This is a genomic window from Marinomonas vaga (assembly GCF_055388305.1).
In genome coordinates this window covers 3,687,650-3,745,320 of sequence record NZ_AP043903.1, presented here as the reverse complement: position 1 = coordinate 3,745,320, position 57,671 = coordinate 3,687,650, and the positions used below count along the sequence as shown (strand labels likewise).

The 57,671-nt window shown below is 46.9% G+C and carries 49 protein-coding genes (2 of these 49 running past the window's edge); 29 read left to right on the top strand and 20 right to left on the bottom strand.

The window, feature by feature from the left end; translation table 11 throughout:
• Both ACZ5DR_RS17565 and ACZ5DR_RS17560 read left to right on the top strand, forming a co-directional pair.
• On the top strand, nucleotides 1-177 hold the end of the coding sequence (locus tag ACZ5DR_RS17565; protein ID WP_377365223.1) for a formimidoylglutamate deiminase. 1,206 nt of this gene lie to the left of the window's left edge; 177 of the gene's 1,383 nt are visible here — the last part of the coding sequence; the start codon falls outside the window, past its left edge; the stop codon is at nucleotides 175-177.
• Nucleotides 170-787: a HutD/Ves family protein gene (locus ACZ5DR_RS17560; RefSeq protein ID WP_377365225.1), complete on the top strand. Its 618-nt coding sequence runs from the start codon at nucleotides 170-172 to the stop codon at nucleotides 785-787. The genes ACZ5DR_RS17565 and ACZ5DR_RS17560 overlap by 8 nt, the downstream gene beginning before the upstream one ends.
• Nucleotides 788-862: 75 nt before the next feature.
• Here the strand turns inward: ACZ5DR_RS17560 and ACZ5DR_RS17555 are convergent, their stop codons facing one another.
• On the bottom strand, nucleotides 863-1,795 hold the full coding sequence (locus tag ACZ5DR_RS17555) for an exopolyphosphatase (protein ID WP_377365227.1): 933 nt from the start codon (nucleotides 1,793-1,795) through the stop codon (nucleotides 863-865).
• A 597-nt stretch (nucleotides 1,796-2,392) separates the two neighbouring features.
• Between ACZ5DR_RS17555 and ACZ5DR_RS17550 the strand changes: the two genes are divergently transcribed.
• The 13 genes from ACZ5DR_RS17550 to ACZ5DR_RS17490 all read left to right on the top strand — a co-directional run bounded on the left by ACZ5DR_RS17550 (nucleotide 2,393) and on the right by ACZ5DR_RS17490 (nucleotide 18,227).
• The gene (locus tag ACZ5DR_RS17550; protein ID WP_377365229.1) at nucleotides 2,393-3,562 is read left to right on the top strand and encodes a methyl-accepting chemotaxis protein; all 1,170 of its coding nucleotides are present in this window, start codon (nucleotides 2,393-2,395) and stop codon (nucleotides 3,560-3,562) included.
• A 20-nt stretch (nucleotides 3,563-3,582) separates the two neighbouring features.
• A complete protein-coding gene (locus ACZ5DR_RS17545) occupies nucleotides 3,583-3,864 on the top strand; it encodes an STAS domain-containing protein (protein ID WP_377365231.1) in 282 nt (93 codons plus the stop codon).
• The gene (locus tag ACZ5DR_RS17540) at nucleotides 3,857-5,524 is read left to right on the top strand and encodes a SpoIIE family protein phosphatase (RefSeq protein ID WP_377365233.1); all 1,668 of its coding nucleotides are present in this window, start codon (nucleotides 3,857-3,859) and stop codon (nucleotides 5,522-5,524) included. Before ACZ5DR_RS17545 ends, ACZ5DR_RS17540 begins: the two co-directional genes overlap by 8 nt.
• 9 nt (nucleotides 5,525-5,533) lie before the next feature.
• On the top strand, nucleotides 5,534-5,899 hold the full coding sequence (locus ACZ5DR_RS17535) for a response regulator (protein WP_377365235.1): 366 nt from the start codon (nucleotides 5,534-5,536) through the stop codon (nucleotides 5,897-5,899).
• A 32-nt stretch (nucleotides 5,900-5,931) separates the two neighbouring features.
• A complete protein-coding gene (locus tag ACZ5DR_RS17530; protein WP_377365237.1) occupies nucleotides 5,932-7,965 on the top strand; it encodes a chemotaxis protein CheA in 2,034 nt (677 codons plus the stop codon).
• Nucleotides 7,943-8,431 (top strand): chemotaxis protein CheW, encoded by a 489-nt coding sequence (locus ACZ5DR_RS17525; protein ID WP_377365239.1) that lies wholly within the window; start codon nucleotides 7,943-7,945, stop codon nucleotides 8,429-8,431. Before ACZ5DR_RS17530 ends, ACZ5DR_RS17525 begins: the two co-directional genes overlap by 23 nt.
• 30 nt (nucleotides 8,432-8,461) lie before the next feature.
• A complete protein-coding gene (locus ACZ5DR_RS17520) occupies nucleotides 8,462-11,185 on the top strand; it encodes a methyl-accepting chemotaxis protein (RefSeq protein WP_377365241.1) in 2,724 nt (907 codons plus the stop codon).
• A 5-nt stretch (nucleotides 11,186-11,190) separates the two neighbouring features.
• The gene (locus tag ACZ5DR_RS17515; RefSeq protein WP_377365243.1) at nucleotides 11,191-11,988 is read left to right on the top strand and encodes a CheR family methyltransferase; all 798 of its coding nucleotides are present in this window, start codon (nucleotides 11,191-11,193) and stop codon (nucleotides 11,986-11,988) included.
• A 9-nt stretch (nucleotides 11,989-11,997) separates the two neighbouring features.
• Nucleotides 11,998-12,612, top strand: a complete 615-nt coding sequence (cheD, locus tag ACZ5DR_RS17510) for a chemoreceptor glutamine deamidase CheD (protein WP_377365245.1) — start codon at nucleotides 11,998-12,000, stop codon at nucleotides 12,610-12,612.
• 12 nt (nucleotides 12,613-12,624) lie between these two features.
• The gene (locus tag ACZ5DR_RS17505) at nucleotides 12,625-13,662 is read left to right on the top strand and encodes a protein-glutamate methylesterase/protein-glutamine glutaminase (protein WP_377365247.1); all 1,038 of its coding nucleotides are present in this window, start codon (nucleotides 12,625-12,627) and stop codon (nucleotides 13,660-13,662) included.
• A gap of 65 nt (nucleotides 13,663-13,727) precedes the next feature.
• On the top strand, nucleotides 13,728-14,867 hold the full coding sequence (gene zapE, locus ACZ5DR_RS17500) for a cell division protein ZapE (RefSeq protein ID WP_377365249.1): 1,140 nt from the start codon (nucleotides 13,728-13,730) through the stop codon (nucleotides 14,865-14,867).
• Nucleotides 14,868-14,963: 96 nt separating this feature from the next.
• Nucleotides 14,964-16,454: a CoA-acylating methylmalonate-semialdehyde dehydrogenase gene (locus ACZ5DR_RS17495; protein ID WP_377365251.1), complete on the top strand. Its 1,491-nt coding sequence runs from the start codon at nucleotides 14,964-14,966 to the stop codon at nucleotides 16,452-16,454.
• 390 nt (nucleotides 16,455-16,844) lie between these two features.
• Entirely contained in the window at nucleotides 16,845-18,227 is a 1,383-nt protein-coding gene (locus tag ACZ5DR_RS17490; protein WP_464543836.1) for a sensor domain-containing diguanylate cyclase, read from the top strand.
• Nucleotides 18,228-18,325: 98 nt separating this feature from the next.
• Here the strand turns inward: ACZ5DR_RS17490 and ACZ5DR_RS17485 are convergent, their stop codons facing one another.
• Both ACZ5DR_RS17485 and ACZ5DR_RS17480 read right to left on the bottom strand, forming a co-directional pair.
• Entirely contained in the window at nucleotides 18,326-20,629 is a 2,304-nt protein-coding gene (locus tag ACZ5DR_RS17485) for an FdhF/YdeP family oxidoreductase (RefSeq protein WP_377365255.1), read from the bottom strand.
• A gap of 12 nt (nucleotides 20,630-20,641) precedes the next feature.
• Nucleotides 20,642-21,430 (bottom strand): formate dehydrogenase accessory sulfurtransferase FdhD, encoded by a 789-nt coding sequence (locus ACZ5DR_RS17480; protein WP_377365257.1) that lies wholly within the window; start codon nucleotides 21,428-21,430, stop codon nucleotides 20,642-20,644.
• A 532-nt stretch (nucleotides 21,431-21,962) separates the two neighbouring features.
• Between ACZ5DR_RS17480 and ACZ5DR_RS17475 the strand changes: the two genes are divergently transcribed.
• Entirely contained in the window at nucleotides 21,963-23,288 is a 1,326-nt protein-coding gene (locus ACZ5DR_RS17475) for a peptidoglycan DD-metalloendopeptidase family protein (RefSeq protein WP_464543835.1), read from the top strand.
• 56 nt (nucleotides 23,289-23,344) lie between these two features.
• On the opposite strand, the gene rsgA is transcribed toward ACZ5DR_RS17475, so the two are convergent.
• Entirely contained in the window at nucleotides 23,345-24,328 is a 984-nt protein-coding gene (gene rsgA / locus ACZ5DR_RS17470) for a ribosome small subunit-dependent GTPase A (protein WP_377365261.1), read from the bottom strand.
• Between the two features lie 355 nt (nucleotides 24,329-24,683).
• Between rsgA and ACZ5DR_RS17465 the strand changes: the two genes are divergently transcribed.
• Nucleotides 24,684-26,354, top strand: a complete 1,671-nt coding sequence (locus ACZ5DR_RS17465) for a diacylglycerol kinase family protein (RefSeq protein WP_377365263.1) — start codon at nucleotides 24,684-24,686, stop codon at nucleotides 26,352-26,354.
• 21 nt (nucleotides 26,355-26,375) lie between these two features.
• On the opposite strand, the gene ACZ5DR_RS17460 is transcribed toward ACZ5DR_RS17465, so the two are convergent.
• Complete coding sequence (locus tag ACZ5DR_RS17460) at nucleotides 26,376-27,152, bottom strand: hypothetical protein (RefSeq protein WP_377365266.1); 777 nt, start codon at nucleotides 27,150-27,152, stop codon at nucleotides 26,376-26,378.
• 124 nt (nucleotides 27,153-27,276) lie between these two features.
• Entirely contained in the window at nucleotides 27,277-28,044 is a 768-nt protein-coding gene (hisA, locus tag ACZ5DR_RS17455) for a phosphoribosylformimino-5-aminoimidazole carboxamide ribotide isomerase (RefSeq protein ID WP_377365268.1), read from the bottom strand.
• A 129-nt stretch (nucleotides 28,045-28,173) separates the two neighbouring features.
• Here hisA and arfB point away from each other — a divergent pair, with 129 nt between their 5' ends.
• From arfB to ACZ5DR_RS17425, 6 genes are all read left to right on the top strand, one after another.
• On the top strand, nucleotides 28,174-28,587 hold the full coding sequence (gene arfB, locus ACZ5DR_RS17450; RefSeq protein ID WP_377365270.1) for an alternative ribosome rescue aminoacyl-tRNA hydrolase ArfB: 414 nt from the start codon (nucleotides 28,174-28,176) through the stop codon (nucleotides 28,585-28,587).
• Nucleotides 28,588-28,795: 208 nt separating this feature from the next.
• The gene (locus tag ACZ5DR_RS17445; RefSeq protein ID WP_377365272.1) at nucleotides 28,796-30,373 is read left to right on the top strand and encodes a cytochrome ubiquinol oxidase subunit I; all 1,578 of its coding nucleotides are present in this window, start codon (nucleotides 28,796-28,798) and stop codon (nucleotides 30,371-30,373) included.
• A 1-nt stretch (nucleotide 30,374) separates the two neighbouring features.
• Nucleotides 30,375-31,511: a cytochrome d ubiquinol oxidase subunit II gene (gene cydB / locus ACZ5DR_RS17440; protein WP_377365274.1), complete on the top strand. Its 1,137-nt coding sequence runs from the start codon at nucleotides 30,375-30,377 to the stop codon at nucleotides 31,509-31,511.
• Between the two features lie 41 nt (nucleotides 31,512-31,552).
• Nucleotides 31,553-31,669 carry a cytochrome bd-I oxidase subunit CydX gene (cydX, locus tag ACZ5DR_RS17435; RefSeq protein ID WP_377365276.1) on the top strand — a complete coding sequence of 39 codons (117 nt, stop codon included), beginning with the start codon at nucleotides 31,553-31,555 and terminating at the stop codon, nucleotides 31,667-31,669.
• Nucleotides 31,670-31,706: 37 nt separating this feature from the next.
• A complete protein-coding gene (gene cydD, locus ACZ5DR_RS17430; RefSeq protein WP_377365278.1) occupies nucleotides 31,707-33,425 on the top strand; it encodes a thiol reductant ABC exporter subunit CydD in 1,719 nt (572 codons plus the stop codon).
• On the top strand, nucleotides 33,391-35,058 hold the full coding sequence (locus ACZ5DR_RS17425; protein WP_377365280.1) for an amino acid ABC transporter ATP-binding/permease protein: 1,668 nt from the start codon (nucleotides 33,391-33,393) through the stop codon (nucleotides 35,056-35,058). Before cydD ends, ACZ5DR_RS17425 begins: the two co-directional genes overlap by 35 nt.
• Before the next feature lie 81 nt (nucleotides 35,059-35,139).
• Here ACZ5DR_RS17425 and ACZ5DR_RS17420 read toward each other — a convergent pair whose 3' ends face one another.
• The 4 genes from ACZ5DR_RS17420 to rnt all read right to left on the bottom strand — a co-directional run bounded on the left by ACZ5DR_RS17420 (nucleotide 35,140) and on the right by rnt (nucleotide 40,375).
• Nucleotides 35,140-35,406: a YdcH family protein gene (locus tag ACZ5DR_RS17420; RefSeq protein ID WP_377365282.1), complete on the bottom strand. Its 267-nt coding sequence runs from the start codon at nucleotides 35,404-35,406 to the stop codon at nucleotides 35,140-35,142.
• 252 nt (nucleotides 35,407-35,658) lie between these two features.
• Nucleotides 35,659-39,192 carry a DUF748 domain-containing protein gene (locus ACZ5DR_RS17415; RefSeq protein WP_377365284.1) on the bottom strand — a complete coding sequence of 1,178 codons (3,534 nt, stop codon included), beginning with the start codon at nucleotides 39,190-39,192 and terminating at the stop codon, nucleotides 35,659-35,661.
• 21 nt (nucleotides 39,193-39,213) lie between these two features.
• The gene (locus tag ACZ5DR_RS17410; RefSeq protein WP_377365286.1) at nucleotides 39,214-39,582 is read right to left on the bottom strand and encodes a YbaN family protein; all 369 of its coding nucleotides are present in this window, start codon (nucleotides 39,580-39,582) and stop codon (nucleotides 39,214-39,216) included.
• Between the two features lie 115 nt (nucleotides 39,583-39,697).
• The gene (rnt, locus tag ACZ5DR_RS17405; protein ID WP_377365288.1) at nucleotides 39,698-40,375 is read right to left on the bottom strand and encodes a ribonuclease T; all 678 of its coding nucleotides are present in this window, start codon (nucleotides 40,373-40,375) and stop codon (nucleotides 39,698-39,700) included.
• Nucleotides 40,376-40,520: 145 nt separating this feature from the next.
• Between rnt and ACZ5DR_RS17400 the strand changes: the two genes are divergently transcribed.
• From ACZ5DR_RS17400 to ACZ5DR_RS17385, 4 genes are all read left to right on the top strand, one after another.
• Nucleotides 40,521-41,381 (top strand): flagellar protein MotY, encoded by an 861-nt coding sequence (locus ACZ5DR_RS17400; RefSeq protein ID WP_377365290.1) that lies wholly within the window; start codon nucleotides 40,521-40,523, stop codon nucleotides 41,379-41,381.
• A 154-nt stretch (nucleotides 41,382-41,535) separates the two neighbouring features.
• On the top strand, nucleotides 41,536-42,765 hold the full coding sequence (locus tag ACZ5DR_RS17395; RefSeq protein ID WP_377365291.1) for an argininosuccinate synthase: 1,230 nt from the start codon (nucleotides 41,536-41,538) through the stop codon (nucleotides 42,763-42,765).
• A 160-nt stretch (nucleotides 42,766-42,925) separates the two neighbouring features.
• Nucleotides 42,926-43,819 (top strand): ribokinase, encoded by an 894-nt coding sequence (locus tag ACZ5DR_RS17390; protein WP_377365293.1) that lies wholly within the window; start codon nucleotides 42,926-42,928, stop codon nucleotides 43,817-43,819.
• 18 nt (nucleotides 43,820-43,837) lie between these two features.
• Nucleotides 43,838-44,782: a nucleoside hydrolase gene (locus ACZ5DR_RS17385; RefSeq protein WP_377365294.1), complete on the top strand. Its 945-nt coding sequence runs from the start codon at nucleotides 43,838-43,840 to the stop codon at nucleotides 44,780-44,782.
• Nucleotides 44,783-44,850: 68 nt separating this feature from the next.
• Here the strand turns inward: ACZ5DR_RS17385 and ACZ5DR_RS17380 are convergent, their stop codons facing one another.
• From ACZ5DR_RS17380 to metG, 10 genes are all read right to left on the bottom strand, one after another.
• Nucleotides 44,851-45,177: a hypothetical protein gene (locus ACZ5DR_RS17380; RefSeq protein WP_377365296.1), complete on the bottom strand. Its 327-nt coding sequence runs from the start codon at nucleotides 45,175-45,177 to the stop codon at nucleotides 44,851-44,853.
• 105 nt (nucleotides 45,178-45,282) lie between these two features.
• Nucleotides 45,283-46,602: an omega-aminotransferase AptA gene (aptA, locus tag ACZ5DR_RS17375; protein WP_377365298.1), complete on the bottom strand. Its 1,320-nt coding sequence runs from the start codon at nucleotides 46,600-46,602 to the stop codon at nucleotides 45,283-45,285.
• 102 nt (nucleotides 46,603-46,704) lie between these two features.
• Entirely contained in the window at nucleotides 46,705-47,340 is a 636-nt protein-coding gene (gene nth, locus ACZ5DR_RS17370; protein ID WP_377365300.1) for an endonuclease III, read from the bottom strand.
• Nucleotides 47,341-47,366: 26 nt separating this feature from the next.
• Entirely contained in the window at nucleotides 47,367-48,122 is a 756-nt protein-coding gene (locus ACZ5DR_RS17365; RefSeq protein WP_377365302.1) for an electron transport complex subunit E, read from the bottom strand.
• A gap of 8 nt (nucleotides 48,123-48,130) precedes the next feature.
• Nucleotides 48,131-48,748 (bottom strand): electron transport complex subunit RsxG, encoded by a 618-nt coding sequence (gene rsxG, locus ACZ5DR_RS17360; protein WP_377365304.1) that lies wholly within the window; start codon nucleotides 48,746-48,748, stop codon nucleotides 48,131-48,133.
• Complete coding sequence (gene rsxD, locus ACZ5DR_RS17355) at nucleotides 48,748-49,806, bottom strand: electron transport complex subunit RsxD (RefSeq protein ID WP_377365306.1); 1,059 nt, start codon at nucleotides 49,804-49,806, stop codon at nucleotides 48,748-48,750. The genes rsxG and rsxD overlap by 1 nt, the downstream gene beginning before the upstream one ends.
• Nucleotides 49,807-52,653: an electron transport complex subunit RsxC gene (rsxC, locus tag ACZ5DR_RS17350; protein ID WP_377365308.1), complete on the bottom strand. Its 2,847-nt coding sequence runs from the start codon at nucleotides 52,651-52,653 to the stop codon at nucleotides 49,807-49,809.
• Nucleotides 52,653-53,246 carry an electron transport complex subunit RsxB gene (rsxB, locus tag ACZ5DR_RS17345; RefSeq protein WP_377365310.1) on the bottom strand — a complete coding sequence of 198 codons (594 nt, stop codon included), beginning with the start codon at nucleotides 53,244-53,246 and terminating at the stop codon, nucleotides 52,653-52,655. Before rsxB ends, rsxC begins: the two co-directional genes overlap by 1 nt.
• Nucleotides 53,247-53,254: 8 nt before the next feature.
• Nucleotides 53,255-53,836 carry an electron transport complex subunit RsxA gene (rsxA, locus tag ACZ5DR_RS17340; protein ID WP_377365311.1) on the bottom strand — a complete coding sequence of 194 codons (582 nt, stop codon included), beginning with the start codon at nucleotides 53,834-53,836 and terminating at the stop codon, nucleotides 53,255-53,257.
• A gap of 227 nt (nucleotides 53,837-54,063) precedes the next feature.
• Complete coding sequence (gene metG / locus ACZ5DR_RS17335) at nucleotides 54,064-56,106, bottom strand: methionine--tRNA ligase (RefSeq protein ID WP_377365312.1); 2,043 nt, start codon at nucleotides 56,104-56,106, stop codon at nucleotides 54,064-54,066.
• A gap of 228 nt (nucleotides 56,107-56,334) precedes the next feature.
• On the opposite strand from metG, the gene apbC reads away from it, so the two are divergent.
• Nucleotides 56,335-57,174 carry an iron-sulfur cluster carrier protein ApbC gene (gene apbC / locus ACZ5DR_RS17330; protein WP_377365314.1) on the top strand — a complete coding sequence of 280 codons (840 nt, stop codon included), beginning with the start codon at nucleotides 56,335-56,337 and terminating at the stop codon, nucleotides 57,172-57,174.
• A gap of 8 nt (nucleotides 57,175-57,182) precedes the next feature.
• A protein-coding gene (gene dcd / locus ACZ5DR_RS17325) for a dCTP deaminase (RefSeq protein WP_377365316.1) crosses the window boundary here: on the top strand, nucleotides 57,183-57,671 show its 5' portion. The gene runs 96 nt beyond the window's last position; the window shows 489 of its 585 coding nt (coding positions 1-489); the start codon lies at nucleotides 57,183-57,185; its stop codon lies beyond the right edge, outside the window.

The following is a 57,671-nucleotide window of genomic DNA, read 5'->3' as shown; positions in this document are numbered from 1 at the left end:
CAGCTTGAGCAACCACAAGATGTGTTGAATCGCTGGTTATTTGCCACCAATGAAAACCTCATTAAAGATGTGTTTGTGGCAGGGCAACAAGTGATTAAAGACTTCCGTCACGCGAGTGATGAGCAGAGTAGTCGAGAATTTGCACAGGTGATTAAAAAGGTCGTCTACGATGCCTAGTATTAAACCGTGGTTTACCATTCTTGAGCCCGATGAGTATCTTTGTATGCCATGGAAAAATGGCCTTGGGGAAACCCTCGAGATTCATAAACATGAGGATGATCAAGGGCTGCGTTATCGAATCAGCCAAGCCGCAGTGACCGATGATGGGCGCTTCTCTGACTTTAGTGGTTTGCAGCGAACCCTGCTATTGCTTCGCGGTCAAGGCATGACTTTAACGCTTCAGGAAGGATCAAGTGTGACCCAGCATGAGCTGTTGCAGCCCCTTGATCAGGCAAGTTTTGATGGGGGCACATTAACGGACGCTCGACTCCACGGAGGTCCTATCGATGACTTAAATATCATGGTAAGAGCCAATGACACCCTAGCAAATGTGCTGTCCATGACAGCTCCAGAGATATGCCCAATCCTGTCAGAAGCCGCTTTGCTATGCGGTTTCTATGCCTTAGAGACAGCGACTTTTGCCGTGACAGGCGATATGACTCCGTCCTTTGTTAGTGTGCCTAAAGGTGGTTTTATAGAGTTCCACGGGGCTAGTCCAGTACAACTTAATAGTGGCCGAGGGGCTTGGATTATGATTGAAAAAGGTAGATTGGATTCAAGGACGTAAAACAAGCTTAAACTGGTGTTAAAACGCCCCGATGTACTTCTCTTAAAATGAGTTAAGACATCGGGGCGTTTTGTTTTAGCCGTCTTGATTGATCTTTTTAATGATATCTTGCAGTGCTTGCTCTGCTTGATCATTGTCTACTTGGCAGGTGCCAGCGTTCATGTGGCCGCCACCGCCATACTCTAAGCACAGCTCGCCCACATTGGTATTCGATGAACGGTTTAGGATGGATTTACCCACTGCAAATACGGTGTTCTGCTGCTTCAATCCCCACATCTTATGGATGGAAATATTGCAGTCTGGGTACAGGGCGTAAATAACAAAGCGGTTTGTGGTGTAGATGGTCTCTTCGTTAAGTAGATCCAGTACCACTAGGTTGTCATATACCGTTGCACAGCGCTGGATTTGCTCTTTGGCCTTGGCGTCATGTTCCAGGTACAGGTCCACTCGCTCTTTCACATCCTCAAGCGCTAGGATTTGATCAATAGTGTGATTTTTACAGTAATCAATTAACTGCATCATCAACTGGTAGTTGGAGATACGAAATTCACGGAAGCGTCCAAGTCCAGTGCGAGCATCCATAATAAAGTTAAGTAGTACCCAGCCAGTTGGGTTAAGGACTTCGTCTTCGTTAAATTGCGCGGAATCACCTTTATCAACGGCATCCATCATGTCGGTGGAAATTCCGGGAAATTTTTCCTGACCGCCATAGTAGTCATAGACGACTCGAGCAGCGGAAGGCGCTTTAGCATCAATAATATGGTTTTCGATATTGCTGTCGTTGCGGACGGTCTCACTTAAATGATGGTCGAAGGCAAGATGGCAGCCCGGCACATAAGGAAGGTTAGTGGTGATGTCATTGGCATTGATCTCAACTTTACCGTCTTGCATGTCCTTAGGGTGAACAAACAAGATGTCATCAATCAGATCCAAGTCCTTTAATAAAACGGCACAAACTAAGCCATCAAAGTCACTGCGGGTCACTAATCTGAATTTTTCGTTACTCATAATTTGGTCTCATCCAACGCTTCATGTGTTAGTTATGAGATTGAGTGTACCAGTACTCGCCTGTTAATGAATTGAGATAAGTGCAACAGTTTGTTAATTGGGTGTGACTAAGGCAAAACCTGCAATGCTTAATGATCCTTAGGCCCCTATGAAAGACAAGGGTACCTGATTGTTTTTTATTAGGATTTAAAGGATGGGCATGACGAATGCCAGATTTTGAACTAATGTATTTATGGAAAAGTGCGATGATGTTTGACTTCATGGGCTGCTCTCTATTTATACAGACCAATTTACTCCATAGGCTGGTTGTATAAATAGAGACCAGCCCAGTAAGAAATGGCAATGTTACTGTGAGGAAGTGTAAAAATTATCTGGGGTTATGTAGTAATTGCTTCTGCGTTATTCCTGTTTGAAATCAATCTACTATAGAATATAGCTAGCATGAACATACTAACTGTTTTATGGTTTGTTTACAGTGTGCAAATTTTGTGGCTGCATGCTCTGGATAAGTTTGATCATAAGTGGACAACTTGCTCGAGTGTGTTTTTGTCTCAGATAAATACTATTTGCAACAGTGATCTTTCATAAGGAAAGCAAATGTTCAAATCTTCTCTTATCCATCTTTTTGCAGTGGCTGTAGCGGGCACATTGGCTTGGTCAGGCTTTATGTGGGAAGCCTTTGCCATTCTAACCTTGTCTGGAATCTTGCTGATTTTTCTTGCTCGCCCCAAATCTCATCAAGAAACCCAAACCAACGATAATCCGTTATCTGATAGCAATGATCATGCCTCTGACTCACCCAAAGAGTCCACACTAGGTCAGGTTAATCATTTATTTAATGAAGAATTAGTACCACTGTTAGATGTCTGCAGTGACGACTTAGGTAACGTGTTGTCCACTCAAAAAAGTGCGGTGGACCTCTTGAGCCGAGCTTTTGAAGAAACCCATCAGCTTATCCAGCAGCAGTCCACCTGTATCCGTGCTTTGATTGAGGACACCAGTGATGGCAGTGGAGAGCATTACAGTGATGTGATGCGACGTTTTGCTGGACAAACCGCAACGACTTTAGACAAGTTCATTGGAAGTACTGTGGAAATGTCTGCTGCGTCCATGGAGCTGCTTAATCAGGTTAATCTAATTCACGATGAGATGCCTGAAATTACCAAAGCTTTAAAAGACATTGATGACATTGCGGATCAAACTAACTTATTGGCATTAAACGCTGCAATCGAAGCAGCCCGTGCTGGGGAAGCGGGTCGTGGCTTTGCGGTTGTGGCGGATGAAGTACGCTCTCTTTCAAATCGATCCTCTGGGTTTAGTGATGCCATCCAGGCGCGATTGCAGAAAATGCAGAACCAAGTAGGTGATTTGACTCGCTCCATGGAAAAACTAGCAGCTCATGATGTGACTTACATCATGGAATCGAAAAAATCCATGAATTCAGCTTTGGAACACATAGTAGAAAAAGCCGTGGCGGATAGCCAAGTAACGGCTGAGTTGGATGTATTGTCTGGCAAGTTAGAAACGTCTATCCATGATGCAACTCGTGGGTTGCAATTCGATGATATCAATGGGCAGAACTTGCAATACACCATAGATACTTTGGAATTCATTGCCGAACAGGTACAAAGTCTTAAAGACCATAGTGTTGACGATATTGAAGCCGTGTTAAAAGAAAAGCTCGAATCGATAAAACAACGCAGTTTGCAAAAGCATAACCCTGTATCGCAACAAGATATTGAAAGTGGAGATATCGACCTTTTCTGAGCAGTATAAGAGGATCCAGCATGTCCCAATCTAGTGTTATTACCATCCCAGAGCGATTTGATTTTGGTACCCACAAATGGTTTACCGAAACCTATGACAAAGCTTTGTCTGCTAACGTTAAAGAGATCGTTTTAGATTTTTCCCGCGTGAACTACGTTGATTCTTCTGCGTTAGGCATGATGGTGCTTTTGCACCGCAAAATGACAGCCCAAAATTGCAAAGGCACTATTCGCAATCTAGGAGGTACGGCAAAAGATATTCTTGATATGGCGAACTTCTCGACTCTTTATCGTTATGAATAATGTACCGCGGGTTTTATTACTCGAAGACAATTCCACTACTAGGGTGCTAATTGCCAGTGCCATGAAAGCCCATGGCGTGGAAGTGATTACAGCGACGAGCCTGAAGGAAGTTGAAGCCTACATCGATGATGATTCCATCGATTTGTACCTTATGGATATCAATTTGCCAGACGGTATGTCTTCCGCCTATGTGCCGCGGATCGTATCCCAGAGGCCTTTGATCCCTGTGTTAATGATGACTGCGGATCAAGATTATTCTCAAGTGGCGAACTTCTTTAAAGCGGGCGTAAAAGATTTTATTACTAAACCGATTAACCCCTCTTTATTGGTCGCAAAGGTGTTTAGTTTTCTTCGCAATGCAGATGACAAGCGAGCATTACTCGCAGCGAAGGAAACCTATCAGAAAATTTCCGACGAGAAAGCCCAAGAAGAAGAGTTGGCTTTTCATGTCTATGACTACATCCTAAAAACCCATGCTCACAATATTACCGGGGTCAATGTCGCAAACCGTTCCAGTGGTAAATTTTGTGGCGACATTTTATTGAGTGCTAAGGCTCCCAACGGCAACTTAATCATCATGTTGGCGGACGCCACAGGACATGGCATGGCGGCAGCCTTGACCATCTATCCTATTGTCACCACCTTCAGTGCCATGGTATCGAAAGGTTTATCCCTAGGAGCCATTTTACTAGAGCTAAGTGAAAAACACTCTCAGTCCATTCCAAATAACCGTTTTGTAGCGTCTATTTTTATCGAAATTAGTCCTGCAACGAACACCATTAAATTTTGGAATGGAGGCATGCCTAAAATATTAGCGTTTGATGAGAATCGTCAGCAGATTGAACAAATCGCTTCTAAAAATATGGCCATCGGGATTTTACCGACAGACATGGTGAGCACTCAGCTAGAAACCTACCACTTAGATTCAGTGAAGCATTTATGCTTTTTTAGTGATGGATTGATCGAGAACAAAATCCGAGATGGCGCAGGATTAACCTTTGATCAGTGTTATGACATTATTGCTGAACAGTTTGATGACCCAGCTGGTGCGGTAGAAACCATGCTAGCCTTGGAAGATCTAAGCACTATTTCAGAAAGTGATATGGACGATATGACCATTTGCCATATCGACATTCAGAATACCGTTCAGGCCCTGAGAGAAGAGTCTAATTATAGGGCTTCCATACCTGGTCAATTCGAGTTTAATTTCAAGTTACAAGGGCATTCACTGACAAACGAACGCTTACCATTTAGTGTCTCTGAAATGCTCGAAGGGTACGGCTTTAAAAAAGAGTTTTGTCAGCGAGTATTCACAGTCACGACAGAGCTGTATACCAATGCTGTCGATCATGGGGTGTTCAATATTGACTCAGCCCTAAAATCACAGAATTTCATCGAATATATTGATGCCCGTTCCAAAGCCATGGAACAACTGTCAGATGATCAATTCGTTATCGTTGGCATTCGATGGGAATCGGAAGGGCAAAAATTACATATTAACGTTGCGGACTCGGGAGTCGGTTATCGTCCTCATGAGTTGGAGGATGATCAAGATATGACTAAGGCGTATGGGCGTGGTCTGGCCTTGGTTAAATCCTTTTCGGAAACGTTTAATTATGATCCAAACACAAATTCAACCCACATTGCTTTAATTTACTAGGGGATACAAATGAGCAAGAAGTTACTAATCGTCGACGACTCACCATCTGTACGCCAGATGGTAGAAATGACGCTAAAAAGTGCAGGATACACAGTGAAAGCGGCTAAAGATGGCCAAGAAGCTTTGGGTTTTTGTCGTGTCGAGCGTTTTGATTTTGTTCTTACAGACCAAAACATGCCAAATATGGACGGTATTACCCTAATTAAATCTCTCAGAGCGATGACGGCCTATGCTCGTGTCCCATTAATTGTACTGACAACAGAAGCCAGTGATGCCATGAAACAACAAGGCAAGGCTGCTGGAGCAACAGGTTGGATGGTCAAACCGTTTGATCCTAAGAAACTACTCGACGTTGTAGCAAAAGTACTGGGATAGAAACTGAACGTTTACGTGGGTTGGGATAGTGTATGGATGAGCTAAGTCAATTTAATGAAGTGTTTTTTGAGGAAGCTCAAGAGCACTTAGAAACAATGGAAACGCTGCTGCTGGCTTTCGATATCGATGCACCGGATATCGAAGAGTTGAATAGTGTGTTTCGCGCGGCGCATTCCATTAAAGGTGGTAGTGGCATCTTTGGGTTTACTGCTATGACTGGTTTAACCCACGTAATGGAAAATATGCTGGACTCAGCACGTAACAGTGAACTGGCACTGACCAGTGAATTGATTACGGTGCTGCTGGAAACCACAGACGTATTGAAAGATATTCTCGACCGTTATCGTGGAGAAGAAGAGATTGACTGGGAGGCAGTAAAGTCCGCCGAAGCCACCATTGAAGCCGCTCATTTACAAGCCACTGCTGATCAGAGTGGTGTCCGTGAAGCAAATTCAGAGCCCGTTCAAGAAAGTCAGACAGATGAAGATGATGGCTTTGGCTTCTTCACTGAAGAGCCTGAAGACTCAAATGACGATGATGGATTTGGTTTCTTTGATGCTCAGGAGACGTCATCAGAAGACGAAGGCTTTGGGCTGTTTGAAACAGAAAAACCCGCAGAAGACTTTGGCTTTTTTGATGACGCTTTAAATGAAAAATTGGAAAAAGAAGCGGCCGAAGAAGATCAAGGTTTTGGTTTTTTTGAAGCGGTTGACCAGCCTGCAAATACTGAGACAACTCCAAGTGAGAATGCCTCAAAGCCTACTGAACCCGTAACGCCTTCAGCTCCTGAGTCCCCTCAAAAGCCTGTCCCCTCAGCGCCTACTAAAAAAGCGCCCGCTAAAACAACGGGTGAATCTAAAACAGAAGCCACTAGTATCCGGGTAGAAACCAATAAAATAGACAAATTGGTTAACTTGGTGGGTGAGTTAGTCATTACCCAGTCGATGCTCAATCTGATCGGTAACGAAGTACAAGACAGTATTGTTGAAAAAATGCAGTCCGCTTTGGTTGAGCTCGAGCGTAACACTCGGGAGATTCAAGAAGCGGTAATGTCTGTGCGGATGTTGCCCATCTCGTTTGTTTTTAATCGCTTTCCTCGTCTAGTGCGTGACCTATCAGTGAAATTGGAGAAAAAGATTGAGCTGGTGATCGAAGGTGGTTCAACTGAGATCGACAAAAACCTTGTGGAGAAAATTTCCGATCCGTTAACACACTTAATTCGAAACAGTATTGATCACGGTATCGAAATGCCCGACGTACGTCGTGCCAATGGCAAAGATGAAACCGGTATCGTGAAATTAAGTGCCGCTCAAAAAGGTGGTGAAATTGTTATTTCCATCACTGATGACGGTGCGGGTCTTAACCGTGAGCGAATTCTTAACAAAGCCTTAGAAAAAGGCATTTCTTTGCCCGATCCTCTTACCGATGAAGCGATCTGGCTATTGATATTCTCCCCAGGCTTTTCGACCGCAGCAGAGGTCACGGATGTCTCTGGACGCGGTGTTGGCATGGATGTGGTAAGGCGAAATATTGAGTCTCTGGGCGGTCGAGTCACAATCAGTTCCACCCAAGGTAAAGGTGCGGAGTTTAAGATCAACTTGCCACTCACTCTAGCCATATTGGATGGCATGTGTGTGGAAAGCAGTGACCAAATTTTCGTGGTACCGTTAGTCAATATTGTTGAGAGTATCCAGCCCTCAAAAGACCAAATTAAAATCATCAAAAACCGTCCATTATTGTGGGTTCGAGATGAGTACTGGCCTCTAGTGGATGTCGGCAAAACCTTATGTGGTAGTGATTCGTCTTATAATATTGAACAGGGCATCGTTGTCCTTGTTGAAACAGCTAAAACCCGCTTCGGTTTGATGGTTGATAATCTTGTCGGACAGCAGCAGGTGGTGATTAAGAGCCTAGAACGACACTATAGACGAGTGGAAGGTGTCGCGGGTGCAACTATTATGGGTGATGGCAGTGTGGCACTCATATTGGATGTGGATTCACTCACTCAATTTATTCATTCAGATGTTAAGGGAGAGCTTTCTCATGTCAGTAACTCAGCAGGCTAACGTGAGCACCATGCCCGCCAAAGAATTTCTTACGTTTGTGTTAGGGGATGAGACCTATGCCCTAGACATCATGACGGTGAAAGAAATTCGCGGTTATGAGATCGCCACCAAGATCGCAAATGCCCCAAGTTACATAAAAGGTGTCATTAACTTGAGGGGGGACATTGTTCCTATCATCGATTTACGTATTAAATTCGGTATCGGTGAAGCCACTTACAATGAGTGGACCATTGTCATCATGTTAAATGTAAAAGATCGCATCGTTGGCATTGTCGTTGACGGCGTCTCAGATGTAATGAATCTTGAAGAAGATGACATCAAGCCCGCTCCAGAATTTGGCGTAGCGTTTGATAGCCGATACTTACATGGTTTAGCAGCCATAGAGGATTTGATGGTGATTATTGTTGATATTGAAGAGCTTATTTCAAGTGACGAGCTTGGGCTTTTTGATACGGCAGCGGTTTAGTAGCGCAGCCCAAAGGGAGAGTTTGCGACAATGCTTAAAAATTTAAATCTACCTGTTAAGTTTTTGATCTTAGGGGTGTTGGTCATTATTTCCGTCGGTTTGCCGAGCAAACTACTGTACGACGTAGAGAAAGGCCTAGTTGATGTATCCTATCAAGAGTTGATGGGGGTGAAGCCTTTAAATGATGTGACTTTACTTGTGCAGTCTTTGCAAGCTCATCGATCCTTGTCGTCTTCTTACCTTGATGCATCAGGCTCTGGTGCAGACTTAGCCGTCGCGACCGCCTCGGTACAACAATCTTTCCAAGCATTACAGCCAGCTTTAATGTCCATGTATCCGGATTCCGGAATGCATGAGCACTTTGAAAACAGTAAAAACGCTTTTGGTAAGCTTTTGGCTCGTGTGCAAGGATTTGGCTTAACACCTTCAAGATCCTATCAGCTCCATACCGCCATCATTGATGAGCTTATGTCAGAAGTGATGCCGCACATTATGGAAGGGTCAGGGTTAAGTTATGATCCTGCTGCTGAAACTTACCATTTGATCATTGCCAACTATGAAGGGGTGCCGTTTGTCATAGAGGGCGTGCAGAACTTAAAAGGCATCGTCAATGGTTATGCTGATAGCTCTCTAATAGAACTGACTGGCCCTCTACGTGATGTGCATCACAATTTAGAAGCAGCGTTTGAAGCCAGTGGGGATGAGCGTGTTCAAACACAACTGAATACACTCGAAAGTCTGCAAGCCACCCTTAAAAATTTGATTACGCCAATTGTGACAGGCTCCATCAGCCAAGGTGATGTAGCATCGATTAATGCTCAATTAAACCAAGTGTCACAAGAATTGCTCGCACTGATGCAAGGCAATGGTGTTTTGCTACAAGAGCTACTTGAGACCCGAGTTTCTGTGGCTGAACAGCAGTTGAAAACCCATATCGGTATTGTGGTTGCGGTGGTTTTGTTAGCTATTTTGCTAAGCATTTTAGTCATTAAGGTGATTAACGGTGCTTTGAGATCTCAATTAGCTGCCATCAAGAGTATCTCCGAGGGTAAACTGGAATTGAGTTTAGATACTCACCGTCGAGATGAATTCGGTCTTGTTAACAAAGGGCTTGCGGACATGGCCAAGCGCCTACATACCGCGAAAGAACAGGCTGATGCTCAGCAGGCTGATATTGCCAGCACCTTACTGGAGTCCACACGAATCCAAGAAGCTCTAAAAGCAACTTCTACAAACGTGATGATTGCTGATGCAGACCGCAATATTTTGTTTATGAACAAATCTGTGGTTACCATGCTGCGCAGAGTAGAGAATGAGCTTCGTCAAGCTCTGCCGCACTTTGCTGTTGATAAAGTCATCGGCAGTAACATGGATATTTTCCACAAGAACCCCTCTCACCAGAAGCATTTGTTAGAGGCTTTAAAGCGCCCTTATCAAAGCAATATTGTGGTGGGCAACTTGCACTTCCGCTTAACCGCTAATCCAATTTTTGATGGCAATGGTGAGCGTATCGGCTCCGTCGTAGAGTGGTTGGACCGTACCGCCGAAGTCCAAGCTGAAAAAGAAATCGGACATTTGGTGAACGAAGCGGCAGCCGGTAATTTTACCCTTCGTGTCAAAGAAGACGACAAAAAAGACTTCATGCTGTTTATGGCTCAGTCTTTAAATCAGCTGATGACCACGGCAGATGAAGGTCTTGCGGATGTGTCGCGAGTCTTGATGGCCCTAGCGGATGGTAACCTAAGCGAGCGGATTACCAACGAATACCAAGGTCAGTTTGATAGCCTAAAACGTTACTGTAACGATACCAGTGAAAATCTTGCCACCATGATCGGCCAGATTCGCAGTGCAGCAGAAACCATCAACATTGCTGCGGCAGAGATTGCCCAAGGTAACGCTGATCTATCTAGCCGAACAGAAACTCAAGCGTCTAGCCTGCAAGAAACTGCCTCAAGCATGGAGCAAATGACCAGCACAGTGCGTTTGAATGCTGACAATGCAGACGAGGCGAACAAACTGGCGTCTCAAGCGTCAGGTGTCGCAACAGAAGGGGGGGAGTTAATTTCCCAAGTTGTTACGACCATGGCGTCTATTAATGATTCATCCAGAAAGATTTCTGACATCATTGGTGTGATTGATGGCATTGCCTTCCAGACCAACATCCTTGCTCTGAATGCTGCGGTAGAAGCGGCTCGAGCTGGTGAGCAAGGTCGTGGCTTCGCGGTGGTTGCGTCAGAAGTACGAACCTTGGCACAACGCTCAGCCAATGCGGCGAAAGACATCAAGGATCTGATTTCTGACTCTGTGAGTAAGATTGAAGATGGGAATGCCTTGGTGAATCAGTCAGGGGAAACCATGGGACAGATTGTTGAGGCGATTAAACGCGTTAACATGATCATGTCTGAAATTGCTGCAGCTTCCTCACAACAGGCCTCTGGCATTGATGAGATTAATCATGCAGTGACGCAGATGGATGAGATGACTCAACAGAATGCGGCCTTGGTGGAAGAGGCCGCAGCCTCTGCAGAAAGCATGCGTACCCAAGCGTCTGCCCTAGAAAACCAAGTGTCAAAATTCATTTTGGATGCGAACCATTCCACGAGTATTCCGACCTTAGAGCATATTGCCAAAGCGTCGCCTAAGCCCGTTCATACGCAAGTGAAGCCGAAAGCTTCCGTCGCAAAACCGGCTAAGCCTTCAGAACCGAAGGGCGCCTCATCCCAAGGGGATGATGGCGAGTGGGAGGAGTTCTAAACTGAATGGATAGAGAGTTTCCCTATACTCAAGCTGATTTTAATAAGGTTCGAGCCTTTTTATTACAGCTTACTGGCATCAAACTGGCCGACAGCAAGGACTCTCTAGTCTACAGTCGTTTGGTGCCACGTTTGCGCAAATTGAAGCTGAATTCCATAGGGCAATACATTGATTACTTAGGTAAACATCCCGACGAAGAAGAGCACTTTATAAATTGTCTCACGACAAATTTAACGTCCTTCTTCAGGGAGCCTCACCACTTTGAAATCTTGTCTGATTTTATTGCCAGTGGGGAGCGGGTGGAACGTGTCTGGTGCGCCGCCTCCAGTACGGGTGAAGAACCTTACTCGATTGCTATGACCTTGGTGTCTGCTGCGGGCAGCTTTGAAGACGCAGCCCACGTCATTGCATCAGATATTGACAGCAATGTATTGCGCCATGCCAGTGATGGGATTTACCCCCTCGATAAAATCGATACCTTAGAGCAGAAAAAAATCTTTTTTATGCGTGGTAAGGGGAGCAATATAGGTAAAGCTAGAGTGCGGCCAGAACTCAGAAAGCTACTTGAGTTTCAGCGTATTAATTTATTTGATGAAGAGTACCCAGTTAAAGCGGGGTTGGACGTTATCTTCTGTCGCAACGTGATGATTTATTTTGATAAGAGTAATCAAGAGAAGATCTTACTAAAGTTGCTTAGCAAGTTACGCCCAGGTGGCCTTTATATTGCGGGGCATTCGGAAAACTTTTCTCAATTCCCGCACCTCATTAAACCGATTGGTCGGACGGCCTATATTAAGTTGTAAGGTATAAGCATGGCAATTAGCGCAGAGGCGCAAGAGCATTTTGCTACCCACAAGTTTTTTGATAGCCGATTCAAATCCGCCGCAGTAAAAGTATTGCCGGGAGAGTATTACGCAACCAAGGATGACCTAATGATCACCACTTTATTGGGCTCCTGTATTGCAGTGTGCTTATACGATCCCAAACATAAAGTAGGCGGTATGAATCATTTCTTGTTACCTGAAGGAGGGGACGGAGGAGATCTGTTGTCTACCTCAGGTCGCTATGGTGTGTATGCCATGGAGCTTTTGATTAACCATATTGTTAAGCTGGGTGGCGCTCGAAAACACCTTCGTGCAAAGGTATTTGGTGGTGGAAACGTCATAAAGTCCATGACCCACAGTAAAGTGGGGGACCAAAACGTGACCTTTATAATGGGGTTCCTTAAAAATGAAGGAATCCCGATTGATGCAGAAGATGTGCTAGATATTTATCCTCGTAAAGTGAACTTTTTTCCCTTCAGTGGGCGAGTGATGATGAAAAAACTGACTAGCCATTATGACCATGAGCTGATCGATAAAGAGATCAAGCTGCGTAAAGTGGTCACCCAACACAAGACTGAATCAGGTGATGTTGACCTGTTCTAGTAGGTGGATTGTATGTCGAATTCTAAAATAAAAGTCCTGATCGTAGATGACTCTGAACTCATTCGTACTATTTTGACTGAGGTGATTAGCTCTGATCCAAGCCTGCAAGTGGTGGGAGCCGCTTGTGATGCATTTGAAGCCCGCGCGATGGTGAACGAGCTTAAACCGGACGTTATTACACTGGATGTGGAAATGCCAAAGGTTGATGGCCTGCGCTTTCTTGAAGTCTTGATGAAAGCGCGTCCCACCCCGGTCATTATGATCTCCACTTTAACCCAGGTGAATGCAGATACCACTTTGCGCGCCTTGGAATTGGGAGCGGTAGATTATGTTGCCAAGCCCTCAATTAATGAAAGTCGTCTCTTCAAGCAATACGCCCAGACCATTATTCGTAAGGTTAAGCAGGCTGCTGCTTGCCGAGTGATCCCTGCGGTTCCTGATGCCGCAAAACCCATTCGATCAGCTCCCATTAAAGCGAATCGAGTCCTTGCCATTGGTGCCTCTACGGGGGGAACGGAAGCGATTCGTAGCGTCATGCAGCAAATCCCACCGGAAAACTTTGCCGTTGTGATTGTACAGCACATGCCAGCGGGATTTACTACCACCTATGCAGAGCGCTTAAACCGCACCACAGGGTTCCATGTCATTGAGGCCAAAGGTGGTGAGGTGGTAAAGCCGGGAACAGCTTATTTGGCCCCTGGTGATTACCATCTTAAGGTTATCCGTAAAGGGAACCAGCTGGTGACGCAGGTATTTAAAGACGAAAAAGTCTCCGGCCACCGCCCATCGGTAGATGTTTTATTTGACTCTGTTGCCGAGGAAGTGGGTAAACATGCTCTGGCGACACTCCTCACAGGTATGGGTAAAGACGGAGCTACGGGGCTGAAAAATATCCATGACAAAGGGGCAATCACGGTGGCCCAAGATGAGGAAACTTGTGTGGTGTTCGGTATGCCGAAAGAAGCCATCAGCCTAGGGGCCGTGACTAAGGTTGCCCCACTCAATAAAGTCGGTGAAGCACTGATTGCTTCATTACTGCCTCAACGGTAAGTTTAATCACTCGCCCTGCGTTTTTCTATGAACGGGGGCTGTTCTCTTGATGGATCAGTCAATTCATGCAACACCATTCACCAAGCGACCAATACCAGTCTTTGGTCGCCCAGCAAACTATTGTGTTTGATACGACACAACAGCCTGCATTACAAGCACTAGATACACTCTGGCAAACCCTGCAAACTCCCAAGCGCAAACGCCGTAATGATTTGGCCCGAGGGATTTACCTATGGGGTAATGTGGGAAGGGGTAAAACCCTATTGATGGATTTGTTCTATGAAGCCTTGCCAGAGGGCATTGCCATACGTCAGCATTTTCACCATTTTATGGCAGCCTTACACAGGGAGCTCAATACGACTTTTGGTGTGGCAGATCCAGTAAAAAAGATTGCTCAACGCATGGCCGCCCAAACCCGTGTCCTGTGTTTTGATGAGTTTTTTGTGTCGGACATAGCGGATGCTATGTTGCTCCAGAACATGACCCAAGCCCTGTTCGAAGAAGGGGTGTATTTGGTTGCTACGTCAAATATTGCGATTCAGGACCTGTTTCAAAGCCAGTTGCAAAAAGACCGTTTTGCTCCCGCCATTGCTTTATTAGATCGGCATCTTCAAGCCTATAATCTGAATGGAGAGGTGGATTATCGGTACCGTTTACCCCTTGACCAACCAAGATATTTTACCGCTTATTCCGATCTTACTAAGTATGTTGAACAAGCCTTTCGACTAGTAGAGCGGCCTTCAAAAGTGACCCTAAATGGACGCCCATTGCCTGTAAAAGTTGAAGCTGATCAGGTGCTTTGGTGTCACTTCTCTGATCTATGCGAAAGCCCCAAGTCCACCCAAGATTTTATAACCTTGGCTCAAGACTATAAGGTGATTATCGTCAGTGATATACCGGAGTTAAGTAATCAACCTTATGAGCGCATCAAGGCAAGGGGAACGGAAGATGGGGCAATCGGTTCCGGTGCAACCGGTGACCGCATCGTCGAGCTGGGTGTCAACGATGACGCAGTCCGACGTTTTATCGCATTGGTTGACGAATGTTACGACCAAGGCGTCGCCATGGTATTTCACGCTGCAGTGCCTTTAGAGCATCTCTACACGAACGGATCTTTAACGTTTGAGTTTCGTCGTACCCAAAGTCGAATCACCGAGATGCAAACGACCCATTACTTGGAACAAGTGGACACCATTATAAGTTAAGCGTTTGTTTAACTAAGTGTAAAACATTCCGGATTTTTTAAAGTATTCTAGATTGCGATAGTGGTGTGATATCACTATCGCAAACTAGGAGTAATCATGGACATCGTTGGTCACCTAATTAACGGCAAAATAGATGCTAGCGCTTCTCGCCTTCAAGACGTATATAACCCAGCGACTGGGACTGTCAGTAAACAGGTAGCCATTGCTTCAAAGGCAACCGTGGAGGAGGCGATCGCTTGCGCCCAAGCCGCTTACCCTGAATGGCGTAATACTCCTGCCATTAAACGCGCACGTATCCTATTTAAATACAAAGAATTACTCGAACGTCATGCGGACAAGATTACCGCCATGATAGGTGCGGAGCATGGCAAGATATGCCATGACGCGGCAGGTGAACTGCAGCGAGGTATAGAAAACGTTGAATACGCTTGTGGCGCACCGGAGCTTTTAAAAGGGGAGTTCAGTAAAAATGCGGGACCAGCCATCGATTCATGGAGTGAGTTCCAACCTTTAGGCGTTGTGGCTGGCATTACACCTTTTAACTTTCCCGCTATGGTGCCTTTGTGGATGTTCCCAATGGCCATTGCCTGTGGTAACACCTTTGTATTAAAACCCTCAGAGCGCGATCCAAGTACCGCATTGTTCATCGCTGAATTGCTACAAGAAGCCGGATTACCGAATGGCGTCATGAACGTAGTCAATGGTGACAAAGAAGCCGTTGATACTTTACTGACGGACAAACGTGTTAAAGCGGTGAGCTTTGTTGGTTCCACTCCCATCGCGGAGTACATTTACACCACTGCGAGTGCCAATGGTAAGCGCTGTCAGGCTCTAGGTGGGGCGAAAAACCATGCTATCGTAATGCCGGATGCAGACATGGAAAACACGGTTAATCAATTGTTGGGGGCTGCCTTTGGGTCCTCTGGTGAGCGTTGTATGGCACTGTCTGTGGCAGTCACTGTCGGTAAAGAAGCTGGCGACAAGTTGATCGCGCAAATGCGTGAGGCCATGGACACTCTAAAAGTGGGTGAGTGTTCGGATGCGTCCAATGACTTTGGTCCTGTGATCACAAAAGAACATAAAGAAAAAGTGGTTGGCTTTATCAACAGTGCCGAAGCACAAGGTGCAACGGTTGTGGTGGATGGTCGTAATCCACAGGTCGCAGGTTATGAAAATGGCTTCTTTGTTGGCGCTACCTTAATCGATAATGTGACCAAGGATATGGACAGTTACCAGCAGGAGATCTTTGGACCGGTGCTACAGGTTATTCGTGCTGAGACCATGGAAGAGGCGATGCAGCTCATTAATGATCATGAATATGGTAACGGTACTTGTATCTTTACTCGCGATGGGGAAGCAGCGCGTTATTTTTCTGATCATATTGAAGTGGGCATGGTAGGCATCAACGTGCCACTTCCTGTGCCTGTTGCGTACCATAGCTTTGGCGGGTGGAAACGCTCCTTGTTTGGAGATCTTCATGCCTATGGTCCGGATGCGGTGCGCTTTTACACTAAGCGTAAAACCATCACTCAGCGCTGGCCCTCTGCTGGTGTGCGCGAAGGTAAGAGTTTCGCATTCCCTTCTTAAGGGAGGTTAGACAGACAAAAAAGCCGCTTAATGCGGCTTTTTTTATATCTAAGTTAGTTTAGATGTCTCTAAATTAATCTCTCAATTTTGCCTAATAGGCTTTTGAATCCTATATAATAAGGTGCAAGATAAATATTTTTTTGAGCTCTAATAGAATATATGGGCTGTAAATCCGAAGCTGTATGGAAGTAAAGGTAAATGGGGATTTATCGTAGGGTATTGCGAGCCGATTTGCGTCGACTTGTTTTGATTCTCACTTTTAGTAGTGTGTTAATTACGCTCGGAAACAGTTACTTTGCTATTTATCATGTGCAAAGAGATTTGCTCATCGAAAATACCTTAGCATCAAATCAAAGATACGCGGAAAAAGTAGCAGAGTCCGCGAATCGAATGTTGCAGTCTGCTGAGCAGTTGGTGGCTTACAGTGCGACAGACCTGGCTAAAAAGATTGATGACCCCGGGGCTCTTGAATCAGAAGTTCAGCGTTTAATCGGCCAAAGTGACATATTCAATTCCGCTGTCATTGTAAATAAAGAGGCGCAGATTATTGCTGTGGCGCCGGAATCCTTACACCTAAGTGGTTATGTATTGCCAGAGTCGGCTCGACAAGCTTTCAATGCACAGCGTGCGATGATTTCCGACCCATTTCATTCCGTAACCGGTAATACCTTGGTAAGTGTGTCTCACCCTATCCTTGGGGCTCAGGGAGAATATCTAGGATACGTTTCTGGCACCATCTATCTAAATAAAATTGGTGCTCTGTCTCACCTGTTGCGCAATCAATTATTCAGTGATGAATCCTACTTATACGTAGTAGATCGAAATGGTGAGTTACTGTTCCACGTAGACCCAAATCGTATTGGCCAAAATGTTGGGCAGATGTATTTAGTACAGCAATCCTTAACTGGAGTATCCGGCAGTGCCCGAGGCATCAACTCTTTGGGCATAGACATGCTGGCGGGGTTTGCCCCTATCTCTAGTTCTGATTGGGGGTTAGTGGTACAGCGACCGACTAACCTTGTTTTAGCCGATTTAAATGACAATCTTGCACCAGTATTTTGGCGCTCGTTACCCATCGTTTTCGTGACCTTATTATTGGTTTGGTTAGTAGCCCATTGGATTACCTTGCCTCTACGGAAATTGGCTAAAAACGTTGGGCAGTTGGACCACCAAGACGCTTACGATGCCATTGTGAATACCAAGGCTTGGTACTTCGAAGCATCCCAATTGAAAATGTCTATGCTGCACGGATTAGGGTCCTTTAATGAGCGTATTCATAAGCTGGATGATGCGAGTCACAAAGATCCTTTGACCCTATTGCTTAACCGTCGTGGCATGCAGCGTGTATTAGATCAATTTGAAGCCAGTGATACGCCTTTTTCGGTGTTAGCGCTGGATATAGATCATTTCAAAAGCGTAAATGACCGTTTTGGCCATGATGTAGGTGATCAAGTCATTCAAACCTTGGGTGAGGTGATGATGAAAGCTGCGGGTGAACATGATGTCACCTGCCGCGTAGGTGGGGAGGAATTCTTAATGTTTTTACCTCACACTTCTCTTGATCGGGCCACCTTGGTAGCGGAATCATTGTGTGAGCAAATAGCCTATGCAGACATGCCTAAGGTGAAGCGTATTACGGTTTCCATTGGTGTCAGTCATAACCCACAGCCAGTGTATCAGGCTGGTATTGATATTACCCTAAAGCGAGCTGATTCTGCTCTTTATCGGGCAAAAGATGCAGGGCGTAATCGGGTAATGGTGGTTGAGTCGTAATAGTCTAGTTTGACCTCCTTGGGTATTAGATAAAAAAAGACCCGCTTTTGGCGGGTCTTTCTGTTTATCGAGTCCATCTGTTTTTCTAGATATTCCGTTTAGCGAATTCGATCGGTATCCGATTTGCTGGCGGTCAGCTCTACCGCAATACTTTTTGACGTGGGTGTATTACTGAATTCACCATGGCTGTCTAGAGGAACTAATGGGTTTGTTTCTGGATAGTAGGCGGCGATGTTGCCCGCTGGGATATCGTAAGGCACCAGCTTGAAGTTACGGACGACGCGTTCTTGGTCATCGTCCCATAATGTGGCCATGTCTACAGATTGACCTTCACTAAAGCCTAAACGCTTAATGTCCGCCGGATTCATAAACACCACATCTCGCTCGTTTTTAATGCCACGATAGCGATCATTTAGACCGTAAATTGTGGTGTTGTACTGATCATGGGAGCGTAATGTCTGCAGGATCAGAGAGGTCTCCGTAAGTTTGTTACGGGCCTGAGCCGGTAGGATGTTTTCAGGTAAATCATGGGCATGAATTAATGCCTTCTTACTTGGTGTACTCCACGCACGATCACGAGCGCTGTTACCTAAGTAAAAGCCTCCCGGTGTTTTGATCTTGTTGTTGAAGTTATCGAAATTTGGAATGGTATCGGCAATCAGCTCGCGAATACGGCCATAATCTTCTACCAATGACATCCAATCCACTGGGTGCTTGCCAAGAGTGGCTTCAGCCATCCCGGCGACGATCCAGGGTTCTGATTTTTGTTGTTCAGACAAGGGCTCCATCACTCCGCCTGAAGCATGCACCATGCTGAAGGAGTCTTCTACGGTGACTTGTTGTTCACCGTTTACCTGTCGGTCAATGTCGGTACGCCCAAGGCAAGGCAGGATTAAGGCGTCTTTGCCGGTGATCAAGTGGGAGCGATTCAGCTTGGTGCTGATTTGTACCGTCAGGTCACATTGCTCTAGGGCTTTTTGCGTGGCGGCTGTATCCGGTGTGGCCGCGGCAAAGTTGCCTCCTAATCCAATAAATACTTTAATCTTGCCCTCACCCATAGCACGGATGGTGTCCACGACGGCTAGGCCTGATTGGCGCGGCATAGGCATCTTAAAACGTGTTTCTAAAGCATTTAAAAAGGCTTCCGATGGATGCTCATTAATGCCCATGGTGCGATCACCTTGCACATTACTGTGACCTCGCACTGGGCAGGCGCCAGCACCGGGTTTGCCAATGTTGCCCCGCAGTGACAAGAAGTTCACGATTTCATGGATGGTGGCAACAGAATGATGATGCTGAGTGATGCCCATGGCCCAGGTGCAAATGACACTGTTGGCATTGATGTACACATTAGCGGCGTGTTCAATTTCATCACGTTTTAACCCAGACTGGTCGATGATTTGCTCCCAAGAGGTGGCACGTACCTTCTCAAGATAATCATCAAAACCTTGTGTATGTTGCTCAACAAATGGCCAGTCGATGAGGGCTTCTCCCGCATCTTGGCGTTCAACCAAATGCTTGGCCATGCCTCGAATCGCCGCCATATCTCCACCAATTTTTGGGGTGAAATAGCCCGTATTCACTGGCTTGGAGCTGTTGGTCATCATCTCAACAGGCTTTTGGGGATTTTGGAATCGTTCTAAGCCCCGTTCTTTTAAGGTGTTGAAGGTCAAAACTTGAGCGCCACGGTCCACTACTTCACGCAAGGTATCCAGCATTCGTGGGTGATTGGTGCCGGGATTTTGACCAAACACAAACACTGCATCCGCTTCTTCAAAATCCTCAATGGTCACCGTGCCTTTACCAATACCAATACTACTGATCAGAGCATAGCCGCTGGCCTCATGGCACATGTTTGAACAGTCTGGGAAATTATTGGTGCCATAGGCCCGTACAAACAACTGATACAAATAGGCCACTTCGTTGCTAGCGCGGCCAGAAGTATAAAATGCCGCGTCATCCGGTGACGGAAGGGCTTTTAGATGTTTGGCGATTAAGGCAAAGGCATCGTCCCAGGAGATGGTTTCGTAGTGGTCTGTCTCCGAGTTGTAGCGCATGGGTTCTGTTAAACGACCTTGGTACTCAAGGAAGTAATCACTTTGAGTGTTTAACCATGACACATCGTATTGAGCAAAGAAGTCCGCATCCACTTTACGCCCCGTGGCTTCCCAGTTCACCGCTTTAGCACCGTTTTCACAAAAGCGGATTTTAGAGGGGTCATGCTTTTCGCCCCAGGCACACCCTGGACAATCAAAACCATTGGGTTGGTTCGTTTTTAGTAGGGTATGGACATTGCGTACGGCGTTGTCGCTTTTTAGCAGGTGTTCTGTGGTGCTTTTCAAGGCCCCCCAACCACCTGCTGGGCCAGAGTAAGGGGTAAAGTACGAGTCTTTTTTACTCATGATTCAGTTCCTTTAATTGTAATGACGCGGGGCGGCATGTCGTGGTAAGTGCACAAGGTGTAGCCCATAGGCTCGAGCTTGTGACACCGCCAGCGTACTTGGCGAAGCAAGGTGACCGAGACTGGCGATCTCAGCCCTAACTCCTTTTTGAATAAGTTCTGTACTGCACCGACTAGACATCAAGATATGACAGCCTTTAAGTGGATGTTTGTCGATTAGCGCTTTGCCGATGAGTTTGTCTAGAGCGTTATGGCGCCCGATGTCTTCTGCAAATAATCTTGGAGTACCATCGGACTCCATGAGTAATGCGCCGTGAATAGCACCACTGATTTGGCCAATATGTTGGTAGTGGTCAAATTGTGTTTTTGCTTTTAACCAAAGGTCATCCGATAGCTGTGGTGATGTGGGTAGCTGGGGGAGTCGCGGAAAGCTTTGTTCTATGGCTTCAATACCGCATAGTCCGCAACCCGATGTACCTTTACGTTGACGCATCACTTGGCTGGCTCGTTGTTGCGCACGGCCAGTTAATTGAATGTTTACTTGGATATGACTAGGAATGGGCCCTGTCGTTAAGTCAGCCTGAGAAATGTTCATATCAAGCACTTCTTTCGAAGAAGTGATCAGTCCTTCGGCGAAACAAAATCCCATTACAAAAGCTTCAACATCTATTGGTGTGATGAGAATGACAGCATAGTTAAGGTCATTGATACTGATGGCAATCGGGTATTCCTCGACCAATGCCGCAGTGTCTTCAATCTGCTGACTGGTGAAATGATAGCTGTGTGTGCCCGTACTGCTCATAGTGTTGTAGCCCGTTTACTTTGCAAGCGTTGATGTCTAGCGATTGTTATTTTTGTCTTGCAGGGAATGTAGCCCATTTGCAACAACCGCGCATGTGTAAAAAAGACATCAAATTGACTTTGTGCACATGAGTATACGAGGTTACGCAGGTGAAGTTGGCATAGAAATAGGGAAAGAAGTAACAAAGCGCATGTGTTGCCGAGGGTTGCTCTTCCTGTAGGGCTTCTGAATAGGGGAAACTTTATGATTAAAGTTACTGTAAAACCGTGAATTTGCGCTAGTTTGTGCTGATTGATGATCAACAGACTGTTATTTTTTTTGAGACTCAGGCAAGATGAGACGGCTTAATCAGCTTGTCGAATGCTTATGGTGGCCCCTCCGTCTGTGCCAGATCGACAATGCAATCGTATATTTTACAACGTGGCAGCGGAGAGCTGCCCAGGAAAGAAGTTTACTCTCTATGGCTCACCCTAAAAGGAAACCGCGTTGGCTCCCAAGCGGACCACGCCTTTGGCTCCTTCTGATTGTCTGTGTGTTTGTGTTTTTCTTGCTGGTATTTGATGACTCGGTAGAGGACGATCAGCGCGCGGAAAATTTTAGCGCTTTACCTAATCAACGCATCACCCTTGCTCCCATCACGACACAAATAGCGGATGTACCTAGGCCTCCGTCCCTAGACCAGCTCGCTCCATTGATCCCGGAGGGTATTGGAGAGGGGGGCAATGTCGCTTCCTCTGATTCTATTGAAACGACGCCAGTAGATGGGGTCACTCAATCGGTTCCAAAGCCCAAAATTGTGGAACACACGATTGAGTCCGGTAACACCCTTGAGGGGATATTCCAGCGTTATGGGTTTCCCATATCGACGCTTTATAGCATTTTAGAAGCGGATCAAGAATACCTGGTATTGGAACCCTTGCAAGTCGGTGACAAGCTTCGTTTTGAAACAAATCCTGAGGGGGAATTGGTGCGTTTATCCCGCAGTATTGACCCGAGTAAGACCATTGCGTATGAGCAACATGAAAACGGCGGCTTTGTTTATAAAGAAGATCTGAAACCCATTACTTGGAGTCAATATGCCAAACATGGGTCAGTAGAAGGTAGCTTTTATTTATCAGCTAAGCGTGCTGGTTTATCCGATGCCAATGTCATGATCATCAGTGACTTACTGAAAAACCGCTTTGATTTCCGCCGAGATCTGCGTGCTGGGGATGAGTTCGATGTGGTATTAAAGCAAGGTGACGTGGAAGGAGAGCCCGTAGGCTCCGAGCAAGTGGAAGCAGTGCGTATTAAAGTGCGAGGTCAGTTTTATCAAGCTTTCTTAAATGCCGATGGCCGTTTCTATGATGAGAAGGGCAATAGCTTGACCCCAGCGCTTCGACGTTGGCCGACTTCGGTCACTTACCGTATCAGCTCTGGCTTTAATCCGAACCGATTACACCCGGTGACGGGGCGTTTGTCACCCCATAATGGCACAGACTTAGCGACACCTTCAGGAACCAAAGTATTGGCCACGGGGGATGGTATCGTAACTCGAACAGCTAACCATCGTTATGCGGGACGTTATATTGATATCGATAACATTGGTAAATACAGCACCCGCTTTTTACATTTAGACAAAATCTTAGTGAAGCCTGGGCAACGGGTGAAGCGGGGTCAAGTGATTGCGTTATCCGGTGCCACAGGCCGTGTGACTGGCCCACACTTGCATTATGAGCTACATGTGAACGGTCGCCCTGTAAATCCTATGACGGCGAAGATACCGACCATGCAGTCCATCCCGAAAGCGGAACGGGGGGCATTTGATAAATCCATTGCCACATGGACACAGTTGATGGATGCTCGGGAGACACTGTAACGATCAATAGACATAAAAAAACTGCCAATAGGCAGTTTTTTTATTTATGGGACTGCTTATTCTGACATGCTGTGTTTTCGAGCTCTCACATCAGAATGGGCGCTGCGATGGAACTTGTCTTGGGGCTTTGACTTCTTTGACACATCTAAGTCTTGATAATGACCATAGGTGCGGCGGAAAGCATCTACCCGTTGCTCTTCGAGCTTACCATCCTGTACGGCTTGTTTGATGGCACAACCAGGCTCATTGGTATGGGTGCAGTCGTTAAAGCGGCAATGGCTTGCAAATTCTAGTACGTCTGCGAACTCACTGGTTAAGTTCTGATGGGCGGCACTGGCTTGCAACTCACGCAACGCTGGAGAGTCTAGCAGTACTGCTCCATTTGGTAATGCAAACAAGGCATCCTGCTGCACACTAAAGTGAGTCGAGGCTTGATTTAAGTCGATGAGGTTGCGCACTAGACGTGACTTACCTGATCCAGGTGCCCCCAAAATGGCAATGGTTTTGCCTTTCTTAAAAAAGGTTGTCAGGGATTGAAGAGGTGTTTCAGACTTGGCGTTGACCGTTTCAATGATTAACAGAGGATCTAGCTGCTGTACCTGAGCTTGCTTTTCTTCTGTGTCTTCACATAGGTCTGCTTTTGTTAGTACCACAATGGCATCGGCTTCCGCATCGTGGACTAATTCTAAGTAGCGTTTGATTAAATCCAGATTAAAGCTATCGTCTAAAGCACAGACAATAAGAACCGTGTCCACGTTTGCAGCGATCAATTGATCGTCTTCATTAAATAACGCGCTACGATCTAGCTTACGAACAAATTCGAAATCTTGGTCGATCACAACCCAATCACCAATGGTCATATTAGGTTGATTAGGCGCACTCTTAAGAGCAGTGATACCTTGTTCAGAGATAAGATCATAACCGGAAGAGCTAACATGACATACACGCGCAATAAGGTTGGCGTCTAGGTCATCCAATGACAACTGTTGTTGGAAATAGGTTTGCCAACCTAAATCAAACAAAGAGATAGATGCATCCATTAAAACAACTCCAGGTGAAAACCACCGACGAACAAAAAACTGAGAACCGCTAGAATGCAGTAGCAGTTATCCCGAAATGTTTGCTCTTTTTTAAGCAGACAATTTCGAGATTAGCACAGAGCGCAATGACCACAAACGGATTTTTAAAGACTTTTGTTTAGGTTATGTAGCCCAGTTTAAAAGCAAAATTTCGCGACCTTTAAAGTTTATAGAATATGTCAAAAACAATATATTTTTAGGAGAAGCTTTGAATCCTAAGGAAAGTAGGCTTTCTTATAACACTAAGCATCGGTATGGTTATCTTATAATCAGGAAAACAGCATCGCCAATGGCGAAAAGTAGGGAGTAGTGTCGCATGTTGTTACAGCCAAATTTGTACTTGCTGATCGCAATGGTGTTTATGTTTTTTACCATTGTTACCGCGGATAATTATTTTCGCTGGGCTTGGTTATGGACTTCATTTTCATTTTTCTGTGTAAGCTTAGCCTACTTGTTAAATAAACCGGCCATTTTCCGTAAAAGAGAAGACGGTACGATTCCCTATTTTATTCGTTGGGCTTTCTGGCCATTTCTTTGGGCCACTCAATTATTTAATGCCATTGCCCGTAGCAATGATGAGGCACCCGCTATACAAGAAATAGAGCCTGGGTTATTTTTGGCGCGTCGCTTGTTTCCTTCCGATCTACATACCATAAAACATCATAATATCGGGGCAGTCTTAGATGTCACAGCAGAATTTAACTCCCTAAATTGGACCTTGCTCGGGGAGGATATTGATTATCTAAACTTGCCTGTTTTAGATCACTCAACCCCTTCTGATGTGCAGGTTCAGCGCGCTTTAAATTGGATTCATACCCATCGTAAAGATGGTCGTAGTGTCATTGTGCACTGTGCTTTAGGGCGGGGGCGATCAGTGTTTATGATGGCAGCCTATTTACTGAGCCAACATCCTGAGAAAACACCTGCGTGGGTGATTAAGCATATTAAGCAGGTTCGTAAGAGTGCTCACCTTAACAAAAAGCAGTTTCATCGCTTGAGCGAGATGCATCACGCCAAGCAATTAATTGTGCGTAATAGTGCTTGGCTGATTGCCAATCCCGTCGCCGGAACCCGCCAATGGGAGCAAAGCAAGGCACGGATTCTTGAGTTATTGTCCCCTTATTATGATTTGACCATACGCACTACAACCAAAGACTACAATGGCAGCTACTGGGCTAAACGTGCTTTGACGAAGAAACCAGACTTAATCATTGGCTGCGGCGGAGATGGTACCATCGCAGAGGTGGCTCAAGAGTTGGTGAACACACAAATGAAGCTGGGTATTATTCCCCTCGGGACAGCCAACGCTTTGAGCTACGCCCTGTGTGGTATCGGCGTAAAGTTAGATCCTATTGATACGGCCTGCATGGCCCTAATTGAAGGGGTGGAAAGTCGGATCGATACCGCCCGTTGTAACGATGAAGTGATGTTGTTGCTCAGTGGGGTTGGCTTTGAACAGCAGATGATCGAGAAGGCCGATAGGAGTAAGAAAAACGACAGTGGTCAGTTGGCTTATCTACAGGGGTTGTCTGAAGCCGTCAGTGACAATGTGACTAAGACTTACCAGGTCACCATAGATGATGAAGAGACATTTGAATTAGCGACACCTAGTTTGACCATTGCTAACGCGGCGCCAGTGACAACCTTATTAGCCCAAGGGCGTGGGGCACCTGATCTTACCGATGGCTTGCTAGACTTAACTTGGTTAGTACCAGACCGGCCGCAAATCTTAAATTTAATGGAGTTAATCGGGCATGGTTTGCGTAACCGTTTAGATCCCCATGACTATGAAGGCGTGAACCATATGACGGCCTACCGAGTAAAAATCGAGTCTGAAGAGGACATTGATTATGTGTTAGACGGGGAGGAGCGTACTGCAGACGTTTTGACGGTGGAGGTAGTGCCTAAATCCCTTACGGTGCTAGTGCCCGCAAAATTGGAAGCCCAGCGTGATAAGTTTAAGGAGAAAGGAGAACCAACTCCTTAAACTATCGACTAGTACTTGGGGTTAGCTACCTTGAATGCGAGTAGCCAAAGAGCCCTCGATGGATCCTTTTAAATCCGCTGTAGACGCCTCAAAGGACATCTCGTGTTTTGCGTTATTGGGGCCAAAAGTTCCCACTAAGGTTCCGTTGATAACAATCTGGTAGGCCTCAGTAAAGGTTAACCGCATGGGTTCTGTTGTGCTGTTTTCCATCAGCATATTCTCGTTTAAACGAACGACCCGAGATTCACCTCGTACCCAATTGCCAATTAAAGGTTGGGCGCTGAAATCTTTTTCGCTCTCAACCTTAAGATCCGATAAATACACTTGAATCACATCGCCAAATTGAGGGCGCTGACGGCGTTGCTCAACACGAGAATCCAGAGCTTTTAATTCTGCTACAAGGGTTTGATTGTAGGCTTTTACTTCCTCAATTTTCCCCATCAGAGCTTCACGATCATAACGATCTGAAATCATGATGCTTGGTTTTTCTGGCACGGCTCCAGAGCGAGTTTTGAGCTCGGCAATGTTTTGATTTGCCACGGTGCGAATGCTGTCAAATTCTTTTATTAATTCCTGATGAGACGGAACAAGAGCCTCTTGCGACGTGTCTTCATCGGCTTTTTGCTCTTGAGCAGGCGCAGTCACTTGCGCTTTGTTGTCTTGATCAGTGATGTTTGTTGTGTCGTTTTTTACTGCTTGCTCAACCGGTGTAGAAGGTGTCGTCGTCTGTTTAACTGGCAAGGAGCAGGCTGCCAAAAGTAGCGGCAGCATTAAAAATCCGGCGCGAGAAAGTCTCATAGTCGAATTGTTTCCTAATGTAAAATAAAGTATCTGCCAAGTATGCGGCAACAGGGTAGGGATGTCGAGGGCGCAAAATCATATATGGTGGGAGTTGAGCTAGACTCCCACCAATGTTTTTTGGCTAAATTTTGCCTTGGTTCCAAAGAATGCAATCATCAAGAGTCACACCTTGACCACCAAAAATGTCTAAGGCTGAGCCAATGGTGAGATCAACCTTGCCATTTGATAGTTCATGGACACGCTTTAAATCAGCCAATGAGCGGGCTCCGCCAGCATAGGTGACGTCTACTGGACAGCCTTGACCCAACAGGGTTACGAGACGTTCATCAATGCCTGCTTGTAGGCCTTCAACGTCCGCCGCATGGATCAAAAACTCATCGCAATGATCCGCCAGCTCCACTAAATTGTCTAAGTTGACTTCCGTTGATGTAATGGTTTGCCAGCGATCTGTGGCGATAAACCAGCTTTCACCAACACGGCGGCAACTTAAATCCAACACCAAACGTTCAGTACCTGTTTCTCGTTTAATCTTATCGAGGCGATCCCAAGAGAATTCACCGTCTTCAAACAGATAAGAGGTCACGATAACATGGGAGGCTCCTGCTTCGAGGAATTCTGCTGCGTTCTTTTTGGTAACGCCGCCGCCGTACTGTAACCCATTGGGGTAAGCGCGCAGTGCACTGAGTGCCTCCAGCTTGTTTTCCTTATCTTTCCCAAGTGCAATAACATGGCCGCCCTTTAATTCATGATCACGGTATAAGCTGGCGTAGTAGGCCGCATCGTAGTCACTGATAAAGTTCTCTTGGGCTCCGTTGTCATTCAAACTACCTCCGACAATCTGTTTAACTTTGCCTTGGTGTAGGTCGATGCATGGGCGAAATAGGGTCACTGATGGCTCCATTTGTTTGTCATAAGGAAGCGGATTGTAGCGGAGTTGAGAAAAGAAGCGAAGGGTTGACCCTTGAGAATGATCAAGCTGGTATAATGTTCGCTATTCCCAAAACCGAATGGACAATTAATGAGTGTAGTTCTATCTAATCAAGTGAGTATACCCGATGACGAAATAGAGCTGACTGCTATTAGAGCTCAAGGAGCGGGTGGTCAAAACGTCAATAAGGTATCCAGTGCCATTCATCTCAGGTTTGATATTTCTCAGTCGTCTTTGCCTGAGGCCTATAAAGAGAAGCTTCTGAGCCTGAGTGATAGCCGTTTAACAAAAGACGGTCAGCTGATTATCAAGGCACAGCAGTTTCGTACCCAAGAGGCGAATCGAGAAGACGCATTGCAGCGCCTGAAAGATATAATCCTGACGGCCATGACGCCGCAAAAAGTGCGCCGTGCTACCAAACCCACCAAAAACTCCCAACGTCGTAGACTGGATCAAAAAAAACAGCGCGGACAAATCAAAAGCCAAAGGCAAGCTAAGTGGTAACCCACCACAAATATTAGTTTGTTTGCACTATTAGCGATATTTATTGATCTATCGCAATACCCTCCTGACTCAGCTCATTAATAATGGGCACCAATGCTAGACATAGACTTTGTGAATGCTTAGCAAATCGTGGCGACCTAACAAATAAGAGCACGAACCAGTGCCTCAAAATGCCGCCGTCATCTCACGTTAGACATGGGTTTCAATCATGATCAATGAAGCAGTTGTAGAGCTCTCGCGATTACAGTTTGCGCTAACGGCCATGTACCACTTTTTGTTCGTACCACTGACCTTAGGCCTTTCTTTCTTGCTCGCTATTATGGAGTCTGTTTACGTCATCACAGGTAAACAGGTTTATAAGGATATGGTGCGCTTTTGGGGCAAGTTGTTTGGTATCAACTTCGCACTAGGTGTTACCACAGGTCTGACTATGGAGTTCCAATTCGGGACTAACTGGTCTTACTACTCTCACTACGTAGGCGATATTTTCGGTGCGCCTTTGGCGATCGAAGGTCTGATGGCGTTCTTCTTAGAATCAACCCTAGTGGGTTTGTTCTTCTTTGGCTGGGACCGCTTGAGCAAAGTGAAACACCTAATGGTGACCTGGTTGGTGGCCTTGGGTTCTAACCTTTCTGCCCTGTGGATTTTGATTGCCAACGGCTGGATGCAAAACCCAGTAGGCTCTGAGTTTAATTACCAAACCATGCGTATGGAGTTGGTAGACTTTGGTGCGCTACTGCTAAACCCAGTTGCTCAGGTGAAATTTGTTCACACTGTCTCTGCAGGCTATGTAACCGGTGCGGTCTTTGTGCTGGTGGTATCCAGCTACTACTTGCTTAAAAATCGTGACCTTGCGTTTGCTCGTCGTTCTTTCGCCATCGCTTCTGCGTTCGGTTTAGCGTCTGTGTTGAGCGTTATCATCCTAGGGGATGAATCAGGCTACGAGCTAGGGGAAGTGCAGCGCGTGAAACTCGCGGCAGTTGAGGCAGAGTGGGAAACTCACGAGGCACCAGCCCCCTTTACCATCATTGGTTTCCCTAATCAGGAACTGGAAGAAACCGAGTTTGCATTGCAAATCCCTGGTTTGATGGGCTTGATTGCAACACGTTCTTTGGACGAAGAAGTGGTCGGTCTAAAAGACCTTAAAGAATACCACCGACAACGCATCATCAATGGTATCTATGCGAATCAGCTACTAGCGGATTTGCGAGCCGGAAATGATGATCCTCAATTGATCGAAAACTTTGAAAAAGTAAAAGACGATTTGGGCTATGGACTGCTGGTAACAGCCTTTACCGAAGATCTAGATAATGTCACTCCAGAGCAATTGGATATGGCGGTAGAGTACTCCATTCCTAAGGTGGCGCCTTTGTTCTGGTCATTCCGCATCATGGTGGCAGCAGGCTTCTTGATGTTGGTTGTGTTTGCAGCGGCTTTCTACCAAAACGCTCGTCGACGTATCGGTCAAAACCGCTTGTTCCTAAAAGCCATTATGCTCACCTTGCCATTACCATGGATTGCCTGTGAAACAGGTTGGTTTGTGGCCGAATATGGCCGTCAGCCTTGGGCGATTGGTGAAGTGCTTCCAGTACATGTGGCGGTTTCTAACCTCACTACAGGTCAAATCTGGCTGTCTATGGGCTTGATGACTGCTTTGTACACTGTGTTCTTAATTGCAGAAATGTATCTGATGATTCGTTTTGCAAAACAAGGTCCTTCTAGCCTGCATACCGGCCGTTATGCCTTAGAAAAAGAAACAGATCAGTTGAAAGGTCAGGAGGTTTAAGATGGATTACGAAGTATTAAAAGTCATCTGGTGGCTACTGGTCGGCGTTCTGCTGATTGGTTTTGCCATCACCGACGGGTTTGATATGGGTGTGGGCAGCTTGCTTAACGTTGTCTCTAAGGACGATGCTGAGCGTCGCGTGATGATTAACTCGATTGCCCCTCACTGGGATGGTAACCAAGTTTGGTTTATCACAGCGGGTGGTGCCTTGTTTGCTGCGTGGCCAATGGTTTATGCCACCTCTTTCTCTGGGTTTTATGTGGCCATGATTTTGACCTTGGCGGCTCTATTCTTCCGTCCGATCGGGTTTGATTACCGCTCTAAGTTGGAAGGTTCTAAATGGCGTAAAAGCTGGGATCTAGGCATTGGCTTTGGCTCAGCTGTACCTCCCATCATTTTTGGTGTGGCGTTCGGTAACTTGCTACAGGGTGTGCCATTCCAGTTTGACGAGTACTTGCGTGTTACTTACACCGGGTCATTCTTCGCTTTGTTGAACCCGTTTGCCATCGTATGTGGCCTGGTCAGCTTGCTGATGCTGGTCACCCAAGGTGGCGCTTGGTTGCTGATGAAAACGGACGGTGATCTGTTTCACCGAGTTAAGAAAGCAACCTTTATCAGTGGTTTGCTCACCGCAGTCTTGTTTGCTCTGGCGGGTATTTGGTTAGCCGTTGGTATTGATGGTTACGTAATCACCAGCGAAATCGATGGCAATGGCGTCTTAACACCATTGATGAAAACAGCGGAAGTTCAGCAGGGGGCATGGTTAGCAAATTACAGTGCTGTACCGGCATTGATATTAGCGCCTGTTGTGGGTCTTGGTGGTATGGCTTTGGCTGCTCTGTTTGCTGCTGCAGGTCGTGGTGGCATGGCATTCCTAAGCTCTTCTCTGGGTATTGCTGGGGTGATCTTTACAGCGGGTGGGTCTATGTTCCCATTCTTGATGCCGTCTTCTACCTTCCCAAGCATGAGTTTGACTATGTGGGATGCGACATCCAGTGAAACGACGCTGATGATCATGTTTGTCGTGGCGTGTATTTTTGTACCGATTGTTCTTTTATACACCCTTTGGAGCTACTTGGTGATGTTCGGTCGTATGACCAAAGAGCACATCGAGAAAAACTCTCACTCACTTTATTAATAGAAATGGGGCAGGTCGCTGCCCCAATTTGAGGAGTTACTATGTGGTATTTTGCATGGGTTCTAGGCATCTTGTTGGCGTGTTCATTCGGCATCATTAATGCAGTGTGGCTTGAGTTTTCAGGCTACGAAGGTGAAGAGCCAGAAGATTCCTATTAAGGTTGTGTTAGCCAATCATTAGGCGGGTATTTGAGCGATGAAGAAAAGAATTAAGACCCCAGAGCAGCAATTTCTAGCGGCGTTGCAAAACGAGGAAAGAAAGCGCTATCAAGTAGTTAAATGGTTAGGGGTCTTAATTGCTTTTGCGTTGGTTGCTCAAGCCGTTGGATTGGCAAAAGTCTTTTCCGATTTGGTATTAGAAGGACGTTTTCCTCTGACTGCAGCGCTGCTATCGGCTGCTGCGTTTCTTACTAAATCATTTGCTCAGTACTGGCGCGAGCAGCTGAGTGCCGCCGCCAGTCGGGCCATTCGATTTTCTTTGCGTCAGCGCATGATTAACCACTTAACCCAGCTCGGTCCACGTCGTCTCACCATTGATGAAGATGGTGGCTTGTCGACACGGGTATATGAGCAGGTGGATGCGCTGGACGATTATTTTACTCGGTATGTACCTCAAGTCTTTTTAGTGACTTTCGTACCTTTGACCATTCTTGTTGCGGTGGCTCCTGTGTCTTGGGTCGCCTTTAGCATTTTTATGGTTACAGCACCCTTGGTGATTTTTTTCATGATTTTGGTGGGGCATAAGGCCGCTCAAGCCAACCGTCGCCAATTTAATGTGCTGCAAATGTTGTCCAATCAATTCCTCGATTTGAACCAAGGGATGGGAGAGCTCAAGCGCTTAGGTCAAACCCCAAAAGCCCGTGAACGCTTGGCAATTACAGCAGAGTCTTACCAAAAAACTACCATGGGAGTGTTGCGTTTAGCCTTTCTTTCAACGGGCACTTTGGAGCTGTTTGCTTCGGTCTCTATCGCCATGGTTGCGCTCTACTTAGGGCTCGGCCTATTAGAGCAATTACCTTGGCAGGTGGGGGTGGCCCCCGTAAGTTTGTTTGCAGCGTTTTTCTTATTATTAATGGCACCAGAGTTTTATCTACCTTTGCGCCAGCTAGGGAATGATTACCATGCCAAACAAAAGGCAGAAGCTGCTGCCGTGGATATCCAAGAGCTCTTAATGACTGCCGATCAAGATGAGTCCACCCATAAACTGAACCCCCAGAGTTATCCTAGTGCCATAGGGGCGTTTATTGAGTTCAATAAGTTGGCTTGGTGTCACAATGGTCGTCAGCGGTTGCATCCTATGAGTGCTATTTTGCAACAAGGGGATAGGGTGTGGTTACGGGGTGAATCAGGTGCAGGCAAATCCAGCTTGATGACGATTCTTTTAGGCTTTGAGAAACACTTTGACGGTGGGCTTTATGTGGAAGGGGATGCCTTCCATAGTATGAACATGGCCAATTGGCGTCGCCGTTTGGCTTGGTTGCCACAAAATCCTGAGTGGGTTCAGGGCACTGTTCGCCAAAACCTAGAATTAGGAATAGGGCGCTGTACAGATCAAGCTTTATTGGATTCTTTAAAAAAAGCCCAGTGCTGGGAGTTTGTGGAAACCTTGCCTTATGGTTGGGATACCCCAATCAGTGAAGCAGGGACAGGTTTGTCCGGTGGTCAAATGCAGCGACTGTCTATTGCTCGTGCCTTGTTAAGTGATGCGGATGTTTGGTTGTTAGATGAGCCTTGCTCCGGCCTAGATCCAGACACGGCAGAGCAAGTATTGAACACCCTAGATGAGGTCAGCTTTGGTAAAACGCTGATCATCGTCAGCCATGATACCCACCCTGTCGTATGGGCAAATCAACGTTGGTTAATGACTCAGGAGGGCGTGCATGTCGAAGCGCAGACCCCAATCTCTTACGTTTAAGTCTTTATTAATTGAAAACCCATTCGGACTGCTGGTGTCTGTATTGATCGGTGCGGTGGCTAGCTTGGCTGCAGTGGCGTTGCTTGGTATTTCGGGATGGTTTTTATCCGCGGCAGGTTTGGCCAGTGTTCTGGGCACCGCTTTGGTGTTTGATTTTTTCACCCCTGGAGCATCAGTGCGATTGATGGCTATCTTACGAACGGCTGGCCGTTACGGTGAGCAGGTCTTTTCCCATGATCATTTATTGGGCTTATTACGCAGTTTGCGTTTATGGGTCTGGGATCAACGGGTGAGCACTGCCCCAGGGCGTTTGCATAAGCAAACCCGCGGGGATCTGTTGCAGCGTTTAGTGGGGGATTTGGATCAGATTATTAAGTGGCCGTTGGCGGTGGTCATGCCTTGGGTTTACAGCTTCCTTGGCTGTCTTGCTTTATTAGGATTGGCTTGGTGGGTTGCGCCGGTACTGGCCATCCCCGTGGTAGTCTTTGCCCTGTTTCAATTGTTGGTTTGGCCCTGGCTGGCAAATCGTTTAGCCCTGCAGTCTGTCTATCAAATGCAAGCGCTATCGATTCACCGTCGTAGCCGTTTTATGTCCGTGTTTTCTTCTCTCATCACCTTGACTATCCGTGGCCATTGGCAAGATTACAGCAAGCGGTTGAATACCTTAGATGATCGTCAATGCACAGCTCAAGCAGTAATCCAAAGGGTAGTGAGTCGTATTAAATTGGCGATTCAGCTGACCAGTTTGGTGTTGATTGTGAGCCTTCTAGGCATGTCTCTGCAGATCGTTAACGGTGATTTAATGTTGCAGGAAACCATTGCTGGCCCTATGTTGGTCGCTTTAGTGTTAGCAGCCTTGGGGGTAAATGAATTGGTTCAGCCCATGGCTATGGCATTTTTGGCTCAGGGGCAATCTAAGGTAGGTTTGAAGCGTTTAAACCAATTACAGCCAGAGTCTAGTCGAAAAGCAGATAGCACCCAATGTACTCCTGTGACATCTCCTGCGAGTTTGCAGCTATATGATTTTTCCGGTTGTTACCCAGGTCGCGTGATGCCACCCATTTCTATGGGGGTATATGCCAATGAGCGGGTGCGCTTGTCCGGCAAGAGTGGTTCGGGAAAATCGACTTTATTAGCGGCGTTAGCAGGGGATCTTGAAAGCAAAGGGAAGGCAAAGGTTAACGGTGAATCCTTAAGTCTCTATCAGAATGAATCATGGCGTAAAAAGGTCGGGTATCTACCCCAGGAATCCATCATCTTCCAGCAAAGCTTGGCTGCCAATCTTCGTCTGGGGGCACCAAATGCCAGTGATGGTGAGTTGCTTCGAGTATTGAGTGTGATGGGTTTAAGCGAATGGGTAGCTGCTTTGCCTAATGGCTTGGATACATTGTTGGGGGCCCAAGGTCGTGATGTGTCGGGTGGTCAAGCGCGTCGTATTGCTTTGGCGCGTATCTTACTGCGTAAGGCGGATGTGCTTTTGCTGGATGAGCCTTTTGATGGCTTGGATAGGGCCAGTATTAAGCGGGTATGTGACGCCTTGAGATCTCCTGAATTCGCTCCCAACTTATTATTATATGTCAGTCATGTGGATTCAGATTTAGATGGTTATGCCACTCAAACGATTGAGTTTTAGATGGTCATTTTCGTGATGGTAGGATAAAACAAAAATGCCGAGCAGTGCTCGGCATTTTTATTGGCTATGAGGGTCTTAGGATTAAGCCTCTGCCGCTAATTCTTGGTGTTTAATATTGCGCAGCATTTGCAACATAGTGTCTTTTAGTTTTAGACGGCGTTTTTTGAATTCCTCTTCTTCCATAGTGCTCGCCAAGATGATCTCTTGTTCCATGTTGTGGATTTCATTATCTAGGTGGTGGTATTCCTCAAACAGACGCTTAAAGTGGGCATCGTTCATTTTCAGAGTATGAATTTGATCTTTGTATTCGGGTAACTCATTTACCAAGCTGTGGTTGTCTTGCAACATGATCGTTCTCCTTCATCTTTTGCTCTTTGATTCTAGATTACGCCTTCTGTGGCTAAGGTAAATTGATTTTGGTCATATCTTTGTTTGATGCAGATTATTGTCAAAGAGGGCGCATTTTTGACCATTTTTTGAGGATAGTTTATGGCATCTAGAGGGCTAATGGAGTGAGGGGTTAAAGAGAAAGCAGGATGGAAATACATAAGCCAGTCTCTAAATGAAGAGACTGGCTTATTAATCGTATGATGGCTTTGGTTAGAAAGTTAAGGTCACTCGCGGTTGAGCATCCTGGTCTTCATCGATTGTTGGTGAGCAGATAAAGATTCGACTTGATGCGATCTCATTGTCCACTAAGTAGGCTTTTAGGCTCTCTGCGCGCTCGTTAGCGATGCCATAGAGCTTATCTTCGTCACCTTCCTGTAAGTTATCGTAGGTTAGCTCTTCATCAAGATCTTTTGCCACCGCAACGCCACAGGCTCTTAGCTCTGCTTCTGGACGGTCATTCATAAGGGCGATTAGCTGGGTTAGGAAGTCTGACTGTTCGTCATTCACTTCTGTCTCACCGTATTCGAAGTTGAGAGGTTGCACCCTTAAGCGTAGTACCTGCTCTCCGGCTAATTGAGCCAATGAAATAACGTTGGCGTATGGGACAAAGGTCTGCATCACATAAATGCTAGAAGCCTTGTATAGCCCTTGACGTACAGGTAACAGGAAGAAGTTCTGCCATTGGAATTGAGGGCTGCTAATGTCCCCCTTCAATGGCAAGTCCAGCACGATATTATCGTCGCCATCTTTGAGGGCGCCCACAGCTAGGTTGAGTGGAATCGCACCAGCTTTTAACACAGTGTTGCTGTCTTTTTTGCCCCCCAAATCAAACTGACGCAAGACGATGTGGCTATTACCGTTGAGCTGGCCTTGGTTGGCAGTGACGTTAAGATCCATGTTCAACTGCCCTGAGGCGATATTGTAGCCCAGTACATTTGCAACATACGGAGAAATGGGAGGCAGCTCTACTTCACGGACTTTGGCCTTAGCGTCCATGGTGAGTTTAGCGGCTGTGGGCTCGATCGTTAGATTACCATCAAGGCTGGCGTAGCGTCCGTTACGGGCTTTGAGTACCACATAGGTTTGTGCACCGTCGTCACGGGTATTAAGGTTATCGACAGTTAGCTCGTCAATGGTCAGATCCCGTTTGAGAGTGGGGACTATGCTCCGATCCACGAGGGTCATGGTGGATTCTGGGGATAGAATGATCTTACCTATGACCACATAGAAGTCTGGTGTGGTTTCCTTGGAAGGGCTGACTTCTGAGTTGTTTGTTTCGCTTTCGGTACCCGTGCCTGAGACTTCTTCGGTGGAGGCTACATCAGATGATTTAACTGAGCTTGGCAGAATGAGATTCTCAATGCGCTGGTTCTCTGCCAGTACTAGGTTGCTGGCAAGTTTATCCACTACGAGGCTAGCAATTTCAATACCTTCGGGGCGTAGAGCAATACGATTTATATCCAGCTGATCAAAGGTCGCAAGGGCCGGTAATTCACTTTCAGTATTGGGTTGAGATGCCACAAATTGCTGTAACTTGAAGGAATTTACGTCGGCAGAAATGTCCGTACCATTCACAGATAAAGCGGGGTTATCCAAAGCCAGTTCATCCCAGCTTGTCAAAGTGCTGCCATCGGCTAACTCTACATTCACTGTGCTTATGTTGAGGGTGTTATCTGAGGTGTTGATGTGAGTTGCTTGGTCAGATGTTCCGAGTTCTATTTTTAACTCATTTGAGGAAAACACCAACTCATCCATGATGCCTTCTAAGGTATCGGATTGGGACACAGATAAAGCGCTCATATCAATGCTGTTTGCGGTGTTATTTATCGCTGTTTGTTCCCCCTGTTGGAGGAAGTCCAATGAATTATTGAGGGTCAGACTTTCTAAACTCACGTCTGTATCAGGTTGATTGTTTGGCAGTTGTGTTAGGGACGCCTTGAGGTTGGATAATTGAAGTCCCGATTTCCCTGATAAGGCAGTACTGTCACCACCAAGTTGAGCCGCCATGTTATTTAGGGACCAATCTAAACGGTCTAAGGAGATGTCTTGGGCATCGGATTGGTAAGCGACACCCCCTAGCTGAAGCTGGGTCTTATCCCCTTGCAGCGTTAACTCTTGAGTACCAGATAAGCTACCTGAGAAGGCTGTATTTAAGGCCAGTGAGTCTAGGTTAGCTGCTTGATCAGGTTGCTTGCTTTGACTGTCCGCTGTCATCAGGGAGCCTTTGAACCCCTGCGTATCGAGGGCAAGCTCGGTATTGAAATTTTGACCTTCGTCAGACTGAGTCACTTGTGTGTTTAGAAGATTTAAAGTCAGCGCACTTAATTGTGCTGTCCCTGAGTTTGCCCCAAGATTAAGCTCTGTTAATGCTAATTCAAAAGAGTCGGTGGCGATCTGTTGTTCCGTTTCATTTGCTTTTAAGGCGACAGGCGATGAAAAACTCAGCCGGCCTAAGCTTGCGGATTCTCCTTTGGCTGTCTCCGCCGTAAGGTTGTCGCTGGTTAAAGACAAGGTGCTTTGGCCTTCTCCTTGTTGGCTGTCCGTATTGAATTTAAAACCAAGGTTGGCCAGCTCTGCTTTTAGGGTGCCAAGGCTTAGTTTGTTGCCATTCACTGTTCCTTGTAATTCTTGGGTTTCCAGTTGGCTAGCGGTATTGGCAAGTTCGATATCAGCACCGACTTTTTTAAGTTCGGTTTGACCATTGAATGCAAGAGACTTGGTGCTTAGAGATTGCTCCCCTGAGCGTATGGAAAGTCCTTTGATATCTAAGGCTGCCTTTCCTTTGACGGATAAGTTTCGGCTGCCCGTTCCTTCGACTTGGATGTTTTCCACTCGGGTGTTTAGGTTTGTCCACCCCAGCTCTTGGTTGACTTGGGTCAGGGCCGTGTTGCCACTAGATACTTGCAGTAAGGGCGCCATAAGTGAAAATTGTGGCGTATCTTGATAACGATAAATGACATTGGTTGAGCCTGCGACCTGTACGTCTGAAGCTGTACCCACTTCCATGCCTTTGGGCACGAAGTTTTGAATATCACTGGTGGATAAAGACAGGGATTTTAAGTCTAAATAGGTATCTATCTCTGAGCCGTTGGCTTTTACTTCGCCTGCAGCAATTAATTGAGCTTGGTTGAGACCTGCTTCGATGGCCAATTGCCCCATCCAGTCGTCCATATTATGGGAGACTTCGATCACGTTGAGGGAGTTTAGGTAGAAGGTATCTTCACCACGCTCAGTTCGATAGCGCACACTGATGTCTTGCATTTGAGCATCATAAATGAAAAAAGTCGGAATAGACTGCTCGTTTTCTGGCTCTGCCGTCTCTGCTGGGGCTTCTGCCTTTTTGTCTGTGTTTTGTGGAAGAGACAGGCCAGCGATTGTCATGACACCATTTTGGTTTTCTACCTGTGTGTCTAGCCCGTTCACTTCAACATGGTTTACATGGAATTCACCTTTTAACAGAGGCATAAAATCAAGGCCAATGCTGGCATGATTAAGAGTGAAGAGAGGGATGCTGTCTTTGAGAAGCTTTACATCACCAAGCTCTAACCCAATTGGGAAAATATTGGGGTTGATGGTGTCCGCAGAAAAGGACACATCGTGCTGTTGAGTATACCGATTAACGAACCACTTGGTGGCGGTAGGGATCAGGTTCCAAATTAAGGTAACGAATGTCAGAAGGATAAAAAGCGTGATTAAGGTACGTTTTTGCCATGGTTTCATGGCATGTTCAGTATGAGTCGTCATGGTATCCCTTGTGTCGTCAATCTATTCTTTGCGAAGGGGCATTCGCAGTAAATGGATGCTAACAGCGGCGCCAATCACACACAGACCAATGGTTGCCCAAAAGCGCCCAACAATGAACATGGAAAGTAGCATTCCAGCCCACATGAAAATCAGCGCTCGGTTTCTGGCCTTTTTAGGAATGCCCTGATCAGATTGCCAATCGTTAACAATGGGACCAAAGTATTTATGATTGAGTAGCCAATGATGGAAACGTTCAGAAGATTTAGAGAAACACCACGCAGATAATAAAACCAAAGGCGTGGTAGGTAACAGGGGTAGGAAAATCCCAATAATCCCCGTGATCAGAGATATCCATCCCAATGTAAGTAATGCAACTCGTTTGCCTACCATGCGTTTGCTCTCTACAAGTGATGCCTCATCACTGTCGGTCCCACAGTGATACTTATTGATACATCAAAATACCGCAACCAATGAATCTGTAACTAATATGGATTCAATAAAGAACTCAGTTATGGGAGTCCATGGCAGCGAAGGCGGATTCCATGCTGTCCGCTTGGTCATCGGTCACCAAACTCCAGCCCCCCAAACGTTTCCAGCGATTAACGATTTCGCAGAAAAGCTCAGCGGTTTTCTCCGTATCGTACTGGGCCGAGTGTGCTTTAGAGTTACTGAACTCAATGCCTGCCACCTGACATGCTTTGGCCAAAACGGTTTGCCCAAAAGCCAAGCCAGATAAAGACGCCGTGTCAAAGCTTGAAAATGGATGGAAAGGGTTGCGCTTGATTTCACAGCGTTCAATGGCTGCGTTCAAGAAACCGTGGTCAAACGCTGCGTTGTGACCCACTAAAATGGCACGTTTACAGCCGGTAGATTTTAGTTCTTTGCGGACCTTGGTAAACATTTGGTTGATGGCTTCTTTTTCCACCATGTCATCTCGGTCTGGAGCGAACGGATCAATACCTGTAAAGTCCAGTGCTTCTTTTTCAAGGTTTGCCCCTTCAAAAGGCTTTACCTTAAATTCAATGGTCTCGTGGATGTACAACTCGCCGTTTTCGTCCATTCTTAGGATGCTCGCGGCAAATTCGAGTAAAGCATCTGTTTTTGCATTAAAGCCTGCGGTCTCGACGTCGATAACTACAGGTAGGAATCCGCGGAATCGGTCTTTGATTTCGTGATTTGACAAAAGAGAATCCTTAATTCTGCCACTTGCTCAGAAAATTATGGGTAGATACCATCGGATGATAACATACATGCTAAGCCTAGAACGAGAACTGTTAACTTTGAAAGCCTCACATCTCATTACGACCTTGTTCGTTACGTCGAGCCTTATGTTCGCATCCCAAAGCATGGCTGTGACGCGTTTTGAGTCTCAGATCGAAAACTCCCAATGGTCCCTTTCTGGAGACATCTTTGCTTGCAAGTTGGTTCACCCTGTACCGCATTTTGGTGAAGGGGAGTTTATCAAGGAAGCAGGGGAGCCCATGAAGTTTATCCTGCACCCAGAAAACGAGAAGCTTGGGCCAGGGCAAGTGTTTATTATTTCCCAAGCGCCCAGTTGGATGCCGGGGCTGTCCCCTAAGACTCTTGATGTGATGCCGTACCCAGGTTACGGGTTAACGGTTGAAGTAGGGGGCAAGGTGGCAGAGCAAATGCTCACCAGTCTTGATAGAGGCTTACATCCGGTGGTGGCGGGTACCGCATGGGAGAATGGCCGCGAAAACGTAGAAGTGGCACTGAGCAACATTAATTTTAACCCTGCTTATAATGAATTTCGCCGTTGTATGGCGAGTTTGCTACCGGTTAACTTCGATCAGATTTCTCGTACTGCTGCTTTGTTTCCTACCAACGGCTCAGAGCTCACAGATCGTATTAAACGTCGCTTAGACCTGATTGCTATTTACGTGGAAGCCGATCCTACCATTGAATATATTTACATTGATGGTCACACAGACATCATAGGGACTCGTCGGGATAACCGAGAACTCTCTAAAACCCGTGCAGAGAAGGTCACAGCATATCTGTTGCAGAAGGGAGTACCTCCAGAAAAAATCGTATCCCGTTATCATGGTGAACGTTATCCAGTTGCGGATAATCGGGCTTCTGATGGACGAGAGCGTAACCGACGCGTGACCATCCGTTTGGAGCGTATGGGATTGAATCCGCAATCTTTATCTGAACCAAGCCAATAACGCCCTTGAAATATCGCTCCTAGGGGCGGATATCCCCCCGCGCCCCTTGCTAACTAAGGGGCGAAAACTTACACTAACGGCCTATTTTTAGTTTAACTGCGTGCAGTCCATTTTGATTGGGCTGTGCAGCGTCTCGTTGAGGAGAAGAAAGAGAATGTCTGACGTGAAGAAGGTAGTGCTAGCCTACTCTGGCGGCCTAGACACTTCAGTAATCGTGAAGTGGCTTCAAGAAGAGTATCAGTGTGAAGTGGTAACTTTTACCGCTGACTTGGGTCAGGGCGAAGAAGTAGAGCCAGCTCGCGCGAAAGCTCAAGCGTTGGGCGTTAAAGAAATCTACATCGAAGACCTACGCGAAGAATTCGTACGTGACTTCGTATTCCCTATGTTCCGTGCGAACACAGTATACGAAGGTGAGTATCTACTAGGTACCTCTATCGCTCGTCCTCTTATCGCTAAGCGTTTGATCGAAATCGCTAACGAGACCGGTGCTGATGCGATTTCTCACGGTGCAACCGGTAAAGGTAATGACCAAGTTCGTTTCGAGCTAGGTGCATACGCTCTTAAACCAGGTGTTCAAGTAATCGCTCCTTGGCGTGAATGGGACCTAACGTCCCGTGAAACCCTAATGGCTTACTGTGAAAAACACGAAATCCCAGTAGACTTCTCCAATGCTAAGAAGAAATCTCCTTACTCAATGGATGCGAACCTTCTTCACATCTCTTACGAAGGCGATCTTCTAGAAGATCCATGGACGAGCGCTGAAGAAGATATGTGGCGTTGGTCTGTATCGCCTGAGCAAGCTCCAGATGAGCCAACAATCATCGAGCTTGGCTTCGAAAAAGGTGATGCTGTGTCCATCAACGGCGAAGCAATGTCTCCAGCGACTATCCTTGAAACACTGAACAAAATCGGTGGCGCAAACGGTATCGGTCGTGATGACCTAGTTGAAAACCGTTTCGTAGGGATGAAGTCACGTGGTTGTTACGAGACTCCAGGGGGCACCATCCTTCTGAAAGCTCACCGTGCAATGGAATCCATCACACTTGACCGTGAAGCAGCTCACCTGAAAGATGAGATCATGCCTAAGTACGCGAAAGTGATCTACAACGGCTTCTGGTGGTCAGAAGAGCGCCGTATGCTGCAAGCATTGATCGACGCTTCTCAAGAATTCGTAACGGGTACGGTTCGTTTGAAACTGTACAAAGGTAACGTAATCGTTGAAGGCCGTGAGTCTCCATACAGCCTATTCGATAGCACAATCGCTACCTTCGAAGACGATGCGGGTGCTTACGACCAGAAAGACGCGGCAGGCTTCATCAAGCTTAACGCTCTACGTATGCGTATCGCTGCTCAGAAAGGCCGTACTTTCCTAGATCGCGACTAATCAACGCGCTCTTTGAGCTAGAATTTTAAAAACGCCCACTCTGTACAGAGTGGGCGTTTTTTTATGCCCCTTGATCTTTCCCTTGAGCCAGCTATTTTAATCAAAGCGGAAAAATGTTCTTATTGACTGTTTGGTTAATAAAATGAAAACAAGGTAGCTTATGACCGTTTTTAACATCGGTTCCATTAACATTGATCACCTATATGAGGTGGACCACTTTGTTCGCCCAGGTGAGACCATGAGCTCAACCAGCTATCAGCAAGTGTTGGGAGGTAAAGGGGCAAATCAGTCCGTCGCCTTGGCAAAAGCTCAAGCGAACGTAAAACATGTGGGGGCCATCCATCAGGGTGACCAACACATATTGCAGCAACTGAAAGACTTTGGTGTGAATACAGACGAGATTGCTCAGGTGCAAGAAGCCTCGGGCCATGCCATCATTCAGCTGACTCCTGCTGCGGAAAACTGCATTATATTGTACGCGGGTGCGAACCACACACTGACTGAGTCAGGTGTGCGCAAGGTGCTAGAAGGTGCCACAGATGACGATTGGGTGTTATTGCAAAATGAAACCAACCTAGTGGCAGAAACCTTAGAGTGGGCAAAGGCATCAGGTGCCAAGGTGGCTTTTAACCCTGCCCCTATGGACGCTGACTTAACCCGCAAAGTGTTGCCCTTTATTGACTTGCTGATTGTTAATGAAGTGGAAGCAATGGATCTTGCCAAGGCGGACACCATAGAAGATGCAGCGCGCATTTTGCCAGAGCAATACCCTGACTTAGCCGTCATGATGACCCTAGGTAAAGACGGAGTGCGGTACTTTTCCAAGGCAGAAGACTTGCAAGTGCCTGCGTTCAACGTTGAGGCCAAAGATACCACGGCCGCAGGGGACACCTTCATTGGCTTTTGTTTGGCGGAGTTACAGCGTGGTTCAAATTATGAAACGGCCATGCGGACAGCCTGTGCTGCGTCTGCTATTGCAGTGACCCGAATGGGGGCTGCACCGTCCATCCCAACGCTAGAGGAAGTCACAGATTTCCTAGCAAAGCAGAATTAATGAGATAACGAGAATCACATGACACGAAAAATTATTATTGATACGGATCCGGGTATTGATGATGCAATGGCCATCTTCTTTGCCTTTCAAGCCAAAGAATTAGAGGTTCTAGGGTTAACGACTACCTATGGCAACGTACCGGTTGAAATTGCTACGCAAAATGCTCTGACTCTGACAGAAATCGCAGGGGTTGATGTGCCTGTGGCAGGGGGTGTTGCCGTGCCGTCCAAACAAGCACCGCGTCCTTTCCCTGACTTTGTCCATGGTAAAGATGGCTTTGGTAACATTGATTATCCTGCCCCAAGCAAACAAGCCCTAGAGCAAAGCGCTGCTGAGTTCATCATTGAGCAAGTACGCAAATACCCTGGGGAAGTCACCATTGTTGCTTTAGGTCCCTTGGGGAACCTAGGTAAGGTGCTTGAGCTTGATCCTGAAGTGGCAAACCTAGTGGACGAAGTTGTTCTTATGGGTGGTACAGCCATCGAATATGGCAACGTTTCACCTGTGGCCGAGGCCAATATTATCAATGAACCCCACGCGGCGGATGCGGTGTTCACAGCGCCTTGGCAAGTGACCATGGTTGGGTTGGATGTGACCCATCAGGTATTGCTTGGCAATACTGTGTTGGAGCGTATTAAGGCGAAGAACCCAGAGCAGGGAACCTTCTTGTACGACTGCGCCCAGTTTTACATCAAATTTTACAGTGACCGCTTTGGTGTGGAGGGTTGTTACTTCCATGATGCCTCCACCATTGCTTACCTATTAGATCCTAGCATCTTTGCTGTGGAACTAGGGGCTGTGCGAGTGGCTTGTGAAGGGATCGGCGTTGGTCAAACAATCTTTGCTCCAGAAGGCATGGAATACCCAGAACCTTATTGGAACGATGTGCCAATGACACAGGTTTGTATGGAAGTTGATGGGGACAAGATGTTGCAGCTGTTTGAAGATGTGATGACAGCATAAGATTTGCTGTTAAACAAAAAGGGCGCCTATGGGGCGCCCTTTTTTATGCTGTTAAGCGTGAAATAGGGCTAGCTATGGGCTTTCACAAACTGGTCGATGAAGACTTTGTCTTCTTCTGCTATGTTGTGAAATATCATCTTGATGTAATGCTTATCATGTTCGTTTAATACATCTAGGGATGGCAGACAAATGGCTTTGATTAACTTTTGTTTGCCGTTGTTGCTGGCTTGGAGTTCAAGTTTGACCTTGGTGGAGCCTTGCAGACCACCTGGTGCTTCGACCTCAACGCGTTCTCTAGAAATGTGAGTGCAGTGGACAGCCATGCTTTTGCCATTGGTTAGAAAAAGGGTGCCAGCCCAAAAGCAACGCACATAAGGGAATTGAGATTTTGCCACACTAACATTCCGTACCAATCTTATTGACTACGATTATAGTGAAATCTTGTCCTGTGAACAGCAAAACAAGGCCTCAGGCGACTTCTTGCCTGAGGCCTTTGGTGCTTAAAGCTTGCCGAAGGATTCCCCTAGGGCATTGATCATGCGGTCTAACTCTTCTCGTTCCGCAATAAATGGTGGAGCCAGCTGAATAGTGTCACCTCCATAGCGTACGTAGAAGCCCTTCGCCCACATTTCCATAGCCACTTCATAAGGGCGGCGAGCAGGTTGGCCATCAGGTGCAGCGATGGTGATGCCCGCGGCGTAACCATAGTTGCGGATGTCAGTGATCAGTTCAGAGCTAGAACGTAGGCTATGGACCACTTCTTCCCAATAGCGGCTGTTGTTACGTACTTGTTCAACCAGACCCTGTTCTTGTATCTCTGCCAAAGAGGCTAGACCAGCGGCACAGGCAACTGGATGAGCGGAGTAAGTGTAACCATGGGGCAGCTCTAGCATGTAATCTGGGCCACCTTGCTCCATAAAGGTGTCGTAGATTTCTTCTTTGAAGGCAACAGCCCCCATAGGGATGACACCGTTGGTCACTTGTTTGGCCATAGTTATGATGTCAGGTGTTACGCCAAACGCCTCTGAGCCCGTGTTTGCGCCCATACGGCCAAACGCTGTGATGACTTCATCAAACACCAATAAAATGTCGTGTTGATCACAGATGTCACGCAAACGCTGTAGATACCCTTGTGGTGGAATAATGACCCCAGCGGAGCCTGACATAGGCTCAACAATAACCGCCGCGATGTTTGAAGCGTCGTGCATGGTGATCAAGTCCAACAGCGCATCCGCTCGCTCTGCGCCCACATCGGACATGCCTTGAGTGAACTCAGTGCCTGGGGCTTGTGTATGGGGTAGATGGTAAGAATCCAAGCCTTGGCCATAAAGAGTGCGGTTGGCAGGGATGCCGCCAACACTAAAACCAGACACCCCAGCCCCGTGGTAGCCTTTTGCTCGACCAATAAATTTGGTCTTAGTCCCTTTGCCTTTTTTACGCCAGTAGGCACGTGCCACTTTCAATGCCGTATCAACAGACTCAGAACCCGAACCAGTGAAGAAAATACGATTTAGCTCAGGTGGCATGAATTCAGTGATTTTCTCAGCCAATTGGAACGACTTTTCGTGACCGAATTGAAAAGCAGGGGAGTAGTCTAGGGTTTTAACCTGCTGGGCAACGGCTTCATTGATGCGCGCGACATTGTGTCCTAAGCCACAGGTCCATAATCCAGATAGGCCATCAAAGATGTCTCGGCCTTGGTCGTCTTTGTAAAAGCAACCATCTGCTGAGGCAATAATACGGGGATCACGTTTAAATTCTCGGTTGCCAGTATAGGGCATCCAATGGGAATCGAGCTGTTTTTGGGTGAGTTTTGACATGTGGCGTTCTCTCGTTCTGTACTTTTGATAAGCTCAGAATGCCACGTATTCAGTTTCGTTAAACGTTAACTTATTTAAACTTATTTAAGTTTTATTTAACTATTAGGTGGAGGTTTTTTCTTTGAACTCGCAAAGGTCTTCTATGGTGCAGGCATCACATTTAGGCTTGCGTGCGGTGCAAATATAGCGGCCATGGAGAATCAGCCAGTGGTGGGCATCCAGTAGAAATTCTTTTGGCACAAAGCGCAGTAGCTTGTCTTCAACCTCAAGAACGTTTTTGCCGGGGGCGATCTTAGTGCGATTTGAGACACGAAAAATATGGGTGTCGACGGCCATAGCGACTTGGCGAAACGCTGTGTTAAGGACCACGTTCGCGGTTTTGCGTCCCACACCGGGGAGCGCTTCTAAGGCCTCCCGGGTTTCAGGTACTTGGCTGTTATGCTTTTCGATCAGCATCTGGCAGGTTTTTATGGCGTTTTCAGCTTTCGCATTAAACAGACCAATGGTTTTAATGTATTCCTTTAAGCCATCTACCCCGAGTGCATACATGGCTTCTGGTGTATTGGCCACAGGAAAGAGCTTGCGGGTGGCCTTATTAACACTCACATCCGTGGCTTGGGCAGACAACAGGACAGCGATCAATAGTTCAAACGGTGAGCTGTACTCCAACTCGGTCACAGGATTTGGGTTCTCTGCTCGCAGGCGAGTGAAAATCTCTTGGCGTTTGGCTTTGTTCACTGTAATCCTCGTTTGATCGTCAACGGCTAGTCTGTTACTCGGACTCGGCGAGAAACTTTTTCTTGACCCGCTTGTGCTTTGGCGATGCGCTCTTTCTCTTTTTCATCTGAGTAGTTTTTAATGGCAATCAAGAGACCAAGACCAATAAAAGCGCCTGGAGGTAAGATAGCAAACAGCACATTTGGGTAGTCAGAAAATACCGTTAGCTTCCAGTGGGTGGCCATATCGCCAAACAGCAAGTGCATATCGGTGAATAACGTGCCTTGACCGATCAGCTCACGCATCCCACCTAATAGCACCAACACCATGGTGAAGCCTAATCCCATCATTAAGCCGTCAAGGGTAGATGGTAAGACCGGATTGCGGCTGGCAAAGGCATCTGCACGGCCGAGAATGGCACAGTTGGTCACAATCAATGGAATGAAGATACCAAGAATCTGATACAGCTCGTAAGTATACGCCTGCATGATCAGCTCAATACAGGTAGTAAAAGAGGCGATGATCATGACAAATGCCGGTAGGCGCACCGCGTCAGAGACATAGTTTCGGATCAAAGATACGGCTATGTTTGAGCCCATTAACACTATAGTGGTTGCAAGTCCTAGACCGATCGCATTCACAATGGTACTGGTCACCGCAAGTAATGGACAAAGCCCCAGTAATTGCACAAGGGCTGGGTTGTTTTTCCAGATGCCGTTGTAAAGGATTTCCCTATAATTTGGACCTTCTAATGCTGGGGTATCAGCGACATCTTCATTGGTAAGAGTTTGTTCAGCGCTCATAACTCATCCTAACGCGACAACAGCGCGTCTTCGTTTTGTTTAAAATAAATCAGCGTGTTTTTAACAGCACGGACCACGGCTCTTGGGGTGATGGTCGCCCCTGTAAATTGGTCAAATGTACCGCCGTCCTTTTTGACTTTCCAGCGACGTTCTTCTGGGTTGTCGAGAGATTTTCCTGCAAATGACAAGATCCAATCGGACTTCTGTAGATCAACCTTATCTCCTAGTCCTGGGGTTTCTTTATGGCTGATAACCCGTGAGCCGGTGACGACGCCATCACGATCTACTGCAACTAATAGATCAAGGTTACCGTTATAGCCACCCGGTGCAATGGTTTGAAAGATAATCGCTGTAACCTGACCCTCTTTGCGAGCAATAAAGGCTTTTACGGGTTCCGCTGACCCTAATAATGGGTCTGGATTCAGCATTACGGTGTCGTTGGGCAAATCATTGGTATAACGATCCGCAGGCAAAATCTCATTGAAGGCGTTTAACTGAGCAGTGACGATATTGTCTGCAATGGTGTGCTCGGTCAGTTGGTGAGTGACGGCAATCAACCCAGCAGTTAACACAGCAAATAACGCGAGACCTAAGCTGTTGCGGCGAATAGACGCTAAAATGTTCATTACTTATCGCCTCCTATGTTCAGTCCTTTCTTGGCTTTTTTATGGCCGTAAGCGCGAGGCTGTGTGTAGTAATCAATCAGAGGTGCAGCAAAGTTCATTAACAGAACACCAAAGGCGATACCGTCTGGGTAGCCACCCCAAGTACGAATGATAAAAACTAAGATGCCGATGCCGGCACCGTAAAACAGTTTACCCTTATTGCTGGTGCAAGAGCTGACTGGATCTGTGGCGATAAAGAAGGCCCCAAACATGGCAGCACCAGTGGTCAGGTGAAATAAAGGTGTTGCAGCATTGCTTGGATCGGTTACATAGAAGACCCCTGCCATCACGGCTAGAGCCGCTAAAAGAGAAACGGGTGTATGCCAAGTAATAATGCGCAACCAGATGAGCATGAGCCCCCCCGCAAGGTACGCAAGGTTTACCCATAACCAATTAGATAGGTTGGCTCCCTGTAGGCCTAGAATCGACGCAAAGGCCTCATCGTTCATCATGCCTTCTTTGTGTTTGAAGGCGTCCAAAGGCGTTGCCATGGTGTAAGAGTCTACCGTGGGTAGGGTGCCAAAGATGGCAGCAAGGCTGTCTGAGAAGCTCGGTGTTGCTCCCGCTTGCACTAACTCTGACGCGCCAATCCATTGGGTCATAGGTACTGGAAAGGAAACAAGACAGATGGCGTAGCCAACCATAGCTGGGTTGAATGGGTTGTTCCCTAGGCCGCCGTAAACTTGTTTGGCAAAAATAATGGAGAAACCAACCGCTGTGACGGTTAGCCACCAAGGCACGGTAGGCGGCAAGGCTAATGCCAGTAGTACGGCTGTTAACAGGGCGCTAAAATCTTTTAAGAAAAAGCCAACCGGGCGTTTGCGTGCTTTTAATATTAACGCTTCGCCAACCAGTGCGGTGATACAGGCAATCACTAAATTAATCAGGGTGCCAAAGCCAAACAACCAAGTTTGAACCAATAAACCTGGAATGGTCGCTAAAATAACCATCTGCATGACCCAAGCAGTGCGTTGGCCAGCTCGGTGAGTATGTGGAGAGGTGATACGCAGCAATGACATTTAACGATTCTCTTGCGTGTTGGTTAACTGTTCTAGTTTGGCTTCTTCGTCCCGTTGCTTTTGCTCTGCATCTGCCAGATCTTTTTGTAAGGCTTCTGCCTCGGGATCTGCGGCCAATAAGCGCTTAAGCTTATTAACCTGAGCTTTTGCGAGGGCGGCCGCCACTTTTTGCTTTTTCAGCTGATCTGCGATGCCAGCAACAGCATCGTTGGCTTTCTCCGCTGGATCCGCTTTGGGTGTGGATGCTGGCAAGGGGGCGCCGTTTTCAAGGGCTTGTTCCATAGCTTCTGCATGGGCTTTGGCTTTTGCGGCCTGAGCTTCTAAGCTGGCCACATCGTCAGACCCCATTTCTTTTGCTTTAGCCAAGGCTTTATCCGCCTTTTTCATAGCCGCTTTAGCAATGGCTGCGTCTATTTTTAGCTTGCGCAGGGTATCTTCGTCCGCGCTCGGCGCAGAGTTGTCAGAGCTTGGCTTGTCGGCCTTATTAGGCTTAGCGTCATCTGCTGCTGGTTGAGCTTCCAGAGCGGCTAATGCGGCTTCGGCGGTTTTAAGGTCCTTTTCAAACCCTGCAGCTTTGTCTTTAAGTTCCTGATTGTCAGGGTCTTCCGCAAGCTGTTTGTTGACCTTTTTCAGCTTGGTGCTGGCTAATGCCACATCCACTTTTGCCTTTTTATAGTCATCAGACATGGCCGGTTTTGCGGCTTTAGGGGCAGGAGCTGGGGCGCTGTTGAGTTTGGCTAATCGTTCTTCCGCTTCTTTTAGGTCTTTCTCAAACCCAGCGGCCTTGTCTTTTAGCTCCTGATTATCAGGATCTTCTGCCAGTTGTTTCTGAGTTTTCTTCAGTTTTGTACTGGCTAGGGCCACATCCACTTTGGCTTTTTTGGCTTCGTCGCTTAAAGCAGGCTTCGCTGGCGCCGCTTTAGGTGCAGGTGCTGAGTCGAATTGTGCCAGACGAGCTTCCGCTTCTTTCAGGTCCTTTTCAAACCCTGCGGCTTTGTCTTTTAGTTCCTGATTATCAGGATCTTCCGCCAATTGTTTTTGGACTTTTTTCAGCTTGGTGCTGGCTAATGCCACATCCACTTTGGCTTTTTTGGCTTCGTCGCTTAATGCAGGCTTCGCCGGTGCGGTTTTAGGGGCGGGAGCAGGGGCTGCCGCCACTTTGGCTTCTAGCTCAGCGATGTCTTTCTTAGCCGCATCTACTTGCAGTTGTAGGGCGTTGATTTCTTCCGTGTGCTCGTTTTCCTGGGCGGCCAATAGTGCCTTCTCAAGCTTTTTCAGCTTAGCGTTGGCAATGGCCAGATCCACCTTGGCTTTTTTCGCTTCGTCACTGACAGCCGGTGCCGCTGGTTTGTCGCTTGTTGCAGGGGCTGGTTTTGCTGCTTTTTTCGCAGCGGGTTTAGCTGCTGCGGCATTTTGACGTGCCAGGCGTTTGGCTTCTTTCTCCGCGGCTTCTGCTTCTTGACGGGCCTTACGTGCTTCAAAGCGTTGTTTAGCAATGTCAGATTTGACGGCAGATTCTCGGGCATCGCGGATTTCGGCTTTCGAGTGGCGGTAGTATTGCACCAAGGGAATGCTACTTGGGCAAACGTAGGAGCAGGCGCCACATTCGATGCAGTCGAATAGGTTATAGTGTTCTGCTTTTTCGTGTTCTTGGCTTTTGGCAAACCAAAGTAATTGCTGTGGCAAGAGGCTTGCTGGACAGGCTTGTTCACACATACCACAACGGATACAGGCTTGTTCCGGTGCAGGTGGTGGAAGCTCTTTCGTTGACGCTGCCAAGATACAGTTAGTGGTTTTCACCACAGGGGCTTCTGGGGTGTCTAAGGTGAATCCCATCATAGGGCCACCCATTACGAGACGATGAAGCTTTTTCTCATTTAGATCAGCATAATCGAGCAAATGAGAGATCGGCGTACCCAGTAAAACCTCGACGTTTTGTGGTGCGCCAAAGGCATCACCGGTCAAAGTAGTGTAACGGGAGATCAATGGGCGACCATGTTGAATGGCTTCGTAAACCGCCACACAGGTACCTACGTTTTGACATAGTATTCCGATGTCCGCTGGATGTTGACCACTAGGAACTTCTTTATCAGTCAGTAGCTTGATCAGCTGTTTTTCGCCACCAGACGGGTATTTAGTTGGGACGACGGCAACCTGAATGTCACTTTGACGTTCGCGGATCAATTGTTGTAACGCAGCGATAGCAGTGGGTTTGTTGTCTTCAATGCCAATGACGACATTTTCTGCGTCCACCAGGTGTTGCAGTATTTCGATGCCTAGGATCAGTTCAAGAGTCTTTTCACGGATCAGCATGTCATCTGCCGTGATGTAGGGTTCGCACTCCGCAGCATTGATAATGAAGTGGCTGAGAGGGTGCTTATGCGCCCCTTGTAGTTTCACTTGAGTCGGGAAACCAGCACCACCCATGCCGACAATGCCTTTTTCCGCAAGGTACGCCAAAACGTCAGTTTTACTGATGCTTTGCCAGTTTTCCAGTGGCTCTATATCCGTCCACTTTTCCTCACCATCTGGCGTCAAAATAATACAGATGTCGCTCAAACCAGATGGGTGCGCGATGGTGCGTGGCTCAATCCCAGTGATAGTGCCGGACGTAGGCGCATGCAAAAAGCTTGATAAAAAACCATTGTTAATGGCGATGGCTTGGCCTTTTAGGACTTTTTCGCCTTCCACGACAAGTGGACGAGAGGCCTGACCAATGTGCTGCCCTAATGGTAACAGCAGCTCTTTTGGTAATTTAGGTGTGCCCAGTGGTAGTTGTAGAGACTGAGCTTTGTTTTCTGGTGGATGAATGCCACCATGAAAAGAGTAAATCGTTGGCGTTTGCATCAGTGTGCCGCCTCCACTTGACGATCTGTGGCAATAATATTGGCTGCTTGAGCACCCACCCCTTGAGGTTTATCCCAAGACCAGGTGCGTGAGGTGACGCCCACTTCTACCATGTCGATACAGTCAACAGGGCAGGGTTCTACGCAAAGGTCACAACCGGTACATTCGTCGGAGATAACCGTGTGCATTTGTTTCGCAGCGCCGAGGATGGCGTCGATTGGGCATGCTTGGATGCATTTAGTACAGCCGATACATTCGTCTTCACGAATGACCGCTACTTTTTGTACAGGTTCTTCTTCGCCACCATCAAGGGGAATGGCTTCTACGTCAAGCAAGTCAGCTAAGGCTTGAACCGTTGCTTGACCACCCGGAGGGCAGCGGTTAATGGCTTCACCGTTTGAGATGGCTTCCGCGTAAGGGCGACATCCTGGATGGCCACATTGACCACATTGAGTCTGCGGTAGGATGGCGTCGATTTGGTCGACAATAGGGTCACCTTCCACATGGAAGCGGACATTGGCGTAACCTAAGATGGCGCCAAAGACTAACGCCAATACCACTAGAATTCCGATAGCAAGTAAAACAGTCAGCATAACGGCTCCTATATCTGCACTAGGCCAGTGAAGCCCATAAATGCTAGGGCCATAAGACCTGCTGTGATCATGCCGATGGCTGAGCCTTTAAAGATCACGGGCACATCAGCCACGTTGATTCGCTCGCGCATGGCAGAGAACAAGACAAGGACGAAAGAGAAGCCCACAGCAGCACCAAAGCCGTACAAGATGGACTCCACAAAGCCGTTTTGTTTGGAGGTGTTTTGAAGAGCAACACCTAATACAGCACAGTTAGTTGTGATCAGTGGTAAGAAAATCCCCAGCACTCGGTACAGTAGTGGGCTGGTTTTATGAACCACCATTTCGGTGAACTGCACTACAACGGCGATGACTAAGATGAATGAAATCGTCTTCAAATACTCCAAGCCAAAGGGCTGAAGTATGAAGTTAAAAGTCAGGTAACTGCATAGACTGGAAAGGGTCAGCACGAAAGTGGTGGCCATAGCCATGCCAATGGAGGTTTCCAGCTTACTGGAGACACCCATAAACGGACACAGCCCAAGGAACTGCACCAAGACAAAGTTGTTTACCAAGATGGTACTGACGAGTATTAAGAGATATTCAGTCATCTCACGTCCAATAAATGCGTTTTTGTATACAGAAGAAAAGACCAATACCCGAGGGTTTTGGATGAGCGTAACTATACCAAGCTGCTTATAACTAACAAGACTAAAGCGGCGTATATTCTAGTTTATTTTAGAATATAAATAGCACAGGGCAAGTATAAGCCACGTTTGTTCCTTAAAACGAAGGCCGCCTAGAAGACTAGGCGGCCTTGGTGTACAAGCTAATATGCTTACATAACACGCTGGCCTGGTTTTGCCCCTGCATGAGGCTCAAGTAGGTAAATTTCTTCGCCCCCTGGACCTGCTGCTAGAACCATGCCTTCTGATAAACCGAATTTCATTTTGCGCGGTGCCAAGTTGGCTACCATGACAGTCAGCTTACCTTCTAAGTCTTCAGGTTTGTAAGCGGATTTAATGCCAGAGAAAACAGTACGCGTCTCGCCACCAAGATCCAATGTCAGTTTCAACAGCTTATTGGCTTTTTCAACATGCTCGGCTTTTGCGATTTTAGCGATTCGTAGATCTACCTTAGCAAATTCGTCGAAGTTGATTTCTGCCGCGATGGGCTCTTTGCTGAGCTCTGTTTCTGGTGCCGCAGCGGTCTTGCTTTGAGCTTCGGCCTCGGCTTCTTCTTTGCCTTCTTCGATCATGGCTTCGATTTGAGTGGACTCAATACGTGCCATCAAGGCTTTAAACTTATTAACTGACTTGCCAAACAGTAGCTCGCTACGGTTATCCCAAGTGAGTTCCTTGTTCAAAAAGGCTTCAGCGTCCGCCACCATGTTAGGCAATACAGGTTTTAGGTAAGTCGCCAAGATGGCAAACAAGTTAAGAGAAACGGAACAGATCTCTTGTACCTGAGGTAGAGTCTCTTCGTTTTTGGCTTTTACCCATGGTTCTTCGTCAGCAATGTAGGTGTTTGCAATGTCCGCAAGGCGCATGATTTCACGCATGGCTTTACCGTATTCACGCGTTTCATATAGATTCGCAATCAGGTCGCCCGCATCGATGAACTCTTGGATCATCTCTTGTTTGGCAGGCGTGGCTTGCAATTGACCATCAAATTTCTTGTTGATGAAGCTTGCTGTGCGGCTGGCGATGTTAACGACCTTACCGACTACGTCAGAGTTTACTCGCTGCACAAAGTCACCAAGGTTTAAGTCGATATCGTCCACACGGGAATTCAGCTTAGCGGCAAAGTAGTAACGCAAGTACTGAGGATCAAGGTGGTTCAAGTAGGTACGTGCTTTGATAAAGGTGCCGCGAGACTTGGACATCTTTTCGCCGTCTACGGTCACGTAGCCGTGGGCATTTACTGCCGTGGGTGTGCGGTAGCCAGCACAGTCCAGCATGGCTGGCCAGAACAAGGCGTGGAAGTTGATGATGTCTTTACCGATGAAGTGGTAGAGCTCTGCTTCTGAGTCCTTGTTCCAATAATCACCAAACTCTAGGTTATCGGTACGGTCACATAGGTTTTTAAAGCTTGCCATGTAGCCGATTGGGGCATCTAGCCAAACGTAAAAGTACTTACCCGGTGCATCTGGGATTTCAAAACCAAAGTAAGGGGCATCACGGCTGATGTCCCATTCTTGTAGGCCAGAGTCGAGCCACTCAGACAGTTTATTAGCCACTTGATCTTGTAAGGTGCCGCTGCGAGTCCATTGCTGGAGGAATTCTTGGAATTCAGGCAGTTTGAAAAAGTAGTGATCAGAGGCTTTTTCAACCGGTGTCGCACCAGAGTACACTGAACGTGGGTCAATCATTTCCATTGGCGTGTAAGTCGCTGAACACACTTCACAGTTGTCGCCGTATTGGTCTTCTGCCTTACATTTTGGACAAGTCCCTTTAACGAAACGATCCGCTAGGAACATCTGCTTTTCTGGATCGTAGGCTTGGGTGATAGAACGTACAGAAATTTTGCCGTTATCACGCAGTGCTTTGTAAATAGACTCAGATAACTCGCGGTTTTCTGGCGAGTGAGTGGAGTGGTAGTTATCGTAGCCAATCATGAAGTCGTTGAAGTCTGCCATGTGTTCTTGGCGAACCCCATCGATCAATTGCTCAGGAGTGATGCCGTTTTGCTCGGCTTTAATCATGATGGCTGTGCCGTGGGCATCATCAGCACATACTGCAGTACATAGGTTGCCACGTAGCTTTTGAAAGCGAACCCAAATATCCGTTTGAATGTGCTCCAGCATGTGTCCTAAATGGATAGAACCGTTGGCGTAAGGTAGGGCGCTGGTGACGAGTATTTTGCGTTGCGTATGTGCCATTCGAAATAAGCCTGCTGGATAGAATATGTGTTTGCTTGGTAGCCTTAAAGTGTGCGTTAAACGGTCACTTGGCTACTATGAGTAAAGAATTATCCGCGACATTATAAGTGGCGGTTTATATCGTGCAAGCTTCGGGCTTGCTTTTCCGCAATTTGCCCCCAGAATGGCAGACATTAAAGTGAATTAACGACCCCTTGGCGTTATGTCAATCGGTCCTTAGGAGAAAGCATGTCGGCAGATCAATCCGCCCCAGTGGGCGTAGAAAGCATCAAACACATCATCGCGGTGGCTTCAGGCAAAGGGGGCGTGGGGAAATCCACTACCACGGTCAACTTAGCCCTTGCCATGGCGAAAGAAGGCCATAAGGTCGGGATACTGGATGCGGATATTTATGGCCCAAGCCAAGGTTTGTTATTGGGGTTTGATGCCAATACTCGTCCTCAAGTGCGTGATGAAAAGTACTTCCTGCCGCCCGAAGCACATGGCATTAAAGTAATGTCTATGGCGTTTTTAACCACTAAAGAAACCCCCTTGGCTTGGCGTGGCCCCATGGCGACGGGTGCCCTGATGCAGATCCTGACTCAAACAGACTGGCAGGGGTTGGATTACCTGTTTATCGATATGCCCCCAGGGACAGGTGATATCCAGTTAACCATCTCGCAAAAAGTGCCTGTTTCAGGGGCTGTGATTGTGACCACACCACAGGATATTGCTTTGTTGGATGCCCGCCGTGGAGTGGAGATGTTCAAAAAGGTGAATATCCCAGTATTGGGTGTCGTGGAAAACATGTCTACCCATATTTGCTCAAACTGTGGCCATGCGGAAGCCATCTTTGGAGAAGAGGGTGGCAAGGCCCTGTCTGAAGAATACAACGTAGAAGAATTAGGTAAATTGCCATTGAGCCTTGCGATTCGCAAACAGGCCGATGCAGGCGCACCGACGGTATTGAGTGAGCCTGATTCGGACATCACTGAGATATATCTGTCGATTGCTCGCAAGCTTGATGCTACCCTTGCGTCCAATTCTGAACAGTTCTCGATGCCGACCATCGGCATGAGTGATGATTGAGGTAAAACATGCGACTGTGTGATCGAGACATTATCCAAGCTTTGGATGATGGCGTCATTAAAATCGAACCCCGTCCAGATAACAGCGTGATCAGTGGCGTTTCGTGTGATCTAAGATTGGGGAATTCGTTTCGAGTGTTCCAAGGACACCCTGCTCCCTATTTGGATTTGAGTGGCCCGAAAGAAGACTTGAACCGTGCCATCGAATCCGTCATGAGCGAAGAGATTATCGTGGAAGGCGATAAACCATTCTTCATTCATCCAGGTGAGTTGGTGCTCGGTGTGACCATGGAATCGATTACTTTGCCAGACGATTTGGTGGGATGGCTGGATGGCCGTTCATCTTTGGCTCGTTTGGGCTTAATGGTGCACGTGACCGCCCATCGTATTGATCCAGGTTGGAGCGGCGGCATAGTGCTTGAGTTTTTGAATGGCGGTAAGTTGCCAATCGCATTGCGTCCGGGGATGACCATTGGTGCGATCAACTTTGAAACCATG

What these genes read in the sequence shown, in the direction of transcription:
- ACZ5DR_RS17415 (WP_377365284.1), bottom strand. Translation starts at nt 39,192, where the DNA reads ATGACGACTCATACTGAACATGCCATGAAACCATGGCAAAAACGTACC.
- rsxC (WP_377365308.1), bottom strand. Translation starts at nt 52,653, where the DNA reads ATGCAAACGCCAACGATTTACTCTTTTCATGGTGGCATTCATCCACCA.
- ACZ5DR_RS17420 (WP_377365282.1), bottom strand. Translation starts at nt 35,406, where the DNA reads ATGTTGCAAGACAACCACAGCTTGGTAAATGAGTTACCCGAATACAAA.
- ACZ5DR_RS17465 (WP_377365263.1), top strand. Translation starts at nt 24,684, where the DNA reads ATGTTGTTACAGCCAAATTTGTACTTGCTGATCGCAATGGTGTTTATG.
- ACZ5DR_RS17365 (WP_377365302.1), bottom strand. Translation starts at nt 48,122, where the DNA reads ATGAGCGCTGAACAAACTCTTACCAATGAAGATGTCGCTGATACCCCA.
- aptA (WP_377365298.1), bottom strand. Translation starts at nt 46,602, where the DNA reads ATGTCAAAACTCACCCAAAAACAGCTCGATTCCCATTGGATGCCCTAT.
- ACZ5DR_RS17560 (WP_377365225.1), top strand. Translation starts at nt 170, where the DNA reads ATGCCTAGTATTAAACCGTGGTTTACCATTCTTGAGCCCGATGAGTAT.
- arfB (WP_377365270.1), top strand. Translation starts at nt 28,174, where the DNA reads ATGAGTGTAGTTCTATCTAATCAAGTGAGTATACCCGATGACGAAATA.
- ACZ5DR_RS17480 (WP_377365257.1), bottom strand. Translation starts at nt 21,430, where the DNA reads ATGAGCAGTACGGGCACACACAGCTATCATTTCACCAGTCAGCAGATT.
- rsxD (WP_377365306.1), bottom strand. Translation starts at nt 49,806, where the DNA reads ATGTCATTGCTGCGTATCACCTCTCCACATACTCACCGAGCTGGCCAA.
- cydD (WP_377365278.1), top strand. Translation starts at nt 31,707, where the DNA reads ATGAAGAAAAGAATTAAGACCCCAGAGCAGCAATTTCTAGCGGCGTTG.
- ACZ5DR_RS17535 (WP_377365235.1), top strand. Translation starts at nt 5,534, where the DNA reads ATGAGCAAGAAGTTACTAATCGTCGACGACTCACCATCTGTACGCCAG.
- ACZ5DR_RS17530 (WP_377365237.1), top strand. Translation starts at nt 5,932, where the DNA reads ATGGATGAGCTAAGTCAATTTAATGAAGTGTTTTTTGAGGAAGCTCAA.
- ACZ5DR_RS17390 (WP_377365293.1), top strand. Translation starts at nt 42,926, where the DNA reads ATGACCGTTTTTAACATCGGTTCCATTAACATTGATCACCTATATGAG.
- rsxG (WP_377365304.1), bottom strand. Translation starts at nt 48,748, where the DNA reads ATGAACATTTTAGCGTCTATTCGCCGCAACAGCTTAGGTCTCGCGTTA.
- ACZ5DR_RS17515 (WP_377365243.1), top strand. Translation starts at nt 11,191, where the DNA reads ATGGATAGAGAGTTTCCCTATACTCAAGCTGATTTTAATAAGGTTCGA.
- ACZ5DR_RS17545 (WP_377365231.1), top strand. Translation starts at nt 3,583, where the DNA reads ATGTCCCAATCTAGTGTTATTACCATCCCAGAGCGATTTGATTTTGGT.
- ACZ5DR_RS17445 (WP_377365272.1), top strand. Translation starts at nt 28,796, where the DNA reads ATGATCAATGAAGCAGTTGTAGAGCTCTCGCGATTACAGTTTGCGCTA.
- ACZ5DR_RS17505 (WP_377365247.1), top strand. Translation starts at nt 12,625, where the DNA reads ATGTCGAATTCTAAAATAAAAGTCCTGATCGTAGATGACTCTGAACTC.
- rsxA (WP_377365311.1), bottom strand. Translation starts at nt 53,836, where the DNA reads ATGACTGAATATCTCTTAATACTCGTCAGTACCATCTTGGTAAACAAC.
- ACZ5DR_RS17555 (WP_377365227.1), bottom strand. Translation starts at nt 1,795, where the DNA reads ATGAGTAACGAAAAATTCAGATTAGTGACCCGCAGTGACTTTGATGGC.
- ACZ5DR_RS17485 (WP_377365255.1), bottom strand. Translation starts at nt 20,629, where the DNA reads ATGAGTAAAAAAGACTCGTACTTTACCCCTTACTCTGGCCCAGCAGGT.
- ACZ5DR_RS17490 (WP_464543836.1), top strand. Translation starts at nt 16,845, where the DNA reads ATGTTGCAGTCTGCTGAGCAGTTGGTGGCTTACAGTGCGACAGACCTG.
- ACZ5DR_RS17550 (WP_377365229.1), top strand. Translation starts at nt 2,393, where the DNA reads ATGTTCAAATCTTCTCTTATCCATCTTTTTGCAGTGGCTGTAGCGGGC.
- cheD (WP_377365245.1), top strand. Translation starts at nt 11,998, where the DNA reads ATGGCAATTAGCGCAGAGGCGCAAGAGCATTTTGCTACCCACAAGTTT.
- cydX (WP_377365276.1), top strand. Translation starts at nt 31,553, where the DNA reads ATGTGGTATTTTGCATGGGTTCTAGGCATCTTGTTGGCGTGTTCATTC.
- ACZ5DR_RS17425 (WP_377365280.1), top strand. Translation starts at nt 33,391, where the DNA reads ATGTCGAAGCGCAGACCCCAATCTCTTACGTTTAAGTCTTTATTAATT.
- zapE (WP_377365249.1), top strand. Translation starts at nt 13,728, where the DNA reads ATGCAACACCATTCACCAAGCGACCAATACCAGTCTTTGGTCGCCCAG.
- ACZ5DR_RS17460 (WP_377365266.1), bottom strand. Translation starts at nt 27,152, where the DNA reads ATGAGACTTTCTCGCGCCGGATTTTTAATGCTGCCGCTACTTTTGGCA.
- ACZ5DR_RS17385 (WP_377365294.1), top strand. Translation starts at nt 43,838, where the DNA reads ATGACACGAAAAATTATTATTGATACGGATCCGGGTATTGATGATGCA.
- ACZ5DR_RS17520 (WP_377365241.1), top strand. Translation starts at nt 8,462, where the DNA reads ATGCTTAAAAATTTAAATCTACCTGTTAAGTTTTTGATCTTAGGGGTG.
- ACZ5DR_RS17400 (WP_377365290.1), top strand. Translation starts at nt 40,521, where the DNA reads ATGTTCGCATCCCAAAGCATGGCTGTGACGCGTTTTGAGTCTCAGATC.
- metG (WP_377365312.1), bottom strand. Translation starts at nt 56,106, where the DNA reads ATGGCACATACGCAACGCAAAATACTCGTCACCAGCGCCCTACCTTAC.
- ACZ5DR_RS17540 (WP_377365233.1), top strand. Translation starts at nt 3,857, where the DNA reads ATGAATAATGTACCGCGGGTTTTATTACTCGAAGACAATTCCACTACT.
- apbC (WP_377365314.1), top strand. Translation starts at nt 56,335, where the DNA reads ATGTCGGCAGATCAATCCGCCCCAGTGGGCGTAGAAAGCATCAAACAC.
- ACZ5DR_RS17410 (WP_377365286.1), bottom strand. Translation starts at nt 39,582, where the DNA reads ATGGTAGGCAAACGAGTTGCATTACTTACATTGGGATGGATATCTCTG.
- rsgA (WP_377365261.1), bottom strand. Translation starts at nt 24,328, where the DNA reads ATGGATGCATCTATCTCTTTGTTTGATTTAGGTTGGCAAACCTATTTC.
- ACZ5DR_RS17395 (WP_377365291.1), top strand. Translation starts at nt 41,536, where the DNA reads ATGTCTGACGTGAAGAAGGTAGTGCTAGCCTACTCTGGCGGCCTAGAC.
- ACZ5DR_RS17525 (WP_377365239.1), top strand. Translation starts at nt 7,943, where the DNA reads ATGTCAGTAACTCAGCAGGCTAACGTGAGCACCATGCCCGCCAAAGAA.
- cydB (WP_377365274.1), top strand. Translation starts at nt 30,375, where the DNA reads ATGGATTACGAAGTATTAAAAGTCATCTGGTGGCTACTGGTCGGCGTT.
- ACZ5DR_RS17495 (WP_377365251.1), top strand. Translation starts at nt 14,964, where the DNA reads ATGGACATCGTTGGTCACCTAATTAACGGCAAAATAGATGCTAGCGCT.
- rsxB (WP_377365310.1), bottom strand. Translation starts at nt 53,246, where the DNA reads ATGCTGACTGTTTTACTTGCTATCGGAATTCTAGTGGTATTGGCGTTA.